The following is a 57,671-nucleotide window of genomic DNA, read 5'->3' on the forward strand; positions in this document are numbered from 1 at the left end:
GATCCCACGCAAGCAGTACCCCGGTCGGTCAGAGATAGCGGTTTTGCACCGTGGTCACTGAAAACCACAGCGGAGAATCTCCAGGAAACGGTGCGTCGCTGCATCGAGCACGAGTCTCACGCAGGCTTGACTGCGGTGATCGCCGGGCACGAGACGGTGAAGAACCTGTCCGGCCTCGCCGGCGACTCTGTCAGCGTGCTCTCCGTCAAGGACGTCAAGGGCCTGGAATTCGACACCGTTTTCATCGTCGAACCCTCGGATATCCTCGAGGAATCGCCGCGTGGCATGAATGACCTGTACGTCGCACTGACCCGAGCAACACAGCGGCTCGGCATCATTCACGTCGAATCGCTTCCGGCTGTGCTCGACAACATCGCCGAAGCTGCATTCACACCCGTGATGTGATGCGACCGAGTAGGTTCTCTCGTGCCACTTCTACTGAAGGAAATCTTCTCGTGACCGCTCCGATCGCCGCACGCATGCCGCAGTGGCTACTCCGTCGCCGCCCACAGGTCGTCGGAGCTGCGCTGATCGGCCTGTGCGCCGGGACGCTGATCGGATGCGCTCAGGCCGAGTCTTCGCCGTCGGATACCGCCGACGGCGCCGCACCTGCCACTGCCACGGCCGACTCACCCGAGCTTCAGGCACTCGAACGGTTCCGGGACGCGATCACGGCAGACGGCGTCACCACACCGCTTACCGACGACACCCTGCAAGCACTCGGGGACGGAATCTGCCGCCAGTTGGCGGTGGGCACGGATCGAACGATGATCATCGAGAATTTGCGCAGCGTGACGCACAACGGCGCCACCAGCCGACCTGGCCAACTCCAAGACGTGGAGAGCACCGAAAACAGTTCGGCCGCATCGCCGATCAGTGCCGATCCCTATCGATTGGGAACCGTGATCGTCGACGCGGCCGAGACCGAGTACTGCTGAGAACTTTCAGCGAACGGTATGAACGATCAGGACGTCGGATGTTGCCTTTCGTGCAGCATCCGACGGTACCGATCCGAGTAGACGCCCGGTCAGTGTGTTGAGTCCACGGTTACCGATGACCAACAGATCACCCTCGACCTCGTCGAGCAAGGCGAGCAACGACTCGACGGGCGCTCCGACGATTGCCCGTTCCACGACCTTCTCCGCGCCGGCAGCATGTGCGCGCTCCCGAGCCGTTCGGAGGATTTCGTAGGTAGGTGTCGAACCTGTGACCTGGTATGCCTCGTCGCCGAGTACATCTGCCGCAGCGCTGACGTCCTTGGGGTCTGCCGGGTAGTACGCGCACGCGATAATCAATTGCGCACTGGCATCGGCTGCAATGCTTGCGGCCCGGTCGACTGCTTTCAGTGACGACTCGGAGCCATCGGTTCCTACGACAACGGTCCGGTAGGCACTCATTCATCCTCCATGGTTACGAGATAGTCAGCGGTTACGGGAAAGTCAGCGCTGCTGACATTAGCGGGCAGAGCGCAGCGATAGTGCCAATTGCCATACACGCCACAAGACCGCAGTGAATGTGATCTGCAGTCACATCAAAAAAATTACACTGAATTCCGGATCAGCGCAGGTTTCCGAATCGCGGACCGAAAAGCGCTGCGGGAAACACGTCCTGTTCAGTCAGTGCAGCACGCCACGGCGCTGCCAGTTCGAGAAGCCTGTCTGCTCCGGATTCGCCCAAGGCGTCCCACGGCGCCAAAGCCAGATCGTCCGTCAAGTCCTCCACGACGTCGCGCAGTTCCTGCCCGTCCTCGGTCAGTGCTCCCGACTTACGATCGAGCAACTCTCGATCCTGAAGATCCTGGACACCTTGCGCCCACTGCTCGGCAGACCACCCGCGACGACTCTGAGCAAACTTCTGCTGGAATCCGATACCCGTGGCGGTGTGGGTGATCAAGGCTTCCAACCCGTTCAGTCCGGCAGTCTGCAGTGCGGCGATGTGTCCGTCACCGCGGTACTCCCGCAGCAAAGTCAGTGCGTGCCAGAACGCGAGGTGCGGCACGGTCGGCCACTCGACGGAAGCCCAACCGGCGTACAGCGGACGCCCCTCGACGCCGGGGATGTTCCGCGCTGCAATGGAAATCAACTCGGCAGCTTCAGCCATGTCCTGTGACGACGTCACCTCTTCGCCGAGGAGACGAACGTACGCGGCGTCGATGGCGCGGTAGCGCGCAGCAACAATCTCCGACGGTTTCGCGAGGTCCCACGCGCGCGGAATCACGCTGGCGACCAACTCCGGATTGAAGTTGTAGAACGCCGACGTCACGACGGTGGCGGGTGGAGTACCCAAGGGCGCAGCGCGACCCGCGAAGTACACCATCCGGCCCGGCTCGAGCCCAAGCGCAACCAATTCCTTTTCCGTCTCCGGAACGAAGTAAGCCAACGAATGGAGAAGTTCGAGAGTACGGCCGGTCTTGCCGGCAGTCTGTGCATCCATATGTGAACCGTAGCGGGCGTTCCCGATTCACACACATCCCACCGAACTACTTCAAACCGGCCGCGTCCATGCCTCGAAGCTCCTTCTTGAGATCCGAGATTTCGTCACGCAAACGACCGGCCAACTCGAACTGCAAGTCCCGGGCGGCATTCATCATCTGATCTGTGAGTTCCTTGACCAGGTCTGCCAATTCGGCCCGGGGCATCGATTTGGTGTCGCGGCCTTCGTACACCCCTGCACTGACCGCGCGGCCTGCTTCGCCCTGCGCTCGACGGCCACGCGTCGCGTTACGTCCGGAACCACCGATGTCGACGGACGCAGCAGTGTCCTCGGCCTCCTCGTAGACCTGATCGAGGATGTCGGCGATCTTCTTGCGGAGAGGCTGGGGATCAACCCCCATCTTCTTGTTGTATTCGACCTGCTTCTCACGGCGACGCTCGGTCTCTTCGATTGCCTGGGCCATGGACGCAGTGATCTTGTCCGCGTACATGTGAACCTGGCCGGACACGTTACGAGCAGCGCGGCCGATGGTCTGGATAAGGCTGGTGGAACTCCGCAGGAAGCCCTCCTTGTCGGCATCGAGAATCGCAACCAGCGACACCTCGGGAAGGTCGAGGCCCTCACGCAGAAGGTTGATACCGACCAGGACGTCGTACTCCCCCAGTCGCAACTGCCGCAGCAGTTCGACGCGACGTAACGTGTCGATGTCGGAGTGCAGATAGCGAACCCGAATTCCGAGTTCGAGCAGATAATCGGTGAGATCTTCCGACATCTTCTTGGTCAATGTCGTGACAAGGACTCGCTCGTCCTTTGCCGCGCGTTCCCGGATCTCGTGAACCAGGTCGTCGATCTGCCCCTTGGTCGGCTTGACGATCACCTCGGGATCGACGAGACCTGTCGGACGAATCACCTGCTCGACGAACTCACCGCCGGCTTGCCCCAACTCGTACTTGCCTGGCGTTGCCGACAGGTAGACGGTCTGACCGATGCGCTGACTGAATTCTTCCCACGTCAGCGGCCGGTTATCCGTCGCCGACGGCAGGCGGAAACCGAACTCCACCAGGTTGCGCTTACGCGACATGTCACCCTCGTACATGGCGCCGATCTGTGGAACGGTCACATGCGACTCGTCGATGACCAGGAGGAAATCCTCGGGGAAGTAGTCGATTAGCGTAGCCGGCGCGGTGCCAGGTCCACGGCCGTCGATGTGCCGTGAATAGTTCTCGATTCCGGAGCAGAATCCGACCTGTTTGATCATCTCCAAGTCGTACTGCGTTCGCATCCGTAGCCGCTGCGCCTCGAGCAGTTTGCCCTTGCCCTCCAACTCTTCGAGTCGTTGTTCGAGTTCTGCCTCGATGTCCTTGACCGCACGCTCGAGACGCTCGGGCCCGGCAACATAGTGGGTCGCGGGGAATATCCGAACCGTATCCACTTTCCGGACGATGTCGCCGGTGAGCGGATGAAGGTAGTACAGCGCCTCGATCTCGTCGCCGAAGAACTCGATCCGAACCGCCAACTCCTCGTACGACGGGATGATTTCAACCGTGTCACCCCGGACGCGGAACGAACCACGGGTGAACGCAACATCGTTGCGGTTGTACTGCACGTCGACCAGGAGGCGCAGAAACGCATCACGCGGAACCTCGACGCCCACTTCGAGCGAGATGGAGCGATCGAGGTAAGACTGCGGTGTACCGAGACCGTAGATGCACGACACGGACGCGACCACAACAACGTCCCGTCGCGAGAGCAGGCTCGACGTCGCGGAGTGACGCAGGCGTTCGACGTCGTCGTTGACCGACGAGTCTTTCTCGATATACGTGTCCGTCTGAGCGATATATGCCTCAGGCTGGTAGTAGTCGTAATACGAGACGAAGTATTCAACCGAGTTGTTCGGCAACATCTCGCGAAGCTCGTTGGCCAACTGAGCAGCCAAGGTCTTGTTCGGTGCCATCACCAGCGTCGGCCGCTGCACGCGCTCGATCAGCCAGGCGGTCGTCGCAGATTTGCCGGTGCCGGTGGCACCAAGTAGGACTATGTCCTTCTCGCCCTCGTTGAGCCGTTTCTCGAGCTCGGCAATGGCAGCGGGCTGATCGCCGGCAGGCTCGTATTCACTGACGACCTCGAAGCGGCCGTCAGAGCGCTCGATGTCGCTGACCGGACGAAACTCGGAATGTGCGACGACTGGATGTTCGGAAGCAAACGCCATGAAACCAGGGTATGCGCACCCACCGACATCATGCGTGGGCACAAGCTCGTCGCAGCGGTAGGTTCATGCAACATGAGCGAAGCACGTATTCACATTCACCCGCCCAAAGTCGAAACTTTCGACCTCGAGGCCCGAACCAACATCGACCCCAAGGGCTTCGTTCGCCAGGTCGAAACCTACCGCGAAGAGCCATGGGGCCTGTACATGGGCCGACACGCAGACCATCCACAATTCCACTACCTGGAGTCGTGGATACTTCCCGACATCGGAATCCGAGCGTCGATCTTCCACTTCACGCCGGGGCACGAACGGGACCAGGATCACTACATCGACATCGGCACATTCACGCGTGGTGAGCACGCATGGAGATCCGAAGACCACTATCTCGATCTGATTGTGCAGACCGGCCGCAGCACCGAACTACTCGACGTCGACGAACTCCTGGAAGCGCACGCATCCGGAATACTCGACGCCCAGACGTCCGAACAGGCCATGCTGATCGCTGCCCGCACCATCGACGGCATTGCCGCCCACGGTCACGATCTCGGCGCGTGGCTGTCGTCGTTGGGCATGCCGATCACCTGGCGGTAGGCGTCAGGCCGTCCAACCCGACTTGTCTGCCCATTCCCACGCACGGTGGAACGCCGCGTCGAACCAGGGTGTCTTGACCGCGAGGTACGCATCCATCGCCTTGTCGTAATCATCTATTCCGGACGCGTGCTCCGCGGCCCGGACCTTCAACGCGGCATACTCCGCACGGGCGTCGTCATCCGCCCGCAGCCAGTCACGGAACAACACGGCAAATTGCTGGCCCGGCCAACCGTCGACACGAATATGGATGTTCACCGGCCGACCCGGATCTGCGCTGGCATGAATCCGCTTCGCCCACACGCTCGGATCGGTTTCACCCCCGACATAGGCAGGTTTCGGATCGTCCGCGACGATGTTCTCGAGACGCGGAAAACCACCAGTTGCAAGGTCAGCGGCCAAGTCGTCCGCAATCCCGATGTGTTCGACGGTGATCTGAAGATCGATCACGTCCTTCGCGTCGAGTCCCGGTACGGCAGTGGAACCGATGTGATCGATACGCGTGGCTCGATCACCACACAGCAGCGCCAACCGGTTGATCAGGCGAGTTGCTTGCACCGGCCACTGCGGATCCGCGGGGCTCAGCTCAGGAAGTACACGAACCGCTGTTCCGGTGCGCAGATTCTCCTCGAACGGTGCGATTCGATTGGCCCACAGTTCACGGACGACAGCGTCCAGGGCGCCTGGATCACCGCTGTTGTCGAGCCAGACGTCCGCAACGGCGCGGCGCTGATCGTCGGTCGCCTGCGCCGCGATTCGCGCCCTGGCATCGCTCTCGGGCATCCCACGTGACTCGACCAACCGCCGGACACGTTCTTCGGCGTCGACGTACACGATGACAACCATATTGAACGCCGGAGCCATTCCAGCTTCGACAAGCAGTGGAATGTCCTGCACCAGAACAGAATTCGCTGGCGCAGCGTCAATGGCTTCGGCCGTACGATGGCCGATCAACGGATGCAGGATCGAATTGAGAGTGCCGCGGGAAGCGTCGTCGGCAAACGCCAACGCCGCAAGCGCGGGTCGATCGAGGGTGCCGTCCGGCGCGATGATGCCGTCACCGAACGCCTGCGCCAACGCAGCCAACCCCGGAGTACCGGGTTCTACGACCTCTCGGGCGATCAGATCGGCATCAACGATCACTGCTCCCAGTTCGGTGAGGATTTTCGACACAGTCGACTTGCCGGCTCCGATGCCTCCAGTGAGGCCAACTCTCAACACAACGGACAGTCTCTCACCTATGCTGACCGCACGAGATTCGAGTCCTGAAATTGAACACGCCACACAACTCCAGACGCAAATACCACAATAAAGGCAATCCGTGTGGTTAAGTTCTAGCGAACGCCCTGCACCTTCTCGAGAAAGTGGACGCCATGCGAGCAGATCGTGACCATCTTGGTCAGCATCGCCTCGGAATGCCGAACGGCGTGCACTGTATCGAATTTCCCGAGGTTGCCTTTGCATTGGCCGAACATCGGCGAACGTGGTTCACCGTCCTCGTGAGCCAGGGCCGTCACAGCTTCGCGTCGATGCGCAAGCGCACAGCCGAAGCCACCGCGACGTATTGGGTCCCGGCTCCGGCCACCACCGCTTGACCTAGCAGCACCGCAGCTTTCACCCGACAGCCACCAGTCGCCAGACTGGTGGCTGTCGCATTTCCTCCCAGGCGACAACCGGTGTGAGGCGAATACTTGTGCCACACAACAAAAGAACCCCGCTCCTGCTTGCGCAGGCGCGGGGTTCTTTCACAGATCTCGCTTGATCAGATCAAGCAGTAATCCTTATGCGTTGCCCGACAGCTTCTCGCGAAGTGCGGCGAGCTGTGCATCGCTTGCAAGCGATCCACCAGCGGACTCTGCCGGAGCGGAGCCTGCAGAGGCCGGAGCCTCTTCGTCGTCTGCAGAAGCCGTCTCCGAGGAGTAGCCGGCAGCAGCGGTGGCAGCTTCAGCGGCCTCGTCTGCAGCGGTCTTCTCCATCTGAACGGTGTGCATCTTGTGACGACGCTCAGCCTCGGCGTAGCGGTTCTCCCACTCTTCGCGCTGCTTGTCGAAGCCCTCGAGCCATTCGTTGGTCTCGGGATCGAAGCCCTCGGGGAAGATGTAGTTGCCCTGCTCGTCGTACGAGTCGGCCATGCCGTACTTGGACGGATCGAACTCGGCGTTGTAATCCTCGTTGGCCTGCTTCAGCGACAGCGAGATACGACGACGCTCGAGGTCGATGTCGATGACCTTGACGAGTGCATCGTCGCCGACGCCGACAACCTGGTCCGGAACCTCGACGTGGCGCTCAGCCAGCTCCGAGATGTGAACGAGGCCTTCGATTCCCTCTTCGACGCGCACGAATGCACCGAACGGAACCAGCTTCGTGACCTTGCCGGGCACGATCTGGCCGATGGCGTGCGTGCGGGCGAACTGACGCCACGGATCTTCCTGCGTTGCCTTGAGCGACAGGGAGACGCGCTCGCGGTCCAGGTCGACGTCGAGAACCTCGACGGTGACCTCGGTGCCGACCTCGACAACCTCGGACGGGTGATCGATGTGCTTCCAAGACAGCTCGGAAACGTGAACCAGACCGTCTACGCCGCCCAGGTCCACGAATGCACCGAAGTTGACGATGGAGGACACGACGCCCTTGCGGACCTGGCCCTTCTGGAGCTGGTGCAGGAATTCGCTGCGAACCTCGGACTGAGTCTGCTCGAGCCATGCACGGCGCGACAGGACCACGTTGTTGCGGTTCTTGTCGAGCTCGATGATCTTGGCCTCGATCTCCTTGCCGACGTACGGCTGGAGGTCGCGGACACGACGCATTTCGACGAGCGAGGCGGGGAGGAAGCCACGAAGGCCGATGTCAAGGATGAGGCCGCCCTTGACGACCTCGATGACGGTGCCCTTGACGGCCTCGTCCTTCTCCTTGAGCTCCTCGATGGTGCCCCAGGCACGCTCGTACTGAGCACGCTTCTTCGACAGGATCAGTCGACCTTCTTTGTCCTCCTTGGTGAGGACGAGAGCCTCGACCGCATCTCCCACGGAGACGACCTCGTTGGGGTCGACGTCGTGCTTGATGGAGAGCTCACGAGAAGGGATGACACCTTCGGTCTTGTAACCGATGTCGAGCAGAACCTCGTCGCGGTCGACCTTGACGATGGTGCCTTCGACGATGTCGCCATCGTTGAAGTACTTGATCGTTGCGTCGATGGCGGCGAGGAAGTCCTCGGCAGAGCCAATGTCGTTAATGGCAACCTGCGGCGAGGTGACGGTTGTGGAGGGCATATGTTGAATTGCTCCGGACGAGTTGTGGTCGGTTGATGGATTTTGTCGGACGAGATGCAACATTGAGGTACCGGAATGCAGTACCCAGTTGCACAGAAACTAACAACCGGAAACCGAAACACATTCCGCACCCGAACGGCGCACCGCAAGATCTCTCGTTCACGCCGATCCAAGGCCTCGGTAAAGGCCTAGTACAGATATTCGACTGAATGACAGACACTCGCGTGGGTAAGACTACGCGTCGGCGGTGCGAGCGGGCAAACCCGGGTACCCTGTCGCCGCTGGTAGCGCTCTAGTCTGTTCGACATGTCTGACGATCGCCACGCTGCCGCCAATTCCATTCTCGGGACCAGCGGAGTCGGCAGGGCCCGGGTCGACTCCGATGCGAGCGACCGCGCCAGCCGCGCGTGGTGGGACGCAGACGCCGAGGACTACCACCGTACTCATGGCGAGTTTCTGGGCGTGAACAGCGCAGACGGTGAATTCGTCTGGTGCCCCGAGGGTCTACACGAAGGCGATCACCACCTGTTGGGCGACATCGTCGACAAGGACATCCTCGAAGTGGGATGCGGCTCCGCACCCTGCGCCCGGTGGCTGGCCGGTCACGGCGCCCGCGCCGTCGGACTCGACATTTCGATGGGCATGCTCTCGCGCGGAGTCGACGCTATGACTGCCGGCGGACCACGCGTACCGCTGATCCAGGCGAGCGCCGAATTGCTGCCGTTTGCCGACGCGAGCTTCGACATCGTCTGCTCCGCTTTCGGAGCCGTTCCGTTCGTGGCCGATTCGCAGCAAGTGATGAACGAAGTAGCGCGAGTTCTACGGCCGGGCGGCAAGTGGGTGTTTGCGGTCAACCATCCGATTCGCTGGATCTTCCCCGACGACCCTGGACCCAAGGGACTGACTGCGACACTCCCCTACTTCGACCGAACGCCCTACGTCGAGGTCGACGACAACGGCGTGCCCACCTACGTCGAGCACCACCGCACGATCGGCGACCGCGTCCGCGAATTGGTGGCGGCCGGCCTGCAGGTTCACGACATCATCGAACCGGAGTGGCCGGAGTGGCTGGACCGCGAGTGGGGACAGTGGAGTCCCCTACGCGGCCAGCTCTTTCCGGGCACCGCGATATTCAGCGCCGTCAAACCCTGAGAGCTACAGCAGATTCGACAGGAATGCCTTGGTGCGATCCTGCTGCGGGTTGGCCAGAAGTTGTCGCGGCTCACCGGATTCGACGACAACTCCGCCGTCCATGAACACCAGCTGATCGGCAACCTCACGGGCGAAGCCCATCTCGTGAGTGACGACGACCATCGTCATTCCGTCTTTGGCGAGTTGTTTCATGACTGTCAGAACTTCACCGACGAGTTCCGGATCGAGAGCCGACGTCGGCTCGTCGAAGAGCATCAGTTTCGGGTCCATCGCGAGTGCCCGCGCAATGGCTACGCGCTGTTGCTGTCCACCGGACAACTGGGCGGGGTATGCGTTTGCCTTGGCGCTCAAACCAACCTGATCGAGCAGATCCTTTGCCCGCTCGATCGCCTTCTTCTTGCTCACGCGCTTCACCTGGGTGGGCGCTTCGATGATGTTCTCCAGCGCTGTTCGGTGCGGGAACAGGTTGAAGTGCTGGAACACCATGCCGATGTCCTGACGTTGCTTCGCCGCCGCCCGTGGGTGCAGTTCGTAAAGCTTGCCGTTCTTCTCCGAGTAACCGACAAGGTCGCCGTCGACATACAGGCGTCCGGCATTGACCTGTTCGAGGTGGTTGATGCAGCGCAAGAAAGTCGACTTGCCCGACCCGGACGGACCGACCAGGCAGAGCACCTGCCCACGATCGATTTCGAGTGACACGCCTTTGAGAACCTGGAGTGCGCCGAAGTTCTTGCACACTCGATCTGCCTTGACCATCGGTGTCATTTGCGTTCTCCTCCGGGAGTGTCCGGGAGTGTCTCCACTACCGTCGCGTTGCCTTGTGCATCGGCAAGCGCCTGAAGCTGGCGTGTGGTCAGTGCTCGCGTGGCACCCTTCGAGTAGTACCGCTCGACGTAGAACTGGCCGATCATCAGCAGGCTGGTGATCGCGAGGTACCAGGTTGCCGCAACCATGAGCAGTGGAATCGGCTCGAAGTTTGCACCCGAAATATCTCTGGCACGACCGTACAACTCCAAGCTGTACGGAACTGCGGACACCAGCGACGTCGTCTTGAGCATGCTGATCAACTCGTTGCCCGTCGGCGGGATAATCACGCGCATTGCCTGTGGGAGAACCGTTCGGCGCATGGTCTGGCTCCACGTCATGCCCAACGCGATGGATGCTTCGGTCTGTCCCTCGTTGACCGAACTCACTCCGGCTCGGACGATTTCCGCCATGTAGGCAGCTTCGTTCAATGCCAACCCGATGACGGCAAAAAGGAACGCCGCCTGGATTCCCTGTAGATCGATGTGCACGAACTGATGCACAAACGGGATACCGAGATCGAGGCTCTTGTAGATCGACGGAAACAGCCCCCAGAACACCAATTGGACGTACACGGGCGTGCCACGAAAAATCCAGAGATACCCCCAAGCGGCTGTCCTGAGGACAGGGTTGGGTGACAACCTCATCACAGCCAAAATCACGCCCAGGACTATCGCGATCACCATCGACAGCACTGTCAGTTGGATGGTCTTCCACGCGGCCGCGCTGATTCGCGAGTCGAACAGATACCGACCGTAGGTTCCCCATCCGAACGCGTCGTTGGTCGCCGCCCCGTAGACGAACAGTCCGAACAACACCACTACGACGATCGCAGCTATCCAGCGACCAGGTCTGCGCAGTGGGATCGCCTTGATCGGCGCCGGATCGCCACTCTCGGTTGTTGTCATGTTCATCAGCTCTCCGCGCCGTTGATCTTGGATACTTCGATGACGCCGGCCTCGACGCTCCACGTCTGAGCGATCTGTTGATAGACGCCGTTGTCGATCAGGTACTGCATGGCCTGCTGAAGTGCGGGACCCAGCTCCGAGCCCTTGACGATCGGCCAACCGTACGGTGCCGAATCGAAGGGCTCACCCGCCGCTTCCATTCGGCCCTTGCTGCGCTTGATCGCGTAGCCGGTGACCGGCGAGTCCGCGGACAGTGCGTCGACTCGGCCGAGGATGAGCGCATTCGCCGCGTCGTCCTGGCTGTCGTACTTGACCTTCTCGATCGGCGGCTTGCCTGCGGCAACACATGCCTCGCTCTTCGCAGGCACTTCGTCGATGTCCTCGGTCGTCGTGGTTTGCACCGCGACCCGCAGCCCACACGCATTGTTCGGATCGACAGGATTGTCCGGGCGCTGCGCCCATTGAATGCCTGCGCTGTAGTAGGTCACGAAGTCGACCGTCTTCTCGCGCTCCTTGGAATCGGTGAACGACGACATTCCCATGTCGTAGCTCCCCGATTGGATTGCGGGAATGATCTTGTCGAAGTCCGCTTGGTTGAAGACCGCCTCGACTCCGAGCACTGCCGCAACAGCTTTCATCAAGTCGACGTCGAATCCGACGATGTTGCCGTCCGCGTCCTTGAATTCGTTGGGCGCGTAGGGAATGTTCACCCCGATCTGGAGCTTGCCGGTTTCAGCGACCTTCAGTGGCAACAGCGCCGCAATCTCAGGCACCTTCTGCACCGTGAGTGGAGGACCTTCCGGCACAAGACCTTCGTCGTTGACCACACATCCCCCGCAGAGCGCGACAATCACGCCGACCAACAGGAGCCGAACGAGATGTATGCGTACTCCCCCGCGACGAAACACTCTTGCTCGCGCGTTTTCACCGACCACGACTCTGCTCTCCACTCGTCGATCGCCGCATCGAGCAACGCTCATTCGAAATTCAGTAGAACGGTAGGGTACGGCAGGACTTCCTCGACTAACGATTCCGAACTCCTTCCCCACCCGTGCGATACAAGAATCAGCGACGAAGTGTATGCGCGTACACCACTTCGGCGAATTCGCTGGTGGACGCAAGGCCGCCAAGGTCAGCGGTCGCGATTCCCGAGGAAATAGTGGCGTTCACCGCATTTCTGATTCGACGCGCCGCAGCCGACAACACAGGTTCGCGACGGACATCTGCCAGCCAGTCCAGCATCATCGCACTCGAGAGAAACATGGCTGTGGGGTTGGCTCGGTTCTTGCCCGCTATGTCCGGCGCCGCTCCGTGCGCAGCCTGCGCCATGACTCGAGTGTCCGAGACATTGATCGACGGCGCTGTCCCGAGCGAGCCGGCCAACTCTCCTGCCAGGTCTGACAGGATGTCGCCGAACATGTTCTCGGTGACTACGACATCGAAATCTCCACCTCGCCGAACCAGAAGTGCGGCCATGGCATCGACATGTTCATCGTCGACAACGACATGAGGGAAATCGGCGGCCACAGTGCGGCAGGCATCGCGGAAAAGCCCGGTGGTGAGGGTGAGGACATTCGCTTTGTGGACGATGGTGACGTGATTGCGTCGACGCGTCGCCAGAGCGAACGCCGTTCGGGCTATTCGCTCGCACGCTGCGCGGGTGAAAACGCCAACCGAGAGTGCGAGGTCCGGCGTCGGCATGAATTCACCGCTACCGACAGCCATGTTGCGGTCTGCGTACAGCCCCTCGGTGTTCTCGCGGACGATCACCAAGTCCATGCCCGGAACGGTCGCCTTCACTCCGCTCAGAACAGCGGCCGGACGGATGTTCGCAAAGAGTTCGAACTTCTTTCGGATCACACCGCCGGGCGTCAGCTGTCCACGAAACTCGCTCGGGTACGACGCGCTGTCATGTGGTCCGAGGATCCATCCGGGTAGCTGCTCGAGTGCGGTGAGTGTCTCGTCGGGAATGGGTGTCCCGTGACTGTCGATGGCTTCGAAGCCGAGCGGCAGTTCCACCCACTCCACTGGTTGGGCGTGAACCGAGGACATTGCGCCGTCCACGATCTCCCGAGTGGCCGGGACGATATCCTGACCGATTCCGTCGCCGCGCATGAGTCCCAGCCGCAGGCCCGATGATCCGATTGCACTCGTACCTGTCATCGGGCAATCATTACCCATCATGGTCCAGTCGGTGGAGTTGTTACTCGGCGAGTCGAGTGAGTCGGCGATACGCGGTCAGTGGTCTGCGCTCGCTGACGCAGGTCTACCGAGTCAGGGAAAAATGGTGCGCGAGAGCAATCGACCGCACATCACGTTGTTTGTCGCGCGCGCGATTCCGCCTGAGGTCGACGAGGTCCTGACCAGACGGTTCTCGCTACCACCCTTCGAAATCAGATTGGGTGGTTACATCGTGTTCGGCGGCAGGCAGTTCGTATTGGCACGTTCTGTCATCCCGTCGAGAGCTCTCCTGCGACTTCACCGTGATGTCTTCGACGCCGCAGCCGGGTCAAGTGGTATCCCCGGGCACATCGAACCGGGTACGTGGACGCCACATGTGACGTTGGCTCGGCGGATCGAGCCGGATCAACTGGGCGGTGCGATCTCCCTACTGAGCAAGGACGTGATCGCCGGCGATTGCGGTCCGATCAGACGGTGGGACGGCGAACAGAAATTGGAGTGGTCACTGACTCCGCCGGCGTGAGCGATCGAGTTGCCCGCCTGGTAACCAGGATTCCGGCGATCACGATCAACGCTCCGAGTGGTTGATTCCAGCCGATGCTCTCGCCGAGCACGATCGCGCCGAGCGCAACGCCGACGACTGGGCTGAGATAGGTGACCGTCGAGGCCGCTGTCGGACCCCACCCCTGCACGACGTTGGTGTTCCAGATAAATGCCAATCCTGTTCCGAATGCGCCGAGAGCGATCATCGACCCGATGATTGCCGGTGTCAGGTGCATCGGTGTGTTCGCGATGACCGGCGACGCGAGCACCATGAACAATGCCCCGATGCTGATCTGCAGCAACGCGATGGTGCGGGTATCAACACCGAGCGGAAGGACGAAGCGACGGAGGTAGACAAACGAGACGCCATACGACGCGGTAGCTCCAAGACAGGCGATCTGCGCGCTGACGCTTCCACCAACTCCGATGTTCCACGGGGACAGCACAATCAGAACACCGAAGAACCCGAGCATGAGGCCTGTGGCTTTGAATCTGGTCAAGCTCTCCCCGGGCAGGAATGCGAGGGACGCCGCCATCGTCATGAGCGGTGTCGTGGCGTTGTAGATGCTGGCGAGCCCCGACGACATGCTCTGCTCGGCCCAACTGAACAACAGCCACGGAGCTACACATTGCATCGCCGCCAGAAAGGACATGTGCTTCCAGATTCGACGATCCTGCGGCAATCCGATCCGATTGATCGCCGAAACGATCACCAACGCCAGTGCACCGAAAACCAAGCGCCACAGGACAACTTGGGTGAAGGACAATCCTTCGAGGCCGATCTTCATGAAGAGGAAGCTTGCGCCCCACACCATCGACGCGGCGACGTACTGGAAGAGCAGGCTCGCCCTCACAAGGTGAATTCGCCGTGGGGGCTCACGTCGCGGCGAGTGTCGGGAGTGCGCCCGGTCAGAGCCAGGACGTTGAGGGTGACGAGGACGATCAGACTGACGATGATGATTGCCATGTACAAAGCTTGACGCAGTAGTACATGCAGCAATAGTGGCAGAAATGCCATACTTGAACGATTTTCTGCCACGACGTCATTTTTCTGTCAGACTCGACACATGCTCGAAAAAGTGGTGGTCCCACTGATGTCGATGACGGAGGCTTTCGAACTCGGGGTGGCCTGCGAGGTGTTCGGATTCGATCGCTCGGACGAGAACTTGCCGACGTACGATTTCTCGTTGGTCGCGGCAGTTCCAGGACCGATCCGAACCCGGTTCGGATACGGCATCGACGTTCCGTACAACCTGGACGCTCTCGACGACGCGGATCTGATCATCGTGTCGGCCGGCGGGACCTACGCCGCAGACGACGACTACATGTGCGCCCCGCGCCCCGATTCGAGCGCCGATCCGCTCCTTCTCAAACTCCAGGACGCGGTGAGCCGCGGCGCGAAGGTGGCAAGTCTGTGTACCGGCGCCTTCATATTGGGAGCGGCAGGCTTACTCGACGGAAAGCGGTGCACCACCCATTGGCGCCACGCCAAGCGATTGGCCGACGCCTATCCGGACGCCAAGGTCGATCCAGACGTGTTGTACGTCGACGAGGATCCTGTTTTCACGAGTGCCGGAACAGCTGCGGGCATCGACCTGTGTCTGCATATCGTCCGGAAAGAACAGGGCAGTCGCGTCGCGAACGGGATCGCCAGACGCATGGTTGTTCCGCCACACCGCGATGGCGGACAAGCTCAGTACGTCGCCAGTCCCCTTGCCACAGTTCCCGATACAACGCTGAGTCCGTTACTCGACTGGATGACGGCACACCTTGCCGAGAACCTCACGGTGACGCGGGTGGCTGCGCGCGCCAACATGTCGCCTCGAACCTTCGCCCGCCGTTTCCAATCTGAAACAGGCGCAACCCCGGCTCGCTGGCTCAGCGATCAACGCGTCCTCGCGGCGCAGCAATTACTCGAAAACAGTGATCTACCTGTCGACGTCATAGCCGAACGGGTGGGTTTCGGCGGTGGCGCGGTCCTTCGCCAGCACTTTCTCCGATTGCGGTGCACGACACCACAGGCTTACCGGCGAACATTCCGGGCTGTCACACAGCCCGAATCCCCGTAGGCGTGATTTTCCCCACAATCCGCGAGCAGAGTTACCCTGTAGATACTCGCCGAGAAGTGACGTGTGCATGTTCAAGCGACCGCGCTGCGGTCCGCTCGAGGCTTTCTCGGTGACGTTTACACACCGAAAGCAATTGCACCGGATCGAAGTAACTGATGATCGAGAATCATCCACCGCCGACGCAGCTCGGCGAAGTAACACAGCACGACGGACCGACACGGGCTGACCTGGTCACCGCGGAACTGACGGTGGCCGGATTCGCAGATGCCCGCGAGATCGGCCGCGGCGGATTCGGTGTGGTATTCCGTTGTTCCCAGCCCGCTCTGGACCGCGTCGTGGCCGTCAAGGTGTTGACCGGCGAATTCGACAGCGAGAATCTCGCCCGATTCCTTCGTGAACAGCGTGCGATGGGCCGATTGACCGGGCACCCGAATATTCTCAATGTCCTGTCGGTGGGCGCGACCAGCAGCGGTCGGCCGTACATTGTGATGCCGTACCACCTTCAAGGTTCGATGGCAGCGTGGATCCACGCCCATGGCCGGTTCGAATGCGAGGCGGCATGTCGCCTGGGAATCAAGGTCGCGGGCGCGTTGGAAACTGCGCACCGCGCGGGGATCCTCCATCGGGACGTGAAGCCGGCCAACGTGCTTCTGAGCGACTACGGCGAACCTGAACTTGCCGATTTCGGCATTGCTCACGTGAACGGCTATCGCAACGACCGGCCGCGGGTACACGTGGTCGACGCCTTCGAAACCGCCAAGGGCATCGTCACCGGTTCGCCGGCGTTCACGGCTCCGGAGATCCTGCGCGGAGATCAGTCGGATGCCGCTGCTGACATTTACAGCCTCGGCGCGACCTTGCTCGCAGCCATTTCCGGCAGACAGGTTCCGGACGTCGCCACCGAACCCGACCTCCCCCACGACTTACGTGTAGTCCTCGAACACGCGATGGCCGTGTATCCCGGTGACAGACCCACATCTGCCGCAGAATTCGGCGAGGAACTCAGGCAAACTCAACGCCGTCGCGGATGGTCATTGGACGAGATGGCATTGAATCCCGAACTCGGTGACCCGAATTCGAACAGCTCGAAGCCTCGCACCACCTTTTCGCCACCACGTGGAACCGGCCCCGTGTCCGGAAACGCCTCGACGCGTGGCCGAGACGACATGGGGAACCTACCGCTCGATCTGACCAGTTTCGTCGGGCGTCGCCGCGAGTTGACCGAAACGAAGAAGGCGCTGGCCGCCAACAGGCTGGTGACACTGGCCGGGGTCGGCGGTGTCGGTAAAACCAGACTTGCGCTGCAAGTTGCGAGAAGTTGCCGGCAAGCATTTCCCGACGGAGTCTGGTTGGTCGAACTGGGCGAGATCCGAGACGAGCCCCTGGTGGCCGAAACAGTGACCGCCTCCCTCGGGCTACGGAACCTCTCCGCCCGACCGGTACAGCAGACGTTGGTCGAGCACCTGCGTCCACATCGAACGTTGTTGGTGCTCGACAATTGTGAGCAGATGCTCGATGCCATTGCTGCACTGGCACAAGCGTTATTGCAGACCTGCCCGGAGCTGCGAATCCTGGCCACGAGCCGCGAACCACTCGGCATCGGCGGGGAGAGCGTGCTCCGACTGTCACCACTGACCGTCCCGGATCACGATCAAACACCCTCCCTGCAGGGATTGTCGGGATACGACGCGGTGACGTTGTTCATCGAACGTGCATGCGCTGTGCTTCCGACCTTCGCGATCACCGAGGACAACAGGGCCTCGGTGACGCAGATCTGCCATCAACTCGACGGGCTTCCACTTCCCATCGAGTTGGCGGCGGCCCGATTGCGTTCGATGTCCACCACTCAGATTCTCGAGCATCTCACTGACAGGTACCGGCTTCTGACCGGAGGCAACCGCACGGCTCCGACGCGCCAGCAAACCCTTCAGTTGTGCATGGACTGGAGTTACGAATTATGCACCCCGCTCGAACAGAAGCTGTGGGCTCGGCTGTCCGTGTTCACCGGCGGCTTCGAGTTGGATGCTGTGGAGGGAATCTGCGCTGACGAGTTGACATCGGCCGATGTGCTGGACGTGCTTGTATCGCTGATCGACAAGTCGATCCTCATTCGAGAGGAGCCGACGTCCGTGGTTCGGTATCGATTCCTCGAGACCCTGCGAGAGTACGGCGCGGAGAAATTGAAAGAATCCGGCGAAGCCGGACAATTACAACGTCGACATCGAGAGTGGTTCGAGCAGTTGGCATTACGGGCAGCAGCCGAGTGGATCGGACCCAATCAACTGGACTGGATCGATCGGTTGGGGCGGGAACAGCCGAATCTGCACGAGGCCATGGAGCTGTGCATCTCGGAATCAGGCGTAGACCATACGGAGGCTGGGCTTCGGATGGCCGTGGCAATTTTTCCGTTCTGGTTCTCCCGAGGGCTGTTCAGCGAAGCTCGACACTGGTTCGACCGAATCCTTGCCTGCGACTCCGAGACACCGACGGTCGCCCGATTGGAAGCGCTCTACGCTGACTGTCGGCTTGCATCCATCCAAGGCGACACCGAGGCGGGCGCTGCTCTTGCCGAGGAAGCGCGCGCGAGCGCGGAGTCACTGGGAAGTCCGGACGCGGATGCGCTCGCGTCGTACGCCTGCGGTGTTCTTGCCCTCTTCAGCGGCAACCCGAAGCAGGCAGTCACGGACATCTCACATGCATTCGAAGTGTTCCGCCCCGAGGACAACCTGCTGAGACATGTCTGGGCACTGAACCATCTCGGCCTGGCCTACCACCAAATTGGCGACACCAGCCGGGCCATCGCGTGCTACGAGGAGTCGCTCTCGATCACCGAACCGCTGGGCGAGATCGTGTACCGGGGACGTTCGTGCTGGAATCTCGGGCTCGCATTGTGGTCCGACGGTAACCAAGCGCGAGCGAAATCGCAGCTGAAGAAGGGGCTGACGCTGGCTCGGCTCGTGGACGATCCGTTCGGTTCGGCATGGTGCATGGAAGTGCTGGCATGGATCGCGGCAGACGCGAAGCGCTACGGACATGCCGCTGCGCTGATGGGCGCAGTGCAGACGTTATTGGACGAGATCGATACTCCGGCGATCCGTGTTCTCGGCATGACTGCCAATCACGAGGAGTGCGCACGAGTGTCAAAACTCCAGCTCGGTGCTCGAAAATTCGACACCGAGTTCAAGAAGGGCGCAAAGCTGAAGATCTCGGAGGCCACGGCGTTGGCGCTCGACGAGAATCCACCGGTCACTGTTCCGTCGAACCAAATCGGACCGAGCCTGACCAAACGCGAGTCGGAAGTCGCCGACCTCGTTGCCCAAGGGCTGACGAACAAAGCGATCGCCGCGAAACTGGTGATTTCGATTCGCACTGCTCAGGGACACGTCGAACATATTCTGACCAAGCTCGGGTTCAGCTCGCGTGCTCAGATCGCCGGATGGGTTGTCGAACAGGCACGAAACGTCACGTGAGGCTGAAGTGGGGAAACCGATCGCCCGGCTCCTTGCACCGAAACGCTACTCGCGACTGCTTGTCAGGCATCGCGTGCCGGACAGAATCGATCAGCGTGTACAACCACGGACCTTCATCCAACTCGACAATCGCGATGATCGGAATCCGCGCAGATGCTGACCCGCAATTCTCTCCTTGCACATATCGCCAGGAGACGATGGTGCCTGTGCCGCAGCACGGAACCGAGTGGAGAAACCGACAGCCACATTCAGGGCAGGACTGCGTCAGTGGTGCGGACAACCTTCCGCACCCATCGCAGTGCAGAATTGTCAGGCATCGAATATCTGTAGTTCGACTGTCCATCACTCTCTGCACCTCGCGACGTTGTGGGGCGTTAGATCAGTACCGGCGTGCGGCGTGGAAAGGCATCGAGTCGACCGGCGCGTACGTGACCGACTGTCCGGACGTCGGCGCGTGCACTACCGTGCCGTTGCCGGCGTAGATGCCAACGTGGTCGCCGCCGTAGTAGAGCACCAGGTCACCCGGCTGCAGGTCTCCTCGAGATACGGGGACACCACCGGCTTCCTGTGCGTAGGTCGTCCGGGGAATGGACACTCCGGCCTGCGCGTATGCCCACTGAACCAATCCGGAGCAGTCGAACGAGCTAGGTCCGGTCGCGCCCCACACGTACGGTGCCCCGACCTTCGACTCCGCCGCGCTCACCGCCTGCGATCCGGCTGACGAGTAGAACGCAACCTGCTGAACGTGCGTCGACTGAGACGGAGCCGCCAGCGGTTGAGCACTCGCACCGGCGGTAGTCGAGGCAAAGGCTCCTGCGGTGAGTGCACCGATAATGATGGCGCTTCGAAGAATGCGGGTCAGAGCGGCGTTGGTTCGAGAGGTTGTGCGTACAGCCATGAGCTTGTGGATTTCCCTTCAGGATGTCCCGCAGCCCGATCGGGTTGCGGCGATGCCCACAACTCTGTCGGCGGTTCGCGCTCCTGCCTTCCGCTGAACTGCCCATGGCATACCTGTTTCGGTTTTCCGCCCGGAACCACGTAATTTATGTGCCGCGCGTCACCCGGTGCCACAAATTTGGCGCAGATCTTCAGACCTACGAGTTCGTTCAACCCCAGGAAAATATGCATTTATGCTGGTAGATGCACTAACAAGGCTCTTCAGATAGGCGCACGTAGGTACCTGACCGGGTACTTCGGCCCCGTCCACGCGGCCTCGTACGCAATCCGGTCGGCGCTGCAGGGAAGAATTGGCGATTCCTCGGCGTTGCACACACCAACAGCTGCTGCTTCACAGCGCACCGAACTATGGAAAGGACCCTCGTGGCCACCCAGACCCTCACCCAGGCAAACTTCGACGAAACCATCAACGGCAGCGATGTCGTGCTCGTGGACTTCTGGGCTTCGTGGTGCGGCCCGTGCCGCCAGTTCGCTCCCACTTTCGAGGCTTCCGCGGACAAGCACTCCGACGTTGTCCATGCGAAGGTCGACACCGAGGCCGAGCAGGGTATCGCCGCAGCGGCGAACATCCGCTCCATCCCGACGATCATGGCTTTCCGTGAAGGTGTCCTCGTGTTCAACCAGGCCGGCGCTCTGCCCGCCCCCGCGCTCGAGGATCTGATCACTCAGGTCAAGGCGCTCGACATGGACGAGGTTCGCAAGCAGATCGCAGAGCAGTCGGCTTCCGCCGAGTAACTCGCACAACAAAAAGTGGCGCAGGGAAATCGAATTCGATTGCCCTGCGCCACTTTTCATTGCAGACCTCAGTGAGCGGCACTGTCCCAACTGCGGCCGGTGCCGACCGACACATCAAGCGGAACGGACAGCTCGATAGCGGTGGACATCTTGTCCTTGACCAATGCTGTGACCTGCTCGAGCTCGGAAGCCACGACCTCGAGTACCAACTCGTCGTGAACCTGCAACAGCATCCGCGACTCGAGTCCCGCATCGGCAAGTGCCTTCTGGACGTTGATCATCGCGACCTTGATGATGTCGGCTGCCGTGCCCTGAATGGGCGCATTGAGCGCGGCGCGCTCGGCGACCTCGCGACGCTGACGGTTGTCGCTGTTGAGATCGGGCAGGTAGCGACGACGGCCGTAGAGCGTCGAGGTGTAGCCGTCCTTTCGAGCCTGCTCGACCACTGCGTGGAGGTAGTCACGTACTCCGCCGAATCGCGCGAAGTAGGCATCCATCTGCTGCTTTGCCTCTTCGGTCGAAATCTTGAGTTGTGACGCCAAACCGTATGCACTGAGTCCGTAGGCAAGTCCGTACGACATCGCCTTGACCCGACGACGCAATTCCGGGGTGACCTCCTCGATCGGCACACCGAATGCGCGCGAACCGACAAAGCTGTGCAGGTCCTCACCGGTGTTGAATGCCTCGATGAGTCCTTCGTCGCCCGACACGTGGGCCATGATCCGCATTTCGATCTGGCTGTAGTCGGCGGTCAGCAGAACGTCGAAGCCGTTGCCGACCACAAAACCGTCGCGGATCTCGCGTCCCGCTTGGTTGCGCACGGGAATGTTCTGCAGGTTGGGATCGGTGGAAGAAAGGCGTCCGGTTGCGGCGACGGTCTGGTTGAACGTGGTGTGGATCCGCCCGTCCTCGGCGACCGACTTGAGCAGCCCGTCCACGGTGACCTTCATGCGTGTTGCGTCGCGGTGCGCGAGAAGGTGCTCGAGGAACGGGTGCCCCGTCTTGTCGAACAGGCCCTGCAACGCCTCGGCGTCTGTGGTGTACCCGGTCTTGGTCTTCTTGGTCTTGGGCATGTCGAGATCCTCGAACAGCACAACTTGCAGCTGCTTCGGGGAGCCGAGATTGATCTGCTTGTCGATCACTGCATACGCCGAGTTGGCGGCGTCGGAGACTTCGGAGGCGAACCGGCTCTGGAGATCGTGCAGATGCGCGGTGTCGACCGCGATACCGGTTGCCTCGATCTGAGCGAGTTCGATTGTCAACGGCAACTCCATGTCCGAGAGCAGTGACGTCGACTCGATCGACTCGAGTTCATTGTCGAGCGCCTGTGCAAGGTCGAGCACGGCCTGGGCGCTGAGCATCGCCGTTTCCGCCGCTTCGGCGTCGAGCTGATCAGTGTCATCGAGCAGCGAAAGCTGTTCCTGCCCCGACGATTCGGCACGCAGTTCACGCTTGAGGTAACGGAGCGAGAGGTCGTCGAGATTGAAGGAACGCTGACCCGGACGCACCAAATAGGCCGCGAGCGCGGTGTCGCTGGTCAATCCACCCAAGGTCCACCCGCGTCCACGCAAGGCGTGAATTGCCCACTTGGCCTCGTGCACAGCCTTGGGCGCAGACACATCGGCGAGCCAATCACCCAGCGCTGCTTCGTCTTCCGCAGTAGCCGAGGTGGTGGAGATGTAGGCACACTCGCCGTCAGATGCAGCGATGGCAAGCGCTGTGACGTCTCCAGCGAACGTGCTGCGCGTTCCGAGGACGGTGACTCCGTGGCGGGATCCGGTACGCGCGTGTGCGTCCAGCCACTCCGCCACCGCACCCGGCGCAAGTGCGTCGCCGCTGACCTCGAAACCCTCTTCTGCTTCGGGCTCGGAAGATGACAGGGTCGCAAACAGGCGATCTCGGAGAACCTTGAACTCGAGGTCGTCGAACAACGCATGGATCTTCTCGCGATCCCACGGAGCCAGAACCAACTGCTCCGGTGTGTACGGCAGCGGCACGTCGCGGATCATCTCGGTGAGCTGACGGTTCAGCAACACGTTGGCGAGGTTCTCCCGCAACGAATCGCCCACCTTGCCCCGGACCTTGTCGACGTTGTCGACCAAACCCTGAAGGTCTCCGTATTCGCGAATCCACTTGGTAGCGGTCTTCTCCCCTACTCCAGGAATGCCGGGAAGATTGTCACTCGGGTCGCCGCGCAGCGCCGCGAAATCGGGGTACTGAGCCGGTGACAGGTTGTACTTCTCCTCGACCGCGTCCGGCGTGAACCTGGTGAGCTCCGACACGCCCTTCTTCGGATACAGCACCGTCACGTTCTCCGTGACCAATTGAAGCGAATCGCGGTCGCCCGTGACAACGAGTACGCGGTACCCGAGCGCTTCGGCTTGCGTCGTCAACGTGGCGATGACGTCGTCGGCTTCGAAGCCGTCCTCGGCCATGACCGGAATCCCCATGGCGCCGAGGACGTCCTTGGTGATGTCGATTTGCCCCTTGAACTCGTCCGGAGCCTTGGCTCGTTGCGCCTTGTATTCCGGAAACAACTCGGCGCGGAACGTCTGACGGGAGACGTCGAAGGCAGCTGCCAAGTGGGTGGGCTGTTCGTCACGGAGCAGATTGATCAGCATCGACGTGAAGCCGTACACCGCATTGGTGGTTTGACCACTCTGTGTCTTGAAGTTTTCCGCGGGCAACGCGTAGAAGGCACGAAATGCCAGAGAATGCCCGTCGAGAAGCATCAAAAGTGGACGATCGTCTGCCTTGCCGGATGTACCGGTAGCGGCGGTGGACGTGCTGGACCGAGTCGTGGTTGCGGGGCTCACGGTTCATCAGTCTAGGGATTCGGACCGACACACATGCCGCCCACGGTCCTTTACGCAGGAACCAGCCCGAAATCAGGTCAATCGCCCCTGCGCGCGGCTTCGATACGGAACCGAAACATGCCGGAAATCGCAGAACCCCGTCTGAAGCGAACAGAGCCGTTAGAGTCCGGAAATCGCAGCAACGGGCTGACACCTCGCTGACTGCGCGGCAACCTTGTCCCGACCCGCTCGGAGGACGTACGTGGCCCCACCCGTAGTGAAACGGCATACCCTCGCCACATTGAGCCGAATCCTGGCCTTTGCCCTGCTCGTGATAGTTGCTGTACTCACATTCGCCGCAACCGCGTCGGCGCAGGAACCGACCGATACCCCCGAATCTCCGACCGTATCCACCGCACCGGCAGTGCCGGCCAATGCCGTTCCCGTCAGTGGCAATCTCAACAACGGTGGAACGCGACTCGAAGGAGTGACCGTTCGCGCTCTCGATTCGTCCGGCACCGAAGTCGCAACCGGCGTATCCGCCCAGAACGGCCGCTGGGAATTGGCGGTTGCGCCGGGTGTCTACACATTCGAAATTGTTGCCGACACCCTGCCGGACGGGGTGAGCGTGCAGGCCACCGTCGAACGCGAAGTGGTCGCCGGCCGCGCGAACACCGTGATCTTCTCGTTCGGCGAAGTGCGCACCGCCTCCAATGTGAGCTTCGGCGAAAAACTCATCAGAACTACCGTCGACGGTCTCCGCTTCGGACTCGTGATTGCCATCGCCGGTGTCGGATTGAGCCTGATCTACGGAACCACCGGGCTGACCAACTTCGCACACGGTGAGATGGTGACGCTGGGCGCCGTCGCCGCATGGGCATTCAACACCTCGGTCGGCATCCCCCTGATACCGGCGACGGTGCTCGCCATCCTCGTCGGCATCGGCATCGGCTTGCTCACCAACGGGATCGTGTGGAAACCCTTGCGTAAACGCAAGACCGGACTGATCGCGCAGTTGGTGGTCTCGATCGGTCTTGCCATCGCCTTGCGCTACCTGATTCTGATCTTCTTCTCCGATCGCGCCGAACCCTTCGACGACTACCAAGGTCAGGTCGAGAAGAACTGGGGACCGATCGCACTGACCGACGCCAATGCCGCTGTCATGGTGGTCAGCCTGATCGTGTTGGTCGGCGTGGCACTACTTCTGCAGAAGACGCGCATCGGCAAGGCGATGCGCGCCGTCTCCGACAACCGCGATCTCGCCGCGTCGTCCGGCATCAACGTCGAACGCGTGATCATGTTCGTCTGGGGACTGGGCGGCGGATTGGCCGCCCTCGGCGGCGTCTTGTTCGGCATCTCCGAACTCGGCGGCCGTGTCCAGTGGGAAATGGGCTTCAAACTCCTGCTCCTGATGTTCGCCGGTATCACTCTCGGCGGACTCGGCACCGCCTACGGCGCGCTTCTCGGGTGCGTCATAGTCGGTCTGCTGGTTCAGCTTTCGACGCTGATCATCAACCCCGACCTCAAATACATCGGCGGGCTTCTCGTCTTGATCGTGATCCTCGTGGTTCGCCCCCAGGGCATCCTCGGATCCAGACAACGGATCGGGTGAGTGGATATGGACATCATGGGAGCACTCCAGGTCTCCTTCGCCCAGTTCATCGGGCCGTCGGCGATCTTCTACGCATTGTTGGCCATCGGCCTCAACCTGCACTTCGGGTATGCCGGACTGCTGAACTTCGGCCAGATCGGCTTTGCCCTGCTCGGCGGTTACGGCGTCGGCATCATGACGGTGACGTACGACCAACCGCTATGGCTGGGAATCATCGTCGGACTGACCGCCGCCGGCCTTCTCGCGTTGGTCCTCGGCATACCGACTCTTCGCCTTCGCGCGGACTATCTCGCCATCGTCACCATTGCCGCTGCGGAAATCCTGCGACTGATCTTCCGGTCAACGGCATCGGACTCCGTCACCGGATCAACCAACGGACTCTTCAGCTTTGCCGAACCCTTCACCTCACTGAGCCCGTTCGATTCCGCAAAGCAGTACTCGTTCCTCGGCGTGAAGTTCTACGGCGACGACCTGTGGTCGATGGTCGTGGGATGGACCCTCGTGCTGATCCTCTGCGGGATCGTCTACCTGCTCAGCCACAGTCCATGGGGTCGTGTCCTCAAAGCAGTCCGCGAGGACGAGGACGCGGCACGGTCGCTGGGAAAGAACGTCTTCGTGTACAAGATGCAGGCGTTGGTCATCGGTGGCGTGATCGGCGGTATGGCCGGAGTCTTCAACGCTCTACAGACCAAATCCATCAACCCCGATTTCTACTCGACGGCTCAGACCTTCTTCGCGTTCGGAGCGTTGATTCTGGGCGGTGCCGCAACGGTATTCGGCCCGGTCGTGGGAGCGATGCTGTTCTGGTTCCTCCTCGCCATCCCCGACGCATTGCTCCGTCAGGCGATCTCGGGCGAGAACCCGCTCCTGTCTTTGACGGAACAGCAGGTCGGCGCGACGCGCTACGTACTACTGGGTTTGATGATCGCTCTCCTGATGGTGTTCCGGCCGCAGGGAATACTGGGTAACAAGCGGGAGGTGCAACTCAATGCTTGACGCCGAGACACGAGCACAGATCTTTGCCGACGTCCCCCACGTTCCGGGATCGGCCAAACCCGACCCGGTGTTGGTGGCCGACAAGGTGTCGCGGACGTTCGGTGGCCTCAAGGCCGTCGACGTCGACCATCTCGAAATCCAACGCGGATGTATCACCGGGCTGATCGGTCCTAACGGCGCCGGGAAAACCACGCTGTTCAACCTTCTCACCGGCTTCGATCGACCGGACACCGGAACATGGTCGATGGACGGTCAGTCCTTGGGACGCATGTATCCCCATCAGGTGGCGCGTAAAGGCGTGGTCCGCACGTTCCAGCTGACCAAGGCGCTGTCGAAACTGACGGTGCTCGACAATGTTCGGCTCGGAGCCACCGGGCAACGCGGCGAACGAATCTTCACGTCGCTGCTGCCCTGGACCTGGAAGGCACAGGAACGCGAGATCACCGAGCGCGCCCGCGAACTTCTCGGACGATTCAAGCTGGACACCAAAGCCGACGACCTTGCCGGTTCACTGTCGGGCGGGCAACGCAAACTCCTCGAAATGGCACGGGCACTGATGACGGAACCATCCGTCGTGATGCTCGACGAGCCCATGGCAGGCGTCAATCCCGCACTGACACAGAGCCTGCTCGGGCACATCAAATCGCTACGCGACGACGGTATGACGGTCGTCTTCGTCGAACACGACATGGACGTGATTCGTGACATCAGCGATTGGGTGGTCGTCATGGCTCAGGGCAGCGTCATCGCCGAGTCGACGCCGGACGAATTGTCGTCGAACACAGCAGTCGTCGACGCCTATCTGGGAAGTCATCACGATCAGGCCCTCGAATTCGACGACGAGGGCAACCCTGTGGGCGACACCGCCGTTCTCGCGGCCGCTCTGGCCGAGGCCGAAGTCGAGACGCTCGAAGCCGGCGGTGATCTGTCGGAGCCGGATCTGGGGAACCTACCGGTCGAGGTTGTCGAGGTGCTCGAATCCAGTCCGGAGGAATCGCGCGGAAGGCACGAGAAGCCATGAGCGAGAACGAAGCACGGTCACTCACCCCCGCTGAATTTGCCGCAACTCCCGAGGAACACGCACGCCTGTCGGCGGGTGCGCTGCTTCGCGCGGACAGCGTGGTGGCCGGTTACATTCCCGGCGTCAACATCCTCCGTGAATGCAACTTCTTCCTGAAGGAAGGCGAAATCGTCGGCATCATCGGGCCGAACGGCGCCGGCAAGTCGACGCTGCTCAAATCGCTGTTCGGGCTTATCCCCGTCCGCGAAGGCTCGGTCACTCTCCGGGAGGACAACATCACGTCCGCTCCCGCACACGTACTCGTCCAGAAGGGAGTCGGATACGTTCCCCAGACTCAGAACGTCTTCCAGTCCTTGACTATCGAAGAGAACCTCGAAATGGGAATCTATCTGCGTCCCAAGTCCTTCGCGGAGCGGTTCGCTTTTGTCAGTGACCTGTTCCCACTTCTGAGCGAACGCCGAAAGGTCAAGGCCGGCGCGCTCTCCGGCGGAGAACGTCAGATGGTCGCGATGGGCCGGGCCCTGATGATGGATCCGTCGGTGTTGCTCCTCGACGAACCGTCTGCCGGCTTGTCACCGATGTTCCAGGACGAAGTGTTCATCCGCTGCAAGAAGATCAATGCAGCCGGTGTTTCGGTGATCATGGTCGAGCAGAATGCGCGCCGGTGCCTGCAGATCTGCGATCGGGGGTACGTGCTGGATCAGGGCAAGAACGCGTACACCGATACGGGAGCCAACCTCATGAACGACCCCAAGGTGATCGAGTTGTACCTCGGAACGCTGGCCGGCAGCAAGGAGAAGTAACCACGACTGAAAAGGTGGGCCAGGGTCTTCGAGACCCTGGCCCACCTTCATGTGTTGATCTGCTATTTACCGACGACCACAAACCCTGCGGTGGTCAGTGTGTTCGTAGGTCCGAACACCAACTTGCCGTACGAACCGATGGACGGCTCGCCCGAGTCGTTGAAGTCGAGTTCACCGGTGATGCCGTCGTAGTCGATGTCGGTTCCCGCCTTCACGAGCGGTAGGCACTCCGCGTACGACGTGCACTTGGTGCCGCCCTCGGTGACGCTGTTGATGTTGGCGGCGATATCGACGCCTGCCGTCGACTTTGCCTGCTCCGCCGCGAGGGCCGAGATCACCACGGCGTCGTAAGACTCACCCGCGTAGTTGAAGTCGATCAAAGCGCTGTTGACAGCCTTCAGCCTATCCTGGAACGCGGCTCCCACATCCGTCAGCGGCGTAGTGCCCTGCATGGTGTCGAGCAGCGGCGTCGCAACGGCTTCACCGAGTGCGTTACCCATGTTGCCGTCGACGCCGTACAGCGCCATTCCGTCGGACGGTCCGATGCCCACCTCGTGCATGCGGGTGATGATCTTCGCTGATTCCTCGAAGCCCACCAACGCCACTGCGTCCGGATTGAAGTTCTTGATCTGATCGACCTCGGAGTTGAACGACTGCGCGTTGGGGTCGTAGATGATCTTCTCGACCTGATCCGACGGAACGCCGGAGTCGATCAGATTCTTCTGGATGTTGTCGGCGAGACCCGTGCCGTAGGGGTCGTTCATAGCCAGGATGGCTACGCGCTGTCCACCGTCGTCTGAAATGAGCTGTGCGACTGCTTGAGCCTGCAGTACGTCCGTGGGAGCGGTGCGGAAGTACATCCCCTTGTCGGGGTAGCAGACAAACTGGTCGGAGGTATTGGCCGGGGAGAACATGACAACGCCCGCACTTGCGATCTTGTCGATCACCTTCAATGACACGGACGACGACGCCGCACCGACAATCACCTGGGTGCCTGCCGCCAATTCGCGGTCAACCGTGGTGTTGGCCGTGTCCGTGGTCGTATCGCCGGAATCGCCGGGGATCAACTGGACTGGCTGTCCGAGTACACCTCCCGCTGCGTTGACGTCGTTGACGCCGAGTTGCGTACCGGCAACCATCGGCGGGCCCAGGAAGGACAGACTTCCCGTGTCCGGCAACAAGGTTCCGATGCGCAGAGGGTCGGTGGACGGTGTAGTGCCTGCCGTGGCCTGTTGCGGCGTGCAATCCGTCGAGACGGTTGTTGCCGCTGCTGAGCCGGACGTGGTGGTGCCCGATGACGAACTGTCGGAGTCGTCCGAGCTACAGCCTGCCAATGCCAATGCTGCAACGCCGAGAACTGCGGCAGTGCGCACAAGTGTTCGTCTAGCCATCCCACGCTCCTTAGATCAGCCGGTGCTCGCGTCAACCGAAACGACGCTCGCTGTGGGAAAAGACGCTAGACCTCGAAACCGTATCGCGATCCGACAAGAAAGCCCTGTGACCTGACTGTTACCTGATGGCCTCGACAATTTACACAACCGTGCCGAATGCGCGGTTTAATCGGCACCACCGAGCGCACCGGGCTCAGGCGTCAGGTTCACCGCCCAAGGTCTCGATCACGACCAGGGCGACGGCCTTCATCGTGGAGCGGCGGTCCATGGCAGCGCGCTGGATCCATTTGAACGCCTCTGGTTCGGTGAGTGCCTGGCGCACCATCAACACACTCTTCGCCCGCTCGATCAGCTTGCGCGCCTCCAAGCGGTCGGACAGATCCGCGACTTCCCGTTCCAGCGCAGTAACCTCACGAAACCTGCTGACGGCCAATTCAACGGCCGGCACAAGATCGGAAATCGAGAAAGGTTTGACCAGATATGCCATGGCGCCCGCGTCCCGCGCTCGCTCCACCAATTCACGCTGACTGAATGCTGTGAGAATGACCACAGGAGCAATTCGCTTCGCCGCAATCTCCGAAGCGGCATCAATACCGTCGCGCCTGGGCATTTTCACGTCCATGATCACAAGATCGGGCTTGAGTTCCTCCGCAAGTTCGACCGCAACCTGACCGTCGCCGGCCTCGCCGACAACGTCGTAGCCCTCTTCGCGGAGCATCTCGACCAGATCCATCCGGATCAACGCTTCGTCCTCGGCAACAACAACTCGACGTGATTTGCTCTGATTGCCTTGCAGCTCTAGCGAATTCATGGCCACCACCCTCCTCGATCGAACCGCCCCGACACGAGGCGCGAACATTTAGAGGGTACCGGTGTTTGACATTCGAATCGCATCTTCTAATGTAGTCATCGCAACAAGCCCTCGTATCCCAATTGGCAGAGGAAACGGATTCAAAACCCGTCCAGTGTGAGTTCGAGTCTCACCGAGGGCACCGAAAGGTGCGGGCTAGCGCGAATTTCAGTCTTATATTCCCAACGGGGTTCTAGGACCTCAGTTCGCAGTACATCGAGAAATTCGATTCAGTCCGCTAAAGCCTTGATCCGATCTTCATCATGTCGAGCAGCCGATGCATCAAGTTCATCGGGAAACAGTCGTCCGCATCGGTCAAATCTCAGCATTGCGCTCTTATGCCCAGCAATCCCTTGAACAACTGTGACTTTCGCACCTGACTTGATCGCCAACGTTGCCGCGCTATGACGTAGCTCATACGGAACTCGCCAGGTGTCAGTCAACCTCGGCCGCCCACTCGCCATGGCAAGACGAAATTCGCAAGCACACCTCTGCCCTCGATTACTGAAACCATACAGATACAGCCTTTTCTGAATACAGAAACATCTGTACTATTGAAAGGGTGAAGACCGCAATCCACGCCGATGCCCTGTCGAGGTTCGGTTACGCCCTATCGGATTCGACGCGCACCCAAATCTTGTTGAGCCTGCGCACTACTCCGGGTTACCCGTCCGAGATGGCGGAAAAGATCGGGGTGTCGCGCCAGATTCTGTCCAACCACTTGGCTTGTTTGCGCGGATGCGGCCTGGTCGTTGCTGTCCCGGAGGGCAGACGCAGCCGCTATGAGCTCGCCGACCCTCGCATCGGCAGAGCGCTCGACGACCTCGTGGGCTTGGTCCTGGCCGTCGACCCGGACTGCTGTCCAGCCTCCGAGACCGAAGACTGCTGCTGATGGAGACCCCGCTAGGCATGCCGTCCCGGACCTCAGCGATACTGCCGCCCCACCGAAAGGCTTTGCTGTCGCGGCGGATTCGGTGGTTTGTCGCGGCGACGATCACCTACAACGTGATCGAGGCGGCAATAGCTCTCACCGAGGGAACGCGTGTGTCGTCGACCGCGCTCATCGGGTTCGGACTGGACTCGGTGATCGAGGTGTCCTCTGCCGCCGCGGTTGCCTGGCAGTTCGCCGGCCGCAACCCCGAAGCGCGGGAGAAGGTCGCGCTACGGATCATCGCGTTCTCCTTCTTCGCTCTCGCTACCTACGTCACCGCCGACGCCGTCCGGGCCCTGACAGGATTCGGCGAAGCGCAGCACTCCCCGATCGGGATCGGTTTGGCTGCAGCCAGTCTCGCGATCATGCCGGTGCTGTCCTACGCGCAGCGCCGCGCCGGCCGTGAGCTCGGGTCACTCTCGGCGGTCGCCGACTCCAAGCAGACCCTGCTCTGCACCTACCTGTCTGCGGTCCTGCTTGTGGGGCTTCTTCTCAACAGCCTGTTCGGCTGGTCGTGGGCCGACCCTGTCGCCGCCCTTGTGATCGCCGTTCTCGCAGTCAAAGAAGGCCTCAACGCCTGGAAAGGCGACACCTGCTGCCCCACGCCGACAACAACCATGAAGGCAGCAGCAGGCCGCGACTGCTGCGACTGACCACACACCACAGATGAGGAAAGATCTGCAATGGCTGTGACCGCGCTCGTGTTCTACGCCCTGTTCGGCATCCTCGGTTTCGGCTGGCGCAGCGCGATGCAGTACCAACGGACCGGCTCGACCGGATTCCGCGGCGTCACCGGACGACTCGGCTCGCTGGAATGGATCGCCGGCACCGGATTCGTCGTCGCGATAGCCCTTGGCGTCGTTGCACCCGCACTGCAGCTCGCCGCAGTGCTGCACCCGATCGGTGTCCTCATCGCTCCCGCTGTCCAGACAATGGCGATCGTGCTCGCGCTGGCCGGAATCGTCGGCACGCTCTACGCACAGAACCAGATGGGTGAATCCTGGCGCATCGGCGTCGATCCCACCGAGACAACCGATCTCGTCCGCACCGGGGTCTTCGGCCTCGTCCGCAATCCCATCTTCACCGCCATGCTCGTCTTCGCTGCCGGCATCACGCTCCTCACACCGAACCCACTCGCGCTTATCGGCTTCGCGCTGCTGCTCGCCACGATAGAACTGCAAGTGCGTGTCGTCGAAGAGCCCTACCTCCGCGACCGCCACGGCGACACCTACCGCACCTACAGCCGCACTGTCGGCAGATTCGTACCCCGGGTCGGTCTCACCTGACGGACATCCACTACCAACATCCGGCACCAACGTCTCGGGCACCAACGCCACCGAAATTCGCAATCCGCGTACGCGTCATCCACGGAGCCGATAAGTTTCCCTCATGCGGCACCGATATCTCGTTACGTGCTGCGGAGCACTCTTGTCCGCCGCGACACTTACTGGTTGCCAAAGCCAATCCGAATCTCCGCAACCAGGTTCCGACTCCCATTCGCGGCCGACATATTCAACCGTCGAAGGTTCAGTTGCGCAGACTGGAACAATGAGGATCGGCAGCCCTCCACCAAATGCGCGACCCAGTCTCGTCGTTCCCGGAACTGAAACAAACGCACCGCTGCCCATCGCCGAGGTCACCGCCGTTGCCATCGAGCACCTTGACGACCGTTCGCGGGTGACGTATTACCTCAGCGGAACCGGCACAGTTACATGGAAAGTCGAGTATGTCAGCGAAGCGATTCGCGGCGGCGACAATCATGTCGTCGACGTGAACGGCTCATCAATCCTGCAGGTCGATATCATGGGAGTTACTGCGCTACAACAATTTCCACCGATAGAAACGTATGGCGGCACCATTTCGAGTGTCGAGACCGCACTGGTGAGCGGTGAGATCGTTCAGTCTTTTGTCGGCACTGCCGCAGGGCGCCCCGAATTCCAGGCAACCGGAACGGAATCGCCCGGTCAAATTGTTGTCGATGTCTTCTACGCGCCGGCCTGAGTAGCCGGCACTCCCCACTTTGCGGTGCTGAAGTCCATCAACTCGTTCGGGTAACGTTCGGCGCCCGAGTGCCTGAACACTGTTAGCGTGAAAATCGTCCGATTAGTCTGCTTTTCTCGATCGAGAGGACTCTCATGCCACACGCTGCGCACGAGAACATCACCGTAGATCCGACGCTGGCCAACCTGTACAAGGACCTCCACAGTCACCCGGAACTCGGCTTCCAAGAGCATCGCACCGCCGAAATAGTTGCCACGCGCCTGACCTCACTCGGTTTCGACGTCACTACCGGCATCGGAAAAACAGGAGTAGTCGGTGTCCTGAAGAACGGCCCCGGACCAACCGCACTCCTGCGAGCCGACATGGACGCACTTCCGGTCAAGGAAGACACCGGACTGGATTACGCCAGCACCGTCACCGCGACCGATCAGAACGGGAAAACCGTTCCGGTGGCTCATGCATGCGGCCACGACCTCCACACGACATGTCTGTTGGGCGCCGCCCAGATCCTCTCTACGGACACAGCCAGTTGGTCTGGCACCCTGCTACTCGTCTTCCAACCCGCCGAAGAACTCGGCGCCGGTTCCCAAGCCATGGTCGACGACGGATTGTTCGACAAGGTCCCCAAGCCCGACGTTGTTCTCGGGCAACACGTAGCTCCGTTGCCTGCCGGAAAGATCGCCGGCCACGCAGGCCCGTCGTATGCAGGTTCCGACTCGCTGCGCGTGCGACTCGTCGGCAAAGGTGCTCACGGATCCATGCCGGAGAACTCCGTCGACCCCGTGGTGATGGCAGCGGAAACCGTTCTGCGCCTGCAGACAATCGTCTCCCGCGAGGTACCGAGCACGGCGATCGCAGTGCTCACGGTCGGGTCGATCCACGCCGGCGACGCAGCCAATGTCATACCCGGCGAAGCCGAACTGCAGTTGAACATCCGCAGCTACGACTCTGCCGTCCGGGAGCGCATTCTGAGCAGCGTTGACCGCATCGTCAGAGGCGAAGCCGCAACGGCCGGCGCCCCGGAAGAACCCACTATCACCGAGATCGAACGCTTCCCCATCGTCGTGAATGATCCGGCTGCTCTGGGCAAAACCCTCGACGCGTTTGCCTCATGGTTGGGCGAGGACAATATTCTCGATCCGGGGGCAGGCGCCGGTAGCGAGGATGTCGGCATCCTCGCGACGAGTTCGGGCGCACAACTGTCGTACTGGCTGCTCGGCGGTACCGACCCGTCGCTGTTCACGACTGGCGACATGAGCGACCCTGCCCTCCGGACCGTGCCGTCGAACCACTCTCCGCATTACGCGCCGGTTATCGAACCGACACTGACCATCGGAGTTTCCGCACTGGTCACGGCAACGAGGACGTGGTTACCGCCTGCCTGATCGAACGGCTAACGCCGACGGCGTCCGGATTAGCGCACGCGGCGCCAAGCAGACCGAGCCTTGTCCCGCAGATTTCTCGAGCGGCTGACCCACGATCCCGATTCCCAGGTCTCGATTGCGCGAACGATTGCCCGCGAACCGATTCTGCCCGACCGCACACCGGTGATGGTCACGACCGGTGTGCGGTTGTTCGCCCACACCGATTTCAGGTCAGTGGGACCGATTCCCATGTCGAGTTCGTCGACGGCAAGTTCGTTGCTGTGCGCGACAAGCCATTCCATCATTTGATGTCCGGGTTGAGTCCGGGCACATTCAGGTCGGTAATGCGTGACCCATCCTTCGAGCCGACTACCGGTCCGAACGGAAACATCGTGGGCACACCACACCCCGTCGATGACCAACCCGACGATGACGAGGCGTCCGAGTTCTGCTTCTCTCCGGAGGAATCGGTACACAAACGCCTCGTTCGGGGGTGCCAGGAAGTTCACGCGGTCGCGCCCTGACGTTCCGATTGCAGCAACCGTGCACATGTCGGACCATCGCCGGTCTACATCGGCCGGAGTCGTCAACTGCTCGAATTCCAGTGAAGACCCGGATCGAGTGAGTGCCGCCCGATAGGAACGTAGCCGCTTCAACGAACGCGCGCTCCGAATATCCACGGGGACAGTACCTTCCGGCAAATCCACAGAGAGATTGGTATCCCGTACTCGCACAGCACAGTTCCATCGCGGATCGTCCAACAGTGCACTGACCGCAATGTCCGAACCGACAACAAGATCGGCGTGCAGCACCAATCCACGGGCAGCGACCGCCCGCCAGAGGACCCGAGCAGCATCGGCGTCGGCGGCAAGGATCTCGCCGACCACACCGCGCCCATGCCCGAGAAGGCGAACCACCTCGACAGTGAGCATGCGACGAACCGCAAAGGGTGCCAGCGCCACCATCTCCGCTCCCCGGTACACCGCGACCAGGAGGAATGAGCCTTTGCCGTCGGTGTCGTGAGCGCCGACTGCGTACAGGAACCGCGACGACATTCGAGTCCCGACACGGGCAGCCAAACGCTCCCAGTCCCCGCGAATCGCCTCGGGGTTGTCGTAGAAGCGCACAGTTTCGACACCAGCGCGATCCGCGTCGTCCACACACTCCGCCCGGGACACCTTCGTTACGACCATGACGCGAACTTACCATTACATTACCAAGTGTTCACCATGCCTAGCGCTTTCGGCCGATGCCGGACGGTTAAGCAGAGAATCGCCAGTACAGGAGGCATGACGAACCACCGGAAACAAAGAATGAACGATAACCAAAGAATTGCCTCTACCCCCATGGTGTCCTCACCGACCGAGAAAAACCGCACGCCACGTGAACATCGACATGAACACATTACAACGATCTGACCTGCAGTTATTCCGTCCGCGCCTCAAAAATGGCACGATAGTGGCAACCGCACGGGCACCAACGTTGGAGGCACCGATGGACAACGGCACAATCAACCTGACGTACGACGGTCGGGTGTCTCTGAACTTCCGGCTCGCCGTTCCACAATCGCCGGACAAAGTATGGAAGGTCATCACTCAACGCGAATTTCTCGACACGTGGTTTCCCGCCGACGTCGATTTCACACTGACTCCCGGCGCAGACCTACTGTTCAAAGTGACGCCGCAACAGGTCAAGCGATACGGCTTGCCCGCTGATCACAGCTCACACGGAACTGTCATCAGCGTCCATCCGCACCACATCTTCGAGTACCTGTGGGACGCAGACACATTGCACTGGGAATTGCACCCCGACGGCACCGGAGGGTGCTGGTTGACCCTCACACACACGATGGAGGACGAGGACTCCGCGTACGCGCATGCAGCGGGCTGGCATGCCGGCCTGGAAGTGGTTGCGGCACAACTCGACGGCCGTGAAGTCGACTGGTCGCCCTGGGATCGCGCCGACGAACTCGCATCGCAGTACCGCAAATCAGCCTGACTGTTCCCCCTTCCGGGGGCTGGGTCCTATTCCCCCTTACGCGGGAAGTGCCTGATGACGCCTTCCTGCACCACCGTTGCCATCAGCATGCCCTCGATCGAGAAGTATCGCCCGGTCGCCAATCCTCGTGAACCCGCGGCAACCGGTGACTCCGTCGCGTACAGAACCCAATCGTCGAACCGGAACGGCCGGTGAAACCAGATCGAATGATTCACGGTCGCCGCAACAATCCGATCGTGCCCCCACGACAATCCATGGGTGGTCAGGATGGAATCCAGCACGGTGGTGTCCGACGAGTACGCCAACACGGCGGCGTGGATCAGTGAGTCGTCCGGCAGCGCGCCGTCCGGTCGCATCCACACGCGGTTGTGAGTGAGTTTCTCCCCCGTGCCTTTCAAAATCCACGCCGGATCGTTGGCGTACCGCATGTCGATCGGTTTGAGTGCGCCCACAAAGTGCGGAAGCGTCGCCTCGTAGCCGGACAGTCGATCACCCAAGGGCGGCAACGACTCCGGTAGCGGAACGTCCGGGATTTCGACGGCATGCTCTAGCCCTGTGCCGGAATCCTGGAACGCTGCCAGCATCACGAACAGCTCGTTGTCGCCTTGATACGCGGTGACCTGACGGTTTGCGAACGCGCGCCCGTCGCGATGCCGCTCGACGCGATATTCGATGGGCGCCTTGACATCTCCGCCGCGAATGAAGTGGCCGTTGATCGCGTGGATCGGTCGATCACCGTCGACGGTACGGCCGGCGGCCATCAGCGCCTGAGACACCAATTGACCGCCGAACGTCCGCGAACTTACCTGCGCCGGGTGATGCCCGCGGAACGCGTCGTCTCCGATGGTTTCGAGATCGAGCAGACCGAGAAGAGTGCCGAGGTCTGTCGACGCGTCCGCGTCGCTCACGCTAGTGGAGTTCTTCGCCGATGCGATGAACGTGGATCAGGTTGGTGGAGCCCACGGTTCCCGGAGGTGAACCGGCGACGATGACAACAAGATCGCCCTTCGCGTAGCGCCCGAGCGACAGCAGTGCACTGTCCACCTGACGCACCATTTCGTCAGTGGTGGACACCGAGTCGACGAGGAACGTTTCGGTTCCCCAGGTGAGTGACAGCTGACTCCGCACCTCAGGCAACGGGGTGAAGGCCAGAAGCGGCAACGGCGTGTGCAGACGCGCCAACCTACGCACGGTGTCGCCGGACTGGGTGAAGGCAACCAGGGCCTTGGCGTCGAGGCGCTCTCCGATATCGCGCGCAGCGTAGGAGATCACGCCTCGCTTGGTGCGCGGCACGTGAGTCAGCGGAGGAACGCGTGTCGATTCGGTTTCGACTGCCTCGACGATGCGTGCCATCGTGCGGACGGTTTCCATGACGTACTTGCCAACCGATGTCTCGCCGGAAAGCATGACCGCGTCCGCGCCGTCGAGGACAGCGTTGGCAACGTCGGAAGCCTCAGCGCGGGTGGGGCGCGAGTTCTCGATCATCGACTCGAGCATCTGCGTTGCCACGATGACGGGCTTGGCGTTTTCGCGGGCGATCTGGATGGCACGCTTCTGCACGAGCGGAACCTGCTCGAGAGGCAACTCCACGCCGAGGTCGCCACGGGCAACCATGACGGCGTCGAATGCCAACACGATGGCTTCGAGATTGTCGATAGCTTCCGGCTTTTCGAGCTTCGCGATAACGGGAACGCGGCGACCGACTCGGTCCATGATGGCGTGAACCAGTTCGACGTCCGCAGGCGAACGAACGAACGACAGAGCGATGAAGTCGACACCCAACTTCAGGGCGAATTCCAGATCGGCAATATCTTTGCCCGACAGTGCCGGAACGGAGACATTCATACCGGGAAGCGAAAGGCCCTTGTTGTTGCTGACCGGTCCACCCTCGGTGACCGTGCAGACGACGTCGTTGCCTTCGACCGCCGTGACGACAAGACCGACCTTGCCATCGTCGACGAGCAGGCGATCGCCCGGCTTGGCGTCGCGTGCGAGTTCCTTGTACGTGGTTCCGACGCGGTCGTGAGTGCCCTCGACGTCGTCGACGGTGATACGAACCTCTTCACCGCTTTCCCAGACGGTCCGCTCGTCCTTGAATCGACCGAGCCGGATTTTTGGGCCTTGCAGGTCGGCGAGGACGCCGACGGCCTTGCCTGTCGCGTCTGACGCTGCGCGGACGCGGATGTAGTTCTCTTCGTGATCGGCGTGGTCGCCATGGCTGAAGTTGAGCCGGGCCACGTCCATGCCGCTCTCCACGAGCTCACGGATTCGGTCACCGGTAGCTGTTGCCGGTCCCAGGGTGCATACAATTTTTGTCCGTCGGTTCACGGCTCGAGCCTAGTCGCTCGCAGTGCGCACTTCTATCCGGCGCGTCCGACGTGCATCTTTTGTTCTTACTCGATTCAGTTTCGATTCCTAATAACGAGTGGCAACGCACCGGGATGTACGGGAGCCGGAAGCTGCGATGCCCCAGTCAGATACCGATCGGCCGCCCGCGCAACCGAGCGTCCTTCAGCAATGGCCCACACCACCAACGATGCGCCCCGGTGTGCGTCACCGCACACGAAGACGCCGGGGCACGAAGTCTGCCAGTCGCGCCCGCAGGCGATCACCCCTCGTGAATTCGGCTCGAGGCCGAAGCCGCGCAGCAAGCCGGTGCGCTCGACGCCTGTAAACCCGACGGCTAAGAACACAAGGTCACACGGCACGTCGAATACAGCCCCCACCGGTTCGGCAATCCGTCGGCCACTCTCGTCCCGAGACACACGGACGGGCGCGACGCGCACTGCCCGGACGTGACTTTCACCGCTGAATTCCTGAGCGGCTACCTCGAACTCACGCACTCCCCCCTCGGCGTCAGCGGGGGCGCTCCGCAGTAACAACGGCCAGAGTGGCCACGGGTCTGCGCCGTCGTCGCGTTCGAGTGGGGGTTGTTCGTGGTAATCCAATTCGACAATCGACGCGGCTCCCTGACGGTGAACGGTTCCGAGGCAGTCGGCACCGGTATCACCGCCGCCGATGATGACGACATTCTTGCCCGCTGCACTGATCCTGCTCGGCCCGTCACCAGCACATTCACGGTTGGCCGGCACGAGGTAGTCCATTGCCGGATGTATTCCTGCCAGATCACGACCGGGAACGTCGACGTCGCGCGCTCTCCCGGCCCCGATTGCCAGAACAACGGCGTCGTAGTTGGAGAGGAGCTCGCCCGCCGCGAGGTCGGTCCCCACATCACAATCCGTCACGAACTCGGTCCCCTCGGCGCGCATCTGTTCAATCCTGCGGTCGATGTGATGCTTCGAGATCTTGAAATCAGGGATGCCGTAACGCAGCAGCCCGCCGACGCGGTCATGCCGCTCGAACACCGTGACTCGGTGACCTACACGCGTCAGTTGTTGCGCTGCAGCGAGACCCGCTGGCCCTGATCCGACGATCGCCACCCGCGCATCGGAACGTACGGACGGGATCTGCGGGTGCACCAAACCCTCTTCCCACGCGGTGTCGGCAATCGCCGCTTCGATGCGTTTGATTGCCACGCTTCCACTGGTCAAGTGACTGGAAAGAGCAAGTACGCAGGCAGTTTCACACGGCGCCGGACACAGCCGTCCGGTGAACTCCGGAAAGTTGTTGGTCTCGTGCAATCGGTCCGCGGCAATGGACCAGTCGTCGCGCCGCACGAGGTCGTTCCAGTCCGGGATCAGATTCCCCAGTGGGCACCCCGACAGACCCGAATGGCAGTACGGGATTCCGCAATCCATGCAGCGCGATGCCTGCTCGGACACCTCGTGCTTGCGTTGATCGGTGGGAAGCTCGGCATAGACCTCACTCCAGTCAGCTGTTCGCTCCGGCACCGGGCGCATCGGCGTCGAAGCGCGCGCGATGCCGAGAAAACCTCGCGGATCAGGCACTGGCCGTCTCCGTCAGAATGTCGCCGGCCTCTGCTGCACCTGCCAGTTTTTGTTCCTCGATTACTCGCTCGTAGTCCACCGGCATCACCTTGGTGAATCGCCCCGACTCGCACGACCAGTGCGCAAGCAGACGAGCCCCGACGCAGGACCTCGTCCATTCGACGTGGGCGGCAATCATCATCTTCAACCACAGGAGATCATCGGGCGTCGGCTCTTGCAACGTAACCGACGTCAGGTTCACGTTGTTCGGATCCACGTCGAGAACAAATGCGATACCGCCGGACATCCCCGCTGCGAGATTTCGACCGGTTGCACCGAGGATCACTACCCGTCCGCCGGTCATATACTCACACGCGTGATCACCGGCCCCTTCGACAATTGCGTCGGCGCCGGAATTACGCACAGCACAGCGCTCCCCCACCCGGCCGCGCGCAAACAGTTCCCCTGCAGTGGCCCCGTACAGGAGCGTGTTGCCGGCAATCACCTGTTCTTCGGGGCGAAAGCCGACATCAGCGTCGGGACGGAGAGCTATCCGCCCTCCCGAAAGCCCCTTACCCACATAATCATTGGCGTCGCCGGTCAAGTCGAGAGTGATCCCCCTCGGTAGGAACGCACCGAGTGACTGACCGGCCGTTCCGTGCAGCCGCACGACAATGGTGTTGTCCGGCAACCCTGGTGCCCCGTATCTCCGGGTCACCTCGGCGCCGAGCGCTGTACCCACTGCCCTGTCCCCGGTGTGGACGTGGCAGTCGATCCGAACGAGTGTCGCATGGTGGAGTGTGTCGGCAGCGCGCTCGACAAGCATCCTGTTGAGATCACCGACGCCGGGCCGCGTCGCAGCTGCGACGCCGCGCCGTGTCACGACCGGAACCGACAGGAGCGGCGCCAAGTCCAGGCGGCGACTCTTCCGATTACCACTTTCGGTGCAGGGCACCAACATGTCGGCACGCCCCACTGCCTCGTCGAGGCTGTGAAAACCGATGTCGGCCAGAATCTCCCGCACACCGTCGGCGATGAACCGGAAGAAACTTGTGACGTACTCGGGGCGTCCGGTGAACCGTGCCCGTAACTCCGGATTCTGCGTCGCCACCCCGACCGGGCAGGTGTCGAGATGGCACACTCGCATCATGACGCAACCGGCGGCGATCAACGGCGCTGTCGAGAATCCGTATTCCTGCGCACCCAGTAACGCAGCCACGACAACATCACGGGCCGTGCGCATACCACCGTCGCATTGCAGGACAACTCTCTCCCGTAACCCATTGAGCACCAACGTCTGCTGAGTTTCCGCGAGCCCGAGCTCCCACGGCGTCCCGGCGTGCTCGATCGAGGTCAACGCGGCCGCACCGGTACCACCGTCGTGGCCGGAGATCAGCACCACGTCGGCATGCGCTTTGACCACGCCTGCTGCAACGGTTCCGACGCCGACAGCGCTGACAAGTTTGACGTGAATTCGGGCCTTGTTGTTGGCTTGGCGCAGATCGTAGATCAGTTGTGCGAGATCCTCGATCGAGTAGATGTCGTGATGCTGCGGCGGCGAGATGAGACCGACACCCGGCGTCGAATACCGCGTCCGGGCGATCCACGGATACACCTTGCTGCCCGGTAGTTGTCCACCTTCGCCCGGCTTGGCTCCCTGCGCCATCTTGATCTGAATATCGCTTGCACTGACCAGATAATCGCTGGTCACGCCGAACCTACCGCTGGCAACTTGTTTCACGGCGCTACGACGCGCACAGTCGTACAGGCGATCCGGATCCTCACCGCCCTCCCCCGAATTGGATCGTCCACCCATCGAATTCATCGCTATCGCCATCGTCTCGTGGGCTTCCGCGGACAACGAGCCGTAACTCATGGCGCCGGTGTTGAATCGGCGCAGAATCGCCTCGGCAGGTTCCACGTCGTCGATGCTGAGTGCAGGCCGATCTCCGGTTCGGAAGCCAAGGAGCCCTCGCAATGTTCCGCCCTGCGCGCCGCTGCGATCGACCTCGTCGCTGTACCGGCGGAACACGTCGGCGCGGCCCGACCGTGTGGCGTGCTGGAGGAAGAACACCGATTCCGGTGTGAACACGTGTATTTCACCGTCTCGGCGATAATGGTATTCGCCGCCGAAGTCGAGCTGACGTCGATGTGCATGCGCGGCCGCGTGGCGCACCACCACATCCTCGGCAAGCTCCGCGATACCTATGCCGCCGAGCTTGCTCGTGGTGCCGCAGAAGTACTCGTCGACAAGCCGCGCACTCAGGCCGAAGGCCTCGAATACCTGTGCACCGGTATAGGATTGGACAGTCGAGATTCCCATCTTCGACATCACCTTGAGCACGCCCTGATTGGCCGCATCCAGATAGCGCGTCGCCGCAGTACCTGAATCCACCCCGTCCAGGCCACATTCCGCAACCGACTCGAGGGCCAGATACGGTTGGACAGCAGCAGCGCCGTATCCGAGCAGCAATGCGCAATGGTGAATCTCCCGAGCGTCGCCGGTCTCGACGATCAACGAGACCTTACTGCGCCGACGCTTCCGAACGAGATGGTGATGAACTGCGCCAACTGCGAGCAACGACGGAATCGGCGCGTGGTCACGGTCCCACGTTCGATCGGAGATGACCAGGATGTGGCGCCCGGCGTCTACTGCCGCACTGGCTTCGTCACGTAGCTCGCCGAGCGCCGCTTCCAGACCTTCTGTGCCGGCGGCAATGTCGAACACACCGTGCAGTGTCGTCACACCAGCGCCGGATATGCGGACGATCTCCGCCAGTTCCGCTCCGGACACCACGGGCCTGTGCACCAGAGTTCGCCTACACGATGATTCGTTCGGGTCGAGGAGATTCTGTTCAGAGCCCAGAACCACCGACAACGTGGTGACAACTTCCTCTCGAATCGCATCCGACGGTGGATTGGTGACCTGTGCGAACAGTTGAACGAAGTAGTCGTACAGCAGCCTGGGACGCGCGGAGAGCACTGCCAGCGGCGTATCGGTTCCCATCGATCCCACCGGCTCGTGACCGGTGGCGGCCATCGGCGTCAGAACTACACTCAACTCTTCCTCGGTGTACCCGAAGACCTGCTGATGCTGCATCAGCACCGATGGGTCCCCACGTGCTCTGGGCGGATCAGGTGTGTTGCCAACCAGAGTGAGGTTCGCGTCGAGCCAACGCCGATAGGGCGCAGCACCTGCCAACTCGGCCTTGACCTCGTCGTCCGGAACAATACGCTGTTGCGACGTGTCCAACAGGAACATTCGACCGGGTTCGAGTCGACCCTTTGCTATCACGTCGGCCGACGGCACATCGAACACACCACTCTCGCTGGACAATACGACTCGACCCGCCCGGGTGCGCCACCAGCGCCCGGGCCGAAGCCCGTTGCGGTCGAGGACGGCTCCCACCACGGTTCCGTCACTGAACGTAACCGAGGCAGGTCCGTCCCATGCCTCCATCAGGCACGCATGAAATTGATAGAACGCACGTAGCTCGGCCGACATGGCCGAATCCTGTTCCCAGGCAGCGGGAATCATCATCGCCACAACGTGGGGCACACTGCGCCCGCCGAGGGACAACAGCTCGAGCACCTCGTCGAACGACGCAGAATCCGACACCCCGGACGTGCAGATCGGCATCAGCCCGTCGAGATTGCCGCCGAAGAGCTCGCTCCGAAGCTGCGGCTCGCGCGCGCGCATCCAATTTCTGTTTCCGACAATGGTATTGAACTCGCCATTGTGTGCAACAAATCTGAACGGTTGCGCCAACGTCCACGACGGAAAGGTGTTGGTCGAGAACCTGCTGTGCACGACGGCCAGTGCGCTACGCATCCGCTCGTCCTGCAGGTCCGGGTAGAACAGCGGCAACTGACACGGCGTCACCATCGCCTTGTACACCATCGTTCGCGCGGACAACGATGGAAAGTAGACGCCGGAACCCTCGTCCACAACATGTGGGGTGATCCGTTCGGCCTGCTTACGCAGCTCGAGGACACGGCGGTCCAAAGCGATACCGGCCGAGCCCCCACGTGTGTCCGCGACAAAGCACTGACTGATGAACGGCGCACATTCCGTTGCCGATATACCCAGGACTGCCGAATCGACGGGAACATCTCGCCAGCCGAGTACCGACAATCCCACTGAACGCGCGCACCGCTCGATGCGCTCGAACGCACGTCGCCGGGGCCGCGCGGCCCGGGGAAGGAAGCAGATACCGGCCGCAAACCTACTCTCACCACGCTCGTTTACATCCGGTAACACGAAGTCGGTGACAGCCCTCAGAAGTTCGACGGGTAGCTGAAGGAGAATTCCCGCTCCGTCACCGGTGGTGGAATCAGCTCCGATGGCACCGCGATGGGACAGCTTGCGCAGTGCGGACAAGCCGTCTTGCACGATCGAATGAGAGCGTCTGCCGTAGATGTCAGCGACAACGGCGACACCACACGAATCTGCTTCCTGATCGGGGTTGTACAGCCCCTGTGGACCAGGCATCTGAGAAAACAGCATGCGTGCCCTCCACCATGCGGGGCCGCCACACGAACCCGCAACCGGCAAGGGTCAGTTTACAACCGGTATGTGCAGGTTGCGATAGAAAAAACCGTGGCACCCCTGTATCGAGGTGCCACGGTGAAACGAGCGAGGGGATCAACTGCGGAGTGGTCGCCCGTACTTGTCCTTCACACTGCCGGTCAGCATCATAATGCCGTCGATCAACGGCCAGATACCACCGATTCCACACGTCAACCATGTCACCGCAATCTGTGCGATCGCAGTACCGGGCTGATTGAGATAGAACCGGCCTGCGCCGAATCCGCCGAGCAGAATGCCGAGCAGGCCGGCGGTCACCTTCGACTTGTCGGAGAACGGCTGCCCGGTGATCGGATCACGACCGAACGGCGCCGACGGATCGACAAAACCATAGGGCTGCGCATAAGGCTGCTGCTGCCCGTAACCGGGGTTCTGCGGCGGAGCGGTGTAACCCTGAACCGGTGGCGCTGCATACGGATTTGCGCTCTGGTCCGCTGGGACGCCGTACACCGGACCGTCCGCCGGAGGCGGATAGCTCTGTTGCTGATAAGGCTGCTGCTCGTAGCTCGGCGGCGTGTAGTTCGGCGGCGCGGGCTCCGAAATCGGATACGCAGCCGTGGGATCCGAACCAGCCGAGAAAGCTGTAGTGGGCTCCGACCCCGCCGGCGGCGGGTAAATCGGATGGCTCCCCCACCCTGGGCCGTTGCCCATTCCCGCATATGTGTCCCAGCCGGGGCCGGTGCCCGTCGTTTCGGTTGACGGAGTCTTCTCCGTGGGCGCCGAGGTTTCGCTCAAGGAAGCATCAGCGGTCGCCTCGTAATCGAAGGGCGAACCGAACTGCGGGGGAACCGCGGATTGAGAGCTCGAAGCGTCCCCGGACTCTGCGGGATCCGGATACTTGTTCAAGTCAGGCAACGTGTATTCCTTCGGGTCGACGACGGTCCGGCAAATCGTTGAGGCAAGTGATCTTTATACCTCGAACTGGGTGCGATGCGGACCAGTCATGGCTTGTCCGGCTTCTTCAGATCAACATCCTGCTTTGCGTCCACGCTGGTTGAATCGGCAACCTTTGCCGTCGCGATACCGTCATCCGAGTCGGTATCACTGTCGGTGGCCTCCGAAGCTGTGTTCTCGACAGGCGTGTTCTCGACAGGCGTGTTCTCGACGTAGTCCTTCGACTTCAGTTCGGAAGGATCTTCGCGACCCTTCTTGGCCAGCAGGAAGTACGCAACTGCCGCCACGAACACGATCACCGAGGTGAAGGAGTTGACGCGAATGCCTGCAAGTTCGTATGCCGGATCGTCGCGCATGAGTTCGACGAAGAACCGACCGGCGCAGTAACCCGCCACGTAGAGGGCGAACAGTCGTCCATGGCCGATCTTGAATCGGCGATCGACCACAACAAGCAGGACGACGATGAGGACGTTCCACACGGCCTCGTACAGGAAGGTGGGGTGCACGACCTTCTCTACGACGCCGGTCGATACACCGGACAACGCATCGGTCTGACCTGACGAGTTCACACGCTGGAAGATTTCCAAGCCCCATGGCAATGTCGTTTCGCGCCCGTACAACTCCTGGTTGAAGTAGTTGCCGAACCGACCTATCGCCTGCGCAAGCAGCACACCAGGCGCGATGGCGTCGCCCAGCGCCGCGACGGGGATCCCACGCCTGCGGCACCCGATCCACGCGCCGACACCGCCGAGGAAGACTGCGCCCCAGATTCCGAGGCCACCGTTCCACACTTTGAGTGCGTCGATCGGTGTGCCGCCTTCACCGAAATACTGCGGCCAGTCGGTGAGCACGTGGTACAGCCGGCCACCGATCAATCCGAACGGCACGGCCCAGACTGCGATATCGAGAACGGTGCCCTTCTCGCCGCCTCGCGCGACCCACCGCCGGTCGCCCCAGACGATGGCGACGATGATTCCGGCGATGATGCAGAGCGCGTAGGCGCGCAGTGCTACGGGCCCGATGTACCAGACACCTTGTGGAGGACTGGGAATGTAGGCCAGTAGTTCAACAGTTGACGTCACGACGCCACGTTAGCCGAGCGGACACCGTCGGCGAGTTCTTCGGTGAGGGCACGGACAGCTCCGAGTCCGTTTTCCACAGCCGAGACCAGCGCAGACCCGACGATCACTGCGTCGGCATAGCCGGCAATTTCTGCGGCCTGGGCGCCAGAGCGAACGCCAAGCCCGACACCGACCGGGATATCGGAATGCGCGCGGATCCGTGCGGTGAGTTCAGGTGCCATCGACGACACTGCGTCACGCGCTCCGGTGACACCCATCGTGGAGGCCGCGTATACGAACCCGCTACTTGCCTCGAGCGTCATAGCCAGTCGCTCTTCGGTGGACGAGGGTGCCACGAGGAAGATCCGATCGAGGTGGTGCTTCTCGGACGCTTCCATCCAGTCGGCGGCCTCGTCGGGAATGAGGTTGGGGGTAATCAGTCCGAGTCCGCCTGCGGCAGCGAGGTCGCGGGAGAACTTGTCGATCCCGTACTGCATGACCGGGTTCCAGTACGTCATGACTACGGCCTTGCCGCCGACCGAGCTGATCTGCTCGACGACGGTGAAGATGTCGCGCAAGCGGACGCCGTTGCTGAGGGCAGTTTCAGCGGCACGCTGAATGGTCGGTCCGTCCATCACAGGGTCGGAGTACGCGACCCCGACCTCGATGATGTCGCAGCCACCGTCGACCATCGTCTTGAAGACGTCGATGGATTCGGACACCGTTGGGTAGCCTGCTGGCAGGTATCCGACGAGCGCAGCTCGGTTTTCCGCCTTGCATGCCGCAAACGTGGATGCGAGGCGTGATGGTCGTTCGCTCACTTGTCCGAGCCTTCCGTGTTGTTCTGGTCTGCGGGCTGGTCTGCGTTGTCGAACAGACCGAACCAGCTCGCGGCAGTATCCATGTCCTTGTCGCCACGACCGGACAGGTTGACGACGATGATGGCGCCTTCGCCGAGCTCCTTGCCCAGGCGCAGCGCTCCGGCAACCGCGTGCGCGGATTCGATGGCCGGGATGATTCCTTCGCGCCGCGAGAGCAGAAGGAGCGCATCCATTGCCTCGGAGTCGGTGACGGGCTCGTAGGTAGCCCGACCGATGTCGTTGAGATACGCATGTTCCGGACCGACACCCGGATAGTCCAAACCTGCGGAGATGGAATGTGATTCGATGGTCTGACCGTCTTCGTCCTGCAGCAGGTACGAGTACGCACCCTGGAATGCGCCAGGCGTTCCGCCTGCGAATGTTGCTGCATGCCTACCGGTTTCAACGCCGTCGCCCGCTGCCTCGTAACCGACCAGTCGCACCGACAGATCGTCGATGAACGGGTGGAAAATACCGATGGCGTTGGAACCGCCACCGACGCAAGCCGTGACGGCGTCGGGAAGCCGACCGGTCAAGGCCTGAACCTGAGCGCGGGCCTCGAGACCGATGACCCGCTGGAAATCACGCACGAGGGTCGGGAACGGATGCGGACCGGCAGCGGTACCGAAGCAGTAGTAAGTGTCGTCGGCGTGGGAAACCCAATCGCGGAGAGCTTCGTTGATCGCATCCTTGAGTGTGCGCGAACCGGTTTCGACCGAGACGACCTCGGCGCCCAGCAGGCGCATCCGGGCGACGTTCAACGCCTGACGCTCGGTGTCGACCGCACCCATGTAGATGACACACTCGAGGCCGAGCAACGCGCAGGCGGTGGCCGAGGCGACGCCGTGCTGTCCCGCTCCGGTCTCGGCGATGATACGAGTCTTGCCCATTCGCTTGGCCAGAAGTACCTGACCGAGGACGTTGTTGATCTTGTGAGAACCGGTGTGGTTCAGATCTTCACGCTTGAGGATGATGCGAGCGCCGCCCGCGTATTCGCTCATACGCGTTGCTTCGAAAATCGGCGACGGGCGTCCGGTGTAATCGCGCTGCAGTCGGTCGAGTTCGTTCAGGAAAGCGTCGTCGCTGCGGGCCTTCTCGTATTCGGCGGTAACTTCCTCGATAACCGCCATGAGCGCCTCGGGCACATGACGTCCGCCGTAGACACCGAAGTGCCCTCCGGCATCCGGATCATGAGTGGTGCGCTCGGCAAGTCCGGCACTGGCCGGCGGCAGATTGCCGCCCTTGAAGACTGGTCCCTGAGTACGTGAAGTCACTCCCCCAGTCTGCCCCAAGCGTGTCGCCTGTCACCGCCCGGGTACGGGCAATTGCAACCGCTCGGGTGCGGGCAAACCCCTCCCGAGCGGTGATGCGATTCAGCGTGACGGTTTAGGGCAGGACGGATGCGCTCCGGCGTTGACCAGATCGGCAACCGCTTTACGCGGATCACCACTGGTCACGAGGCCTTCGCCCACCAGGACTGCGTCTGCGCCTGCGCCTGCGTACGCGAGCAGATCAGCAGTGCCACGAACGCCCGATTCGGCGATCTTGATGGTTTCGGTCGGAAGGCCAGGGGCGATCTGACCGAAGGTGTTCTTGTCGACCTCGAGGGTCTTGAGGTTGCGGGCGTTGACACCGATGACCTTGGCGCCGGCTTCGAGCGCGCGGTTGGCCTCTTCCTCGGTGTGAACCTCGACCAGCGCAGTCATCCCCAACGATTCGGTGCGATCGATCAACGAGGCAAGCGCCTGCTGCTCGAGTGCCGCGACGATCAGCAGAATGACATCGGCGCCATGGGCGCGTGCCTCGTGAATCTGGTACGGACCCACGATGAAGTCCTTGCGCAACACCGGAATAGTGACGGCCTTGCGGACGGCATCCAGGTCGGCGAGCGATCCGTGGAAACGACGTTCTTCGGTGAGAACGCTGATAATTCGAGCACCGCCCGCTTGGTAGGCGGCTGCCAATTCGGCGGGGTCGGCGATGTCTGCGAGCGCACCCTTGGACGGGCTTGCGCGCTTCACCTCGGCGATGACGCCGATGCTCGGTTCCAGAAGTGCCGCTACAGCATCGAGGGCGGGCGGTGCAGTGGCCGCGGCAGCCTTGACTGCAGCGAAGTCGAGTACGGCTTCGCGGGCGGCGACATCAGCGCGCACCCCGTCGAGAATCGAGTCGAGTACGGTCATCGTGGCCCGAATCCTTTCTGGGCAAGTGCCCGATGTGAGATACGTCATCGGGGTGGTGTCAGCCTAGTTGGGCGATTTTTTGCTACTCCGCCCGGGTACCCACGCGCGTGGGAGTTCGGACGTAATCGAGGTCACGATCGTGAATCCTTGCCCGGCTCATTGCCGTCCGCGTCAGGTTTCTCGCCTTCCGTATCGAGCGTCGGATCTTCCCCGGCGTCGAGCGCGTCCCACAGCATCCGTTGTGTCACAGGCTCGTCGGGCGCATCTTTGCTTCCCTGTCCGAGCTTGGCCGCTGCCTCCCGGCGAGCTGCAGGGTTGTCGTACTTCGACGAGAGACCGGCGCGCGCCTTGGGCTTTCGCATGAGCAGAACACCGGCAGCGAGAGCCGCAAGGGCCCCGGCGAGCGCGAGCAGCGCAGGCAACACCGATGCTTCGGCGGACACTTCTTCGAGGTGCGAGGACAGTTCGGCAAGATCTGCGGCGCGGTCGTCATCTGCTCCCGAAACCAACAGTTGGACAGCTGGAACTGCGACTCCGATGCCGACCAATCCCACCAACAGGCCGACAACTCGGAGCGCCCACCCACGGACCGCAAACGATGCCGCAACAGCAGCAAGAAGCGTGAGAGCGAGCGGCGTCATCGCCGCAGCCCACGTGCCACCGTCGAGATCCGTGGTGCGCGCCAAAGTCTTACCGTCACTGGAGGTTACTTGTACCCACGTCATCCGCGAGCTTCCCCACAGCGCAATGGCCGCGATCCCCAGCAGGAGCGTGGTCAGCATCGTGGTGCTGCGGCCCGAACGTGGTGTCGGCGAGTCCGCGCCGGTGCTCGAAGCTTGTTCGCTCACTTACCCTTCACCTCCGATGGTGCGCAACGTGTGTGCCGATGCGATCGCGCTGAGCACGGCCATCGCCTTGTTCCGCGCCTCGGTGTCCTCGTAGACCGGATCGGAGTCGGCGACCACACCTGCACCGGCTTGGACGTATCCGATGCCGTCCTTGATGAGTGCGGTGCGAATCGCGATCGCGGTGTCGGCATCACCGGCGAAGTCGAGGTACCCGACAATGCCGCCGTAGACCCCGCGGCGGGTGGGTTCGAGTTCTTCGATCAACTGCATCGCCCGGACCTTGGGAGCGCCCGAGAGCGTTCCGGCCGGGAAGCACGCCGTGACAGCGTCGAGCGCCTGCTTGCCCTCCGCGAGGTGCCCGGTCACGGTGGAGACCAGGTGCATCACGTGGCTGTATCGCTCGATGTGGCGGTAATCGTGCACCTTGACCGTGCCGGGTCGGCAGACACGACCGAGGTCGTTGCGTCCGAGGTCGACCAGCATCAGGTGCTCGGAGTTTTCCTTCTCGTCAGCGAGGAGGTCCTTCTCGAGGAGGATGTCGTCTTCCTCGGTTGCACCGCGCCACCGGGTTCCGGCGATCGGGTGAGTGGTTGCGACACCTTCCGAGACGGTAACCAGCGCTTCTGGGCTGGAGCCGACAATGGAGAATGCGGTCTCACCGTCACCGTTCGGGACGTTGAGCAGGTACATGTACGGACTGGGGTTCGAGGCCCGCAACATTCGGTACACGTCAATAGGTGCTGCGGTGCAGTCGATCTCGAATCGTTGGGAGAGCACGACCTGGAATGCCTCGCCCGCTTCGATATCGCCGATCAGCTTCTTCACATCGACGCCGAAACTCTCCGTCGTGCGCTGACGGCGGTAACTCGGGGTGACCTTGGCAAACGTGGAGACCGTCGACTTGGCTGGTGCCGCAAGTGCCCGCGTCATCGCGTCGAGACGCGCGACGGCGTCGTCGTACGCCTCCTCGACCCGTGCGTCGGTGCCGTCCCAGTTGACTGCGTTGGCGATCAACGTGATCGCACCCTCGTGATGGTCGACGGCGGCAATGTCTGCGGCCAGCAACATGACCATCTCGGGGATCTGCAGGTCGTCGACGGCCGAGTTGCCCACGTTTTCGAGCCGACGGACGGCGTCGTATCCGAGGAATCCGACCATCCCGCCGGTAAGAGGCGGCAGGTCGGGCAGACGTTCCGAGCGCAAAAGTTCGAGAGTGGCACCGAGTGCGTCGACAGGGTTGCCACCGGACGGTGCGCCGGCGGGGACGTTGCCGTACCAGGCGGCTTCACCGTCGATGACGGTCAGAGCGGCAGGACTGCCGACGCCGATGAAGGACCATCGTGACCACGACCGGCCGTTCTCCGCAGACTCGAGAAGGAAGGTCCCCGGACGGTTCCCGGCCAACTTCTCATAAGCCGAGAGCGGAGTTTCGGAGTCCGCCAGCACTTTTCGCGTCACCGGAACTACCCGATGCTCGGCGGCGAGGGCACGGAACTGCTCTCGCGTGGTGGTGGAATCGGACGCCGCATCGACGATCGCGGTGTCGGACGAGGGTGCGGACTTGGAGGTGGGCTCGCCGTGCATGACTCCATCATCCCAGGCTCACCTGCGCGGGCCTCGTTCGCGGGTAACCTCAGCCGAATGAAACCAGGTCAGCTTGCTCCCGATTTCACCCTGCCCGATCAGGACGGAACACCCCGTTCGCTGACCAGCCTGCTGGAGAAGGGGCCACTGGTGCTGTTCTTCTATCCGGCAGCCTCAACGCCGGTGTGCACCGCGGAAGCGTGCCACTTCCGCGACCTCGGCAAGGATTTTGCAGCGGTAGGAGCCGCTCGCGCGGGCATCAGCACCGACACCGTCGAAGCGCAGTCGACGTTTGCCACTACCCAGTCCTTCGACTATCCCCTGCTCGCCGACACCGACGGCACCGTTGCCGAGCAGTTCGGCGTCAAACGCGGACTGCTCGGCAAGTTGATGCCGGTCAAACGTTCAACGTTCGTGATCGACACGGATCGAACCGTATTGAAGGTCATCTCGAGCGAATTCCGCGCGAGCACACATGGCGATCAGGCACTCGAGTTTCTCCGGAGTCGCACCTGACCCGCTACGCGACCTGAATCGAGCGCTTTGCGAGTCCCATCCAGAAACCGTCGATGACCTGGGTGGGCACCTGCTCAGGATCGGACGACGCACCGAGAGTCACGAACAGCGGCGCGAAGTGCTCGATGGTCGGGTGTGCGTACGGCATACCGGGAGCCTGTGCTCGGAAATCGATGAGCGAATCGACGTCGCCGGCTGCGAACCGCTCCCCGGCCCACGTGTCGAATTCGGCAGACCAACCTGGAGCCTTTGCCTCCGGCGACGGGTCACGCAGAAATGGCAGGCCATGGGTTGTAAATCCGGATCCCACGATCAACACGCCCTGCTCGCGCAGTGGACGCAACCGTCGGCCGAGGTCTAGCAGACGTTCGGGGTCCAAAGTCGGCAGGGAGATCTGCAGCACGGGGATGTCCGCATCCGGGTACATCACCGTCAACGGAACATAGGCGCCGTGATCGAGGCCACGATTGGGTTGCTGGACGACCTGCTCGTTATCTGGCATCAACGCTGCCACCTGCGTGGCCAGGTCCGGCGCCCCCGGCGAGTTGTACCGAGCCCGGTAAAACCGTTCGGGGAATCCACCGAAGTCGTAGATCAGCGGGGTTCCCGTTGTGGTCGATCCGATGGTCAGCGGCGCGGATTCCCAATGTGCCGACACGATCAAGATTGCCGTCGGCCGTGGCAGGTCACCGGCCCACGCGCCTAGTTGCTTCACCCAGAGAGCGCTGTCCACCAACGGCGGGGCACCGTGGCTGAGATACAGCGCGGGCATTGTGGCGGCGGACATAGCGGCTCCTCATGAGTTCACCGAATGGTCTTAAGTTGAAGGTTCAACCTAATATAGAACTCAACACTTGAAACGCGCAACTATTCCCTGCCTGCACCCACTGGACACTCGTCTGCAACCCTGTAGTGGTAGAACACAGCGCTTCGAAGGGGTACAGACCGATGAGTGGATCGAACGGCCAGGCCGAGTCGCCGGTTCAGACCAAGTGGCTCACCACCGAGCAACAGCAGGCCTGGCGCACCCTCATCTCCTTGGTAACCCGCCTACCAGCGGCTCTCGACACCCAGCTCCAACGCGACTGCGCACTAACCCATTTCGAGTACTTCGTGCTGTCGGCGCTGTCAGAAGTACCCGACCACAAGCTGCAACTCTCTCTACTGGCACAGCAAGCCAATGCGTCGCTGTCGCGCCTCTCCCACGTCGTCACGAAGATGGAGAAGGCCGGCTTGGTCAAGCGTGAAGTGATCCGCGGTAGCCGAGGCTCCAACGCGGTACTCACCGATGCCGGAATGGCCAAGGTCATCGAGGCATCGCCCGGCCACGTTCGGTTGGTCCAAGCCTTGGTGTTCGAAGGCCTCGACGACAGCCAGGTCGCACAACTCTCCGCCCTGAGCACCGCCATGGTCGACCAACTCGACAGAGGAATTGCCGGCGGACTCGGGAAAGCCTGACGGGACCCCCACACCGCGCACAACTTCCCCGGCTCCCGTAGTGTCTGGACACATGTCTGGTAAGGCCAACTTCGAGTCCACCCGCCGGCGCCTGTCGGGACAACAGGCCGAAACTGTCGATCGTTTGACCAAGGCAGCTGTTGCCATCCTGCGTACGCATGGGTTTTCCGCCCTGACCATTCGCATGGTCGCGGGCGAAGCTGGGGTCGCGCCGGCAACCGCGTACACCTACTTCTCGTCCAAGAGTCACCTTGTCGCAGAACTGTTCTGGCGACGCCTCGACGCGCTCCCTCACGAGGCCGACGCAGAGCAGGACCGCGAGAGTCAGGTCTGTTCGGTCCTGCGCAGTGTCGCACTCCTGGTGTCCGATGAACCGGAACTCGCCGCCGCAGTCACCACCGCGATGATGGCCGACGACCCGGACGTCGAACATCTCCGCGCCCGGATCGGGAAGAACATTCGCGAACGCCTGGTCGAGGCATTGGGACCGGAACACGACGCCGACGTCCTCGAAGCCCTTGAAATCGCCTGGTCAGGCGCATTGGTGCGAGCTGGAATGGGATACGAGTCCTACTCGCAGATCGCGGATCGCCTCGAGATCACCGCAAGGCTGATCATGGCGGGCCACGACAACAGCTGAGCAGAACTCAGATCGGTGTCAGCTCACTCACCAACCACCGGTCATCGACGCGTTCGACGGTGACCTTCACGCGACTCGAACTCGACGCCGGAGCAGGCTGCGCAAAACTGGTGGTGATCTGATCGACGAACATCAGCAATTCGACGCGATCGAACATGGCACCGAGCAACCCGACATCCACAACCCGGGCGCTGGTACTGATTCCTTGCGCTTTCGATTGGGGCGCAACAGTTGTCGCAGCAAACGCGACGAATTCGTCCTTGAACGTTCCGGTGGCTGCGCCAGCCCCGGCCGCGAGGTCGCTGTCCACCATTTCACTGGTGTACGTAAGCAAGTCCTCCACCAATGCAGGTGCCGTTGCAATCGCATCCGCTCTCGCCGACTCGAGTGCATCGCCGTCGCGGCGAATCCACAGCAGGGCGCACGCGGCAATTGCGAGAACCGCAACCAGCACGACAGAGATCGCCCGCCTCACGGCACGAACTCCACACTCGACATCAGAATTTTCCCGTCGACGTCCTCGACACCGATGCGCAGTCGATATGTCCGCGACGTCGTGTCGCCCGCAGAATTGGCGACCTCCGCAGACGCCGCAATCAGTACTAATCCCGACGTCGCCGTCTCCGACGACAGTGCAGCAGCATCGATCCTTGCGTCGGAGTTGACAGATGCGGAACGTATCGCGTTGACGAACCCCGACTGATCGCCAACCAACTCCTCTGCGAACTCGCCCGTGCTGAGCGCTCGCAGTTGGGCCACATCCTCGTCCACGGTATCGACGTGAATGTCGACCAATGCCAGCGCTCCCGCCGACGCCCCGTCCACCAGTTCCTGCCGATGAGCGTCCCGGGCATTGTCGCCCCGCATCGACATAGCGCCGGTCACCACCACTGCTGCCAAACCTGCAATCACCACCGCGACAAGCACGCGTCCGCGCGTGGTTACATGCCGCGAAACATCCTCGGTTGTCAGGGATTCGGTGTCGTCAACAACTGCTGCCACGAATCCCCCTTACCGATATCGGTGTGCCCGTATGCAATCCCGTCCGGCCCGGTGTACAACTCGTCGGGAGCGTTGGTTCCCGACGGCACGTACGGTTCCGGGCTCCGGCACGTCACCGGGTCCGGCGCCCGCTTGCCCGGAACTTCCATACACGGAATGTTCCGCGAACCGCGCACGGCAAAAACCGAATCCGCCGGCACCTTGCAGAACAGATCGGGCGGAGTGTCCGGAACACTGGTCACCGTGGGGTCGCGGCGCTGATCCGCCGGTAGGTATCCGGTGGAGCAGGCCGCCGGGTCTTGAGCCTGCAGATGGAAATTGACGTTGGCGGCTCCGTCCGCCTGGCCGCGTTGTACAACGGTCTCCTGAGCCGCAACAAGCGGCGGCAGTATGACCAGTACCTGTTCGAGTGACGCGTTGTAGGTGAGCGCAACTTGCCCGGCACTGGTCAGGTTGGCCAGGAGAATCGGCAGGGTCGGACGCAGATCCTGGAACAAGAGCTCCGCCTCGGTGGCGAACCCTGGCCCGGTGTCGATGATGTTGCGAATAGTGCCGTCCGCGATTTCCAATTGCCCGCTCAGCCGGGCGACGCTCGACGCCCACAATCGGATTTGATCCCCCGTGACAACTTGGGTCTCGAGGAGCGGGGCGAGTTGTTGCACAAGAGTTGTCGCGGGAGTAGTGGCGTCGGACAACTGATCTACAAAGGACGCGGTCGAATCCAGCAGTCTCGCAAGATCTTCGCCGCCACCGGCAAACGCAGCTGCAGACTCGTCGATCACCGCGCGCAGTTTGTCCTGTGGGACGGAGGCGAGCAACGCCTGCGCTTGATCGAGAACGGGTCCGATCTCCTGAGATATCACCACAGACTCGGTGTCGATCACGTCGCCGTCGGCCAGAAACGGGCCGTCAGAGGTGGTCGGCTGCAGATCGACGTACTGCTCGCCTATCGCCGATACGCTGCGCACAGCCGCCACCAGCTCGGTACTGGGTACGGGAACTGAACTCTGCAAGGACAATTCGGCTTTCACGACGTCGGGGTGGAGCTGCACCGATCGGACTTGACCGAT

General features: G+C 61.7%; 52 protein-coding genes and 1 tRNA gene (2 of these 53 only partly in view). 23 read left to right on the forward strand and 30 right to left on the reverse strand.

The window, feature by feature from the left end:
• On the forward strand, positions 1-405 hold the 3' portion of the coding sequence (locus tag KYT97_RS05325) for a HelD family protein (RefSeq protein ID WP_141484370.1). The gene continues 1,878 nt to the left of window position 1, outside the view; the window shows 405 of its 2,283 coding nt (coding positions 1,879-2,283); its start codon lies off the left edge, out of view; it ends in the stop codon at positions 403-405.
• A gap of 50 nt (positions 406-455) precedes the next feature.
• A complete protein-coding gene (locus KYT97_RS05330) occupies positions 456-938 on the forward strand; it encodes a hypothetical protein (RefSeq protein ID WP_051730181.1) in 483 nt (160 codons plus the stop codon).
• A 6-nt stretch (positions 939-944) separates the two neighbouring features.
• On the opposite strand, the gene KYT97_RS05335 is transcribed toward KYT97_RS05330, so the two are convergent.
• The 3 genes from KYT97_RS05335 to uvrB all read right to left on the reverse strand — a co-directional run bounded on the left by KYT97_RS05335 (position 945) and on the right by uvrB (position 4,642).
• Complete coding sequence (locus KYT97_RS05335; protein ID WP_033230819.1) at positions 945-1,397, reverse strand: universal stress protein; 453 nt, start codon at positions 1,395-1,397, stop codon at positions 945-947.
• Between the two features lie 160 nt (positions 1,398-1,557).
• On the reverse strand, positions 1,558-2,433 hold the full coding sequence (locus KYT97_RS05340) for an SCO6745 family protein (RefSeq protein WP_033230820.1): 876 nt from the start codon (positions 2,431-2,433) through the stop codon (positions 1,558-1,560).
• A 46-nt stretch (positions 2,434-2,479) separates the two neighbouring features.
• Complete coding sequence (uvrB, locus tag KYT97_RS05345) at positions 2,480-4,642, reverse strand: excinuclease ABC subunit UvrB (protein ID WP_033230821.1); 2,163 nt, start codon at positions 4,640-4,642, stop codon at positions 2,480-2,482.
• 72 nt (positions 4,643-4,714) lie between these two features.
• Between uvrB and KYT97_RS05350 the strand changes: the two genes are divergently transcribed.
• Entirely contained in the window at positions 4,715-5,233 is a 519-nt protein-coding gene (locus KYT97_RS05350; protein ID WP_141484371.1) for a ribonuclease FAU-1 family protein, read from the forward strand.
• A 3-nt stretch (positions 5,234-5,236) separates the two neighbouring features.
• On the opposite strand, the gene coaE is transcribed toward KYT97_RS05350, so the two are convergent.
• Positions 5,237-6,451, reverse strand: a complete 1,215-nt coding sequence (gene coaE / locus KYT97_RS05355) for a dephospho-CoA kinase (RefSeq protein WP_172936185.1) — start codon at positions 6,449-6,451, stop codon at positions 5,237-5,239.
• A 152-nt stretch (positions 6,452-6,603) separates the two neighbouring features.
• Between coaE and KYT97_RS05360 the strand changes: the two genes are divergently transcribed.
• The gene (locus KYT97_RS05360) at positions 6,604-6,825 is read left to right on the forward strand and encodes a hypothetical protein (RefSeq protein ID WP_033230823.1); all 222 of its coding nucleotides are present in this window, start codon (positions 6,604-6,606) and stop codon (positions 6,823-6,825) included.
• Positions 6,826-7,011: 186 nt separating this feature from the next.
• Here the strand turns inward: KYT97_RS05360 and rpsA are convergent, their stop codons facing one another.
• Positions 7,012-8,499 (reverse strand): 30S ribosomal protein S1, encoded by a 1,488-nt coding sequence (gene rpsA, locus KYT97_RS05365; RefSeq protein WP_033230824.1) that lies wholly within the window; start codon positions 8,497-8,499, stop codon positions 7,012-7,014.
• Positions 8,500-8,805: 306 nt separating this feature from the next.
• On the opposite strand from rpsA, the gene KYT97_RS05370 reads away from it, so the two are divergent.
• Positions 8,806-9,651, forward strand: coding sequence for a class I SAM-dependent methyltransferase (locus KYT97_RS05370; RefSeq protein WP_033230825.1), 846 nt, complete (start codon positions 8,806-8,808; stop codon positions 9,649-9,651).
• Between the two features lie 3 nt (positions 9,652-9,654).
• Here KYT97_RS05370 and KYT97_RS05375 read toward each other — a convergent pair whose 3' ends face one another.
• The 4 genes from KYT97_RS05375 to KYT97_RS05390 all read right to left on the reverse strand — a co-directional run bounded on the left by KYT97_RS05375 (position 9,655) and on the right by KYT97_RS05390 (position 13,526).
• The gene (locus KYT97_RS05375) at positions 9,655-10,416 is read right to left on the reverse strand and encodes an amino acid ABC transporter ATP-binding protein (RefSeq protein WP_033230826.1); all 762 of its coding nucleotides are present in this window, start codon (positions 10,414-10,416) and stop codon (positions 9,655-9,657) included.
• A complete protein-coding gene (locus KYT97_RS05380) occupies positions 10,413-11,369 on the reverse strand; it encodes an amino acid ABC transporter permease (protein WP_084702999.1) in 957 nt (318 codons plus the stop codon). Before KYT97_RS05380 ends, KYT97_RS05375 begins: the two co-directional genes overlap by 4 nt.
• Positions 11,369-12,343: an ABC transporter substrate-binding protein gene (locus KYT97_RS05385; RefSeq protein WP_371851299.1), complete on the reverse strand. Its 975-nt coding sequence runs from the start codon at positions 12,341-12,343 to the stop codon at positions 11,369-11,371. Before KYT97_RS05385 ends, KYT97_RS05380 begins: the two co-directional genes overlap by 1 nt.
• Before the next feature lie 85 nt (positions 12,344-12,428).
• Positions 12,429-13,526, reverse strand: a complete 1,098-nt coding sequence (locus KYT97_RS05390; protein ID WP_033231400.1) for an isocitrate/isopropylmalate dehydrogenase family protein — start codon at positions 13,524-13,526, stop codon at positions 12,429-12,431.
• Positions 13,527-13,545: 19 nt separating this feature from the next.
• Here KYT97_RS05390 and KYT97_RS05395 point away from each other — a divergent pair, with 19 nt between their 5' ends.
• Positions 13,546-14,067 carry a 2'-5' RNA ligase family protein gene (locus KYT97_RS05395; protein WP_033230829.1) on the forward strand — a complete coding sequence of 174 codons (522 nt, stop codon included), beginning with the start codon at positions 13,546-13,548 and terminating at the stop codon, positions 14,065-14,067.
• Here the strand turns inward: KYT97_RS05395 and KYT97_RS05400 are convergent.
• Positions 14,012-14,941, reverse strand: coding sequence for a DMT family transporter (locus tag KYT97_RS05400; protein WP_033230830.1), 930 nt, complete (start codon positions 14,939-14,941; stop codon positions 14,012-14,014). The two genes, KYT97_RS05395 and KYT97_RS05400, sit on opposite strands and share 56 nt — an antisense overlap.
• Positions 14,942-15,154: 213 nt before the next feature.
• On the opposite strand from KYT97_RS05400, the gene KYT97_RS05405 reads away from it, so the two are divergent.
• Both KYT97_RS05405 and KYT97_RS05410 read left to right on the forward strand, forming a co-directional pair.
• Positions 15,155-16,156, forward strand: a complete 1,002-nt coding sequence (locus KYT97_RS05405; protein ID WP_033230832.1) for a helix-turn-helix domain-containing protein — start codon at positions 15,155-15,157, stop codon at positions 16,154-16,156.
• Positions 16,157-16,311: 155 nt separating this feature from the next.
• Entirely contained in the window at positions 16,312-19,626 is a 3,315-nt protein-coding gene (locus KYT97_RS05410) for a protein kinase domain-containing protein (protein WP_219111874.1), read from the forward strand.
• A 379-nt stretch (positions 19,627-20,005) separates the two neighbouring features.
• Here the strand turns inward: KYT97_RS05410 and KYT97_RS05415 are convergent, their stop codons facing one another.
• The gene (locus KYT97_RS05415) at positions 20,006-20,524 is read right to left on the reverse strand and encodes a C40 family peptidase (RefSeq protein WP_051730183.1); all 519 of its coding nucleotides are present in this window, start codon (positions 20,522-20,524) and stop codon (positions 20,006-20,008) included.
• Positions 20,525-20,946: 422 nt separating this feature from the next.
• Between KYT97_RS05415 and trxA the strand changes: the two genes are divergently transcribed.
• Positions 20,947-21,318: a thioredoxin gene (trxA, locus tag KYT97_RS05420; RefSeq protein ID WP_033230835.1), complete on the forward strand. Its 372-nt coding sequence runs from the start codon at positions 20,947-20,949 to the stop codon at positions 21,316-21,318.
• Positions 21,319-21,386: 68 nt separating this feature from the next.
• Here the strand turns inward: trxA and polA are convergent, their stop codons facing one another.
• Positions 21,387-24,134 (reverse strand): DNA polymerase I, encoded by a 2,748-nt coding sequence (gene polA / locus KYT97_RS05425; RefSeq protein ID WP_219111875.1) that lies wholly within the window; start codon positions 24,132-24,134, stop codon positions 21,387-21,389.
• Between the two features lie 280 nt (positions 24,135-24,414).
• On the opposite strand from polA, the gene KYT97_RS05430 reads away from it, so the two are divergent.
• Genes KYT97_RS05430 through KYT97_RS05445 form a run of 4 tightly spaced genes read left to right on the forward strand, consistent with a single transcriptional unit; the run spans position 24,415 to position 28,545 of the window.
• On the forward strand, positions 24,415-25,725 hold the full coding sequence (locus KYT97_RS05430; protein WP_267951265.1) for a branched-chain amino acid ABC transporter permease: 1,311 nt from the start codon (positions 24,415-24,417) through the stop codon (positions 25,723-25,725).
• Positions 25,726-25,731: 6 nt separating this feature from the next.
• Positions 25,732-26,721, forward strand: a complete 990-nt coding sequence (locus KYT97_RS05435; protein ID WP_033230837.1) for a branched-chain amino acid ABC transporter permease — start codon at positions 25,732-25,734, stop codon at positions 26,719-26,721.
• On the forward strand, positions 26,714-27,742 hold the full coding sequence (locus KYT97_RS05440) for an ABC transporter ATP-binding protein (RefSeq protein WP_033230838.1): 1,029 nt from the start codon (positions 26,714-26,716) through the stop codon (positions 27,740-27,742). Before KYT97_RS05435 ends, KYT97_RS05440 begins: the two co-directional genes overlap by 8 nt.
• Positions 27,739-28,545 carry an ABC transporter ATP-binding protein gene (locus KYT97_RS05445; RefSeq protein ID WP_033230839.1) on the forward strand — a complete coding sequence of 269 codons (807 nt, stop codon included), beginning with the start codon at positions 27,739-27,741 and terminating at the stop codon, positions 28,543-28,545. The genes KYT97_RS05440 and KYT97_RS05445 overlap by 4 nt, the downstream gene beginning before the upstream one ends.
• A 62-nt stretch (positions 28,546-28,607) precedes the next feature.
• Here KYT97_RS05445 and KYT97_RS05450 read toward each other — a convergent pair whose 3' ends face one another.
• Complete coding sequence (locus KYT97_RS05450) at positions 28,608-29,936, reverse strand: ABC transporter substrate-binding protein (protein WP_219111876.1); 1,329 nt, start codon at positions 29,934-29,936, stop codon at positions 28,608-28,610.
• 193 nt (positions 29,937-30,129) lie between these two features.
• On the reverse strand, positions 30,130-30,747 hold the full coding sequence (locus tag KYT97_RS05455) for an ANTAR domain-containing response regulator (RefSeq protein ID WP_033230841.1): 618 nt from the start codon (positions 30,745-30,747) through the stop codon (positions 30,130-30,132).
• Between the two features lie 107 nt (positions 30,748-30,854).
• Here KYT97_RS05455 and KYT97_RS05460 point away from each other — a divergent pair.
• From KYT97_RS05460 to KYT97_RS05485, 6 genes are all read left to right on the forward strand, one after another.
• Positions 30,855-30,928: transfer RNA gene (locus KYT97_RS05460), tRNA-Leu, on the forward strand.
• A 420-nt stretch (positions 30,929-31,348) separates the two neighbouring features.
• A complete protein-coding gene (locus KYT97_RS05465) occupies positions 31,349-31,678 on the forward strand; it encodes an ArsR/SmtB family transcription factor (RefSeq protein WP_095886420.1) in 330 nt (109 codons plus the stop codon).
• Positions 31,678-32,370, forward strand: a complete 693-nt coding sequence (locus tag KYT97_RS05470; protein WP_219111877.1) for a cation efflux transmembrane domain-containing protein — start codon at positions 31,678-31,680, stop codon at positions 32,368-32,370. The genes KYT97_RS05465 and KYT97_RS05470 overlap by 1 nt, the downstream gene beginning before the upstream one ends.
• 30 nt (positions 32,371-32,400) lie before the next feature.
• Positions 32,401-33,003: a methyltransferase family protein gene (locus KYT97_RS05475; protein WP_219111878.1), complete on the forward strand. Its 603-nt coding sequence runs from the start codon at positions 32,401-32,403 to the stop codon at positions 33,001-33,003.
• A 262-nt stretch (positions 33,004-33,265) separates the two neighbouring features.
• Positions 33,266-33,718: an AMIN-like domain-containing (lipo)protein gene (locus KYT97_RS05480; RefSeq protein ID WP_219111879.1), complete on the forward strand. Its 453-nt coding sequence runs from the start codon at positions 33,266-33,268 to the stop codon at positions 33,716-33,718.
• A gap of 134 nt (positions 33,719-33,852) precedes the next feature.
• A complete protein-coding gene (locus KYT97_RS05485; RefSeq protein WP_219111880.1) occupies positions 33,853-35,103 on the forward strand; it encodes an amidohydrolase in 1,251 nt (416 codons plus the stop codon).
• Between the two features lie 29 nt (positions 35,104-35,132).
• On the opposite strand, the gene KYT97_RS05490 is transcribed toward KYT97_RS05485, so the two are convergent.
• Positions 35,133-36,275, reverse strand: coding sequence for a GNAT family N-acetyltransferase (locus KYT97_RS05490; protein WP_219111881.1), 1,143 nt, complete (start codon positions 36,273-36,275; stop codon positions 35,133-35,135).
• 301 nt (positions 36,276-36,576) lie between these two features.
• Between KYT97_RS05490 and KYT97_RS05495 the strand changes: the two genes are divergently transcribed.
• A complete protein-coding gene (locus tag KYT97_RS05495; RefSeq protein ID WP_033231403.1) occupies positions 36,577-37,080 on the forward strand; it encodes an SRPBCC domain-containing protein in 504 nt (167 codons plus the stop codon).
• Positions 37,081-37,106: 26 nt separating this feature from the next.
• Here KYT97_RS05495 and KYT97_RS05500 read toward each other — a convergent pair whose 3' ends face one another.
• The 11 genes from KYT97_RS05500 to KYT97_RS05550 all read right to left on the reverse strand — a co-directional run bounded on the left by KYT97_RS05500 (position 37,107) and on the right by KYT97_RS05550 (position 52,985).
• Complete coding sequence (locus KYT97_RS05500) at positions 37,107-37,988, reverse strand: acyl-CoA thioesterase (RefSeq protein ID WP_116101367.1); 882 nt, start codon at positions 37,986-37,988, stop codon at positions 37,107-37,109.
• A 1-nt stretch (position 37,989) separates the two neighbouring features.
• Entirely contained in the window at positions 37,990-39,408 is a 1,419-nt protein-coding gene (gene pyk, locus KYT97_RS05505; RefSeq protein WP_033230849.1) for a pyruvate kinase, read from the reverse strand.
• A gap of 74 nt (positions 39,409-39,482) precedes the next feature.
• A complete protein-coding gene (locus KYT97_RS05510; protein ID WP_219111882.1) occupies positions 39,483-40,988 on the reverse strand; it encodes a glutamate synthase subunit beta in 1,506 nt (501 codons plus the stop codon).
• The gene (gene gltB / locus KYT97_RS05515; protein ID WP_219111883.1) at positions 40,981-45,474 is read right to left on the reverse strand and encodes a glutamate synthase large subunit; all 4,494 of its coding nucleotides are present in this window, start codon (positions 45,472-45,474) and stop codon (positions 40,981-40,983) included. The genes KYT97_RS05510 and gltB overlap by 8 nt, the downstream gene beginning before the upstream one ends.
• A 138-nt stretch (positions 45,475-45,612) precedes the next feature.
• Positions 45,613-46,410 (reverse strand): NINE protein, encoded by a 798-nt coding sequence (locus tag KYT97_RS05520; RefSeq protein ID WP_372472247.1) that lies wholly within the window; start codon positions 46,408-46,410, stop codon positions 45,613-45,615.
• An 86-nt stretch (positions 46,411-46,496) separates the two neighbouring features.
• Positions 46,497-47,531 (reverse strand): prolipoprotein diacylglyceryl transferase, encoded by a 1,035-nt coding sequence (gene lgt, locus KYT97_RS05525; RefSeq protein WP_219111884.1) that lies wholly within the window; start codon positions 47,529-47,531, stop codon positions 46,497-46,499.
• The gene (trpA, locus tag KYT97_RS05530; RefSeq protein WP_141484383.1) at positions 47,528-48,331 is read right to left on the reverse strand and encodes a tryptophan synthase subunit alpha; all 804 of its coding nucleotides are present in this window, start codon (positions 48,329-48,331) and stop codon (positions 47,528-47,530) included. Before trpA ends, lgt begins: the two co-directional genes overlap by 4 nt.
• Complete coding sequence (gene trpB, locus KYT97_RS05535) at positions 48,328-49,644, reverse strand: tryptophan synthase subunit beta (protein ID WP_045070068.1); 1,317 nt, start codon at positions 49,642-49,644, stop codon at positions 48,328-48,330. The genes trpA and trpB overlap by 4 nt, the downstream gene beginning before the upstream one ends.
• Positions 49,645-49,743: 99 nt before the next feature.
• Entirely contained in the window at positions 49,744-50,553 is an 810-nt protein-coding gene (trpC, locus tag KYT97_RS05540) for an indole-3-glycerol phosphate synthase TrpC (protein ID WP_033230856.1), read from the reverse strand.
• A gap of 131 nt (positions 50,554-50,684) precedes the next feature.
• Positions 50,685-51,335 (reverse strand): TIGR02234 family membrane protein, encoded by a 651-nt coding sequence (locus tag KYT97_RS05545; RefSeq protein WP_092800321.1) that lies wholly within the window; start codon positions 51,333-51,335, stop codon positions 50,685-50,687.
• A 66-nt stretch (positions 51,336-51,401) separates the two neighbouring features.
• On the reverse strand, positions 51,402-52,985 hold the full coding sequence (locus tag KYT97_RS05550; protein ID WP_033230858.1) for an anthranilate synthase component I: 1,584 nt from the start codon (positions 52,983-52,985) through the stop codon (positions 51,402-51,404).
• A gap of 57 nt (positions 52,986-53,042) precedes the next feature.
• On the opposite strand from KYT97_RS05550, the gene KYT97_RS05555 reads away from it, so the two are divergent.
• Positions 53,043-53,501 carry a peroxiredoxin gene (locus KYT97_RS05555; protein WP_033231404.1) on the forward strand — a complete coding sequence of 153 codons (459 nt, stop codon included), beginning with the start codon at positions 53,043-53,045 and terminating at the stop codon, positions 53,499-53,501.
• Between the two features lie 4 nt (positions 53,502-53,505).
• Here KYT97_RS05555 and KYT97_RS05560 read toward each other — a convergent pair whose 3' ends face one another.
• The gene (locus KYT97_RS05560; protein ID WP_219111885.1) at positions 53,506-54,288 is read right to left on the reverse strand and encodes a dioxygenase family protein; all 783 of its coding nucleotides are present in this window, start codon (positions 54,286-54,288) and stop codon (positions 53,506-53,508) included.
• A 161-nt stretch (positions 54,289-54,449) separates the two neighbouring features.
• On the opposite strand from KYT97_RS05560, the gene KYT97_RS05565 reads away from it, so the two are divergent.
• A complete protein-coding gene (locus KYT97_RS05565; RefSeq protein ID WP_116101372.1) occupies positions 54,450-54,959 on the forward strand; it encodes a MarR family winged helix-turn-helix transcriptional regulator in 510 nt (169 codons plus the stop codon).
• A 52-nt stretch (positions 54,960-55,011) separates the two neighbouring features.
• The gene (locus tag KYT97_RS05570) at positions 55,012-55,599 is read left to right on the forward strand and encodes a TetR/AcrR family transcriptional regulator (protein ID WP_033230861.1); all 588 of its coding nucleotides are present in this window, start codon (positions 55,012-55,014) and stop codon (positions 55,597-55,599) included.
• Positions 55,600-55,606: 7 nt separating this feature from the next.
• Here KYT97_RS05570 and KYT97_RS05575 read toward each other — a convergent pair whose 3' ends face one another.
• The 3 genes in view from KYT97_RS05575 to KYT97_RS05585 are tightly spaced (each overlapping or abutting the next) and all read right to left on the reverse strand, a layout consistent with a single transcriptional unit that may run on beyond the window.
• Positions 55,607-56,074: a hypothetical protein gene (locus tag KYT97_RS05575; RefSeq protein ID WP_219111886.1), complete on the reverse strand. Its 468-nt coding sequence runs from the start codon at positions 56,072-56,074 to the stop codon at positions 55,607-55,609.
• Complete coding sequence (locus tag KYT97_RS05580; RefSeq protein ID WP_233363913.1) at positions 56,071-56,601, reverse strand: hypothetical protein; 531 nt, start codon at positions 56,599-56,601, stop codon at positions 56,071-56,073. Before KYT97_RS05580 ends, KYT97_RS05575 begins: the two co-directional genes overlap by 4 nt.
• On the reverse strand, positions 56,568-57,671 hold the 3' portion of the coding sequence (locus KYT97_RS05585; protein ID WP_219111887.1) for an MCE family protein. The gene runs 195 nt beyond the window's last position; the window shows 1,104 of its 1,299 coding nt (coding positions 196-1,299); the start codon falls outside the window, past its right edge; the stop codon is at positions 56,568-56,570. The genes KYT97_RS05580 and KYT97_RS05585 overlap by 34 nt, the downstream gene beginning before the upstream one ends.

The organism is Rhodococcus globerulus (assembly GCF_019334125.1).
Taxonomy (GTDB): Bacteria; Actinomycetota; Actinomycetes; order Mycobacteriales; family Mycobacteriaceae; genus Rhodococcus_F; species Rhodococcus_F globerula.

Excerpts from the sequence above, each read along its gene's own strand:
- KYT97_RS05335 (WP_033230819.1), bottom strand. The coding sequence starts at position 1,397 with ATGAGTGCCTACCGGACCGTTGTCGTAGGAACCGATGGCTCCGAGTCG.
- KYT97_RS05340 (WP_033230820.1), bottom strand. The coding sequence starts at position 2,433 with ATGGATGCACAGACTGCCGGCAAGACCGGCCGTACTCTCGAACTTCTC.
- uvrB (WP_033230821.1), bottom strand. The coding sequence starts at position 4,642 with ATGGCGTTTGCTTCCGAACATCCAGTCGTCGCACATTCCGAGTTTCGT.
- KYT97_RS05350 (WP_141484371.1), top strand. The coding sequence starts at position 4,715 with ATGAGCGAAGCACGTATTCACATTCACCCGCCCAAAGTCGAAACTTTC.
- KYT97_RS05360 (WP_033230823.1), top strand. The coding sequence starts at position 6,604 with ATGCGAGCAGATCGTGACCATCTTGGTCAGCATCGCCTCGGAATGCCG.
- rpsA (WP_033230824.1), bottom strand. The coding sequence starts at position 8,499 with ATGCCCTCCACAACCGTCACCTCGCCGCAGGTTGCCATTAACGACATT.
- KYT97_RS05370 (WP_033230825.1), top strand. The coding sequence starts at position 8,806 with ATGTCTGACGATCGCCACGCTGCCGCCAATTCCATTCTCGGGACCAGC.
- KYT97_RS05375 (WP_033230826.1), bottom strand. The coding sequence starts at position 10,416 with ATGACACCGATGGTCAAGGCAGATCGAGTGTGCAAGAACTTCGGCGCA.
- KYT97_RS05380 (WP_084702999.1), bottom strand. The coding sequence starts at position 11,369 with ATGAACATGACAACAACCGAGAGTGGCGATCCGGCGCCGATCAAGGCG.
- KYT97_RS05385 (WP_371851299.1), bottom strand. The coding sequence starts at position 12,343 with ATGAGCGTTGCTCGATGCGGCGATCGACGAGTGGAGAGCAGAGTCGTG.
- KYT97_RS05390 (WP_033231400.1), bottom strand. The coding sequence starts at position 13,526 with ATGACAGGTACGAGTGCAATCGGATCATCGGGCCTGCGGCTGGGACTC.
- KYT97_RS05395 (WP_033230829.1), top strand. The coding sequence starts at position 13,546 with ATGGTCCAGTCGGTGGAGTTGTTACTCGGCGAGTCGAGTGAGTCGGCG.
- KYT97_RS05405 (WP_033230832.1), top strand. The coding sequence starts at position 15,155 with ATGCTCGAAAAAGTGGTGGTCCCACTGATGTCGATGACGGAGGCTTTC.
- KYT97_RS05410 (WP_219111874.1), top strand. The coding sequence starts at position 16,312 with ATGATCGAGAATCATCCACCGCCGACGCAGCTCGGCGAAGTAACACAG.
- KYT97_RS05415 (WP_051730183.1), bottom strand. The coding sequence starts at position 20,524 with ATGGCTGTACGCACAACCTCTCGAACCAACGCCGCTCTGACCCGCATT.
- KYT97_RS05435 (WP_033230837.1), top strand. The coding sequence starts at position 25,732 with ATGGACATCATGGGAGCACTCCAGGTCTCCTTCGCCCAGTTCATCGGG.
- KYT97_RS05440 (WP_033230838.1), top strand. The coding sequence starts at position 26,714 with ATGCTTGACGCCGAGACACGAGCACAGATCTTTGCCGACGTCCCCCAC.
- KYT97_RS05445 (WP_033230839.1), top strand. The coding sequence starts at position 27,739 with ATGAGCGAGAACGAAGCACGGTCACTCACCCCCGCTGAATTTGCCGCA.
- KYT97_RS05450 (WP_219111876.1), bottom strand. The coding sequence starts at position 29,936 with ATGGCTAGACGAACACTTGTGCGCACTGCCGCAGTTCTCGGCGTTGCA.
- KYT97_RS05455 (WP_033230841.1), bottom strand. The coding sequence starts at position 30,747 with ATGAATTCGCTAGAGCTGCAAGGCAATCAGAGCAAATCACGTCGAGTT.
- KYT97_RS05470 (WP_219111877.1), top strand. The coding sequence starts at position 31,678 with ATGGAGACCCCGCTAGGCATGCCGTCCCGGACCTCAGCGATACTGCCG.
- KYT97_RS05475 (WP_219111878.1), top strand. The coding sequence starts at position 32,401 with ATGGCTGTGACCGCGCTCGTGTTCTACGCCCTGTTCGGCATCCTCGGT.
- KYT97_RS05480 (WP_219111879.1), top strand. The coding sequence starts at position 33,266 with ATGAGGATCGGCAGCCCTCCACCAAATGCGCGACCCAGTCTCGTCGTT.
- KYT97_RS05485 (WP_219111880.1), top strand. The coding sequence starts at position 33,853 with ATGCCACACGCTGCGCACGAGAACATCACCGTAGATCCGACGCTGGCC.
- KYT97_RS05490 (WP_219111881.1), bottom strand. The coding sequence starts at position 36,275 with ATGGTCGTAACGAAGGTGTCCCGGGCGGAGTGTGTGGACGACGCGGAT.
- KYT97_RS05495 (WP_033231403.1), top strand. The coding sequence starts at position 36,577 with ATGGACAACGGCACAATCAACCTGACGTACGACGGTCGGGTGTCTCTG.
- gltB (WP_219111883.1), bottom strand. The coding sequence starts at position 45,474 with ATGCTGTTTTCTCAGATGCCTGGTCCACAGGGGCTGTACAACCCCGAT.
- trpC (WP_033230856.1), bottom strand. The coding sequence starts at position 50,553 with ATGACCGTACTCGACTCGATTCTCGACGGGGTGCGCGCTGATGTCGCC.
- KYT97_RS05545 (WP_092800321.1), bottom strand. The coding sequence starts at position 51,335 with ATGCTGACCACGCTCCTGCTGGGGATCGCGGCCATTGCGCTGTGGGGA.
- KYT97_RS05550 (WP_033230858.1), bottom strand. The coding sequence starts at position 52,985 with ATGCACGGCGAGCCCACCTCCAAGTCCGCACCCTCGTCCGACACCGCG.
- KYT97_RS05555 (WP_033231404.1), top strand. The coding sequence starts at position 53,043 with ATGAAACCAGGTCAGCTTGCTCCCGATTTCACCCTGCCCGATCAGGAC.
- KYT97_RS05560 (WP_219111885.1), bottom strand. The coding sequence starts at position 54,288 with ATGTCCGCCGCCACAATGCCCGCGCTGTATCTCAGCCACGGTGCCCCG.
- KYT97_RS05565 (WP_116101372.1), top strand. The coding sequence starts at position 54,450 with ATGAGTGGATCGAACGGCCAGGCCGAGTCGCCGGTTCAGACCAAGTGG.
- KYT97_RS05570 (WP_033230861.1), top strand. The coding sequence starts at position 55,012 with ATGTCTGGTAAGGCCAACTTCGAGTCCACCCGCCGGCGCCTGTCGGGA.